The sequence below is a fragment of the Bacillus sp. JJ1562 genome (genome assembly GCF_036962705.1).
In the GTDB taxonomy this organism is placed as follows: Bacteria; Bacillota; Bacilli; order Bacillales; family Bacillaceae_L; genus Ferdinandcohnia.
This window is the reverse complement of sequence record NZ_JBALOQ010000018.1, coordinates 57,672-115,342: the sequence shown is the minus strand read 5'-3', so window position 1 is coordinate 115,342 and position 57,671 is coordinate 57,672. Positions and strand designations below refer to the sequence as shown.

The following is a 57,671-nucleotide window of genomic DNA, read 5'->3' as shown; positions in this document are numbered from 1 at the left end:
GCTAGCGGTTGGTGAAGTGATTTGTGTGATTGAAACTGCTGGTGGTGGAACTAAACAGGCGACACAGGAAGAGAAGGTAAAAGAAGAAACTCCTGAAAAGACTGTAAATGTGTCTGCTAAACCAAGTGATACATCAAATAAATTACGTTATTCACCTGCTGTTCTAAAGCTGTCACAGGAACATAATATTGATCTCGCACAATTGCAAGGAACGGGTGCAGGCGGAAGAATTACTCGTAAAGACCTTCAGAAGTTAATTGAATCTGGACAGATTCCAATTGCTGATCAGCAAGTACAAAATGTGGCAACTCAACCTACGAGTCAGCCGGTTACAAGTGTTCAAAAATCTAAGCCAACCCCAGCACCTAATGTACCTGTAGCGGCTGGTGATGTTGAAATACCAGTTACGGGTGTTCGAAAAGCGATTGCTGCAAACATGCTCCGCAGTAAACATGAGATTCCACATGCATGGACAATGGTTGAAGTAGATGCCACAAATATGGTTCAATACAGAAATTCGATTAAGAATGAATTCAAGCAAAAGGAAGGCTTCAATCTTACTTTCTTTGCATTTTTTGTAAAAGCTGTTGCCCAAGCTCTTAAGGAATTCCCGCAAATTAATTCAATGTGGGCGGGAGATAAAATTATCCAAAAGAAGGATATTAATATTTCGATTGCGGTTGCCACAGATGATGCGCTTTTTGTTCCAGTTATTAAGAACGCGGATGAGAAGACAATTAAGGGCATTGCAAGAGAAATCACTGAACTGGCTACTAAAGTGCGTACTGGAAAACTTTCTGCAGATGATATGCAGGGTGGTACTTTCACAGTGAATAATACAGGTTCATTTGGTTCTGTTCAGTCAATGGGGATTATTAATTATCCACAGGCAGCTATTTTACAGGTTGAATCAATCGTGCAACGACCAGTTATCATCGATGGCATGATTGCAGTCCGCCACATGGTAAATCTCTGTATGTCTCTTGATCATCGTGTATTGGATGGCCTTGTGTGTGGACGTTTCCTAGCACGAGTAAAGGAAAGTATCGAAAATACCTCTAAAGAAAATACATCTATCTACTAAAGACATTGCCCGTGCAATGTCTTCTTTTGTGGGAAAATTCTTGCGGGACATATTTAATTCTTTTTTCGGTTGGCATGTATGGTGAAACGGTTCTATCGGTACACGCTAGCATCATAATAGAAGGAGTATGTGCCGTGAGACGGGTCTAGTGGTACACGCTAACACGAAATTTGAAGGAGTATGTACCGTGAGACGGGTCTAGTGGTACACGTTAGCATGATAATAGAAGGAGTATGTATCGTGAGATCGTTCTAGTGGTACATGCTAGCATGATAATAGAAGGAGTATGTACCGTGAGATCGTTCTAGTGGTACACGCTAACATGATAAAAGAAGGAGCATGTGCCGTGAGACGGGTCTAGTGGTACACGCTAACACGAAATTTGAAGGAGCATGTGCCGTGAGATAGGTCAAGCGATACACGCTAGAATGAATTTCAAAGGAATTTGTACCGCGAAACTAATTTAGCAGTACACGCTAACTCGTTTTTTTCAGAAGCAAGTACAGCACATCTCCTTTGAAACCTCCATCTATTCATTGCGACAACTTAATATATATACTAAAATTAATGTAAAGGTGAAAGCGATTTCGATAAAAGGGGGAAGCCTTGTGACGAAGCAATCGAATGAATACCAAAATATTACCTTCCCATCCATAGATTACGAGACATGGAAACAGGAAGCTGAAAAATCATTAAAAGGAAAACCCATTGAAAAATTACATAAACAAACATATGAAAACATCACCTTGAAACCGATCTATACAAAGGAAGACGTTCAGCAAATATCGTTTCTAAAAGATATGCCTGGAGAAGGCTCAAGGGTACGTGGTTCAGAACCTACAGGTTATGTGAATTGTCCTTGGCATGTTAGTCAGGAGATTGACGTAAAAACACTAGAAGATTTTAACACGGCATTAAAAGACGCCCTTCAAAATGGCCAAACCATGATCCATTTTACATTGCAAACCCAAATTAATCCTGCAGAGGGACTTGCATTACATAATGAAGAGGATATCGCAAAAGCATTCGACGGAATTTCACTGTCTAATACGCCTGTACTAATTGATGCCAAAACCGATTTGTTAGCATTTTTACCACTTGTTCATTCTTACGCAAAAACAGATTCTCTTACAGGCACGATCGGGATGGATCCACTTGCGATATTAGTGGAAAAAGGACAGTTACCTATAAAACCAGAAGTTGGCTATGACCAATTAGCAGAGTCTGTAAAATGGGTGAAGGAAAATCAATCAAATCTAAGAACGATTTTTGTAAAAGGTGATCCTTACCATAATGGCGGAGCAAACGCGGTACAGGAACTCGGTTTTGCAATTGGAACTGGAATTGAATATTTGAGCGAACTACTTGAGAGAGGGCTTACTGTTGATGAAATCGCATCAAGTATGACATTTTCGTTTTCAATTGGCTCGAATGTTTTTATGGAAATCGCCAAATTGAGAGCCGCAAAAATTCTTTGGACGACAATCATTGAAGCATATGGAGGAAATGAAGATTCGTCTAAATTGCATATCCATGCAAGAACATCTGCATTTACGAAAACCATTCATGATCCATATGTCAATATTCTAAGGTCGACAATAGAAGCATTTTCTGCGATAGTAGGCGGAATAGATAGCCTTCATGTTTCAGCCTTTGATGAGCCAGTCAAGGACTCAGATTCTTTTTCAAGAAGGATTGCTAGAAATACACAATCGATTCTTCGCGAGGAATCGTTCCTAAATAAGGTGATAGATCCAGCTGGTGGTTCTTGGTATGTGGAATCATTGACAAATGAACTTGCAGATAAAGCATGGGAGCTGTTAAACGAAATCGAATCCCAGGGTGGAATGCTTGAGGCGTTGAAAGCAGGGAGTGTTCAAGAAAGTATTACTTCGGTTTTACTAGAAAGACAAAAGAACGTAAACCATCGAAAAGATAGAATAGTCGGTACGAATATGTATGCAAATATCCTGGAAAAGCCAATATGCCACAAGAAAACAAAAGAAAAAGAAGGAAGTATAGAAGCAGCAATTTCAATCAAACGCATAACACCTGTAAGATTATCAGAAAGCTTTGAGCAAATTCGACAAGCATCTGAGAGCTATCTCCAAACTTTTGGTGAGCGCCCTAAAGTCGGTTTGTTAAATTTAGGTCCCATTCCGGAACATAAACCAAGAGCCGATTTTATTACAGGATTCTTTGAATCAGGTGGCTTTCAGGTTGTGAAAAACGATGGATATTTATCAGCGGAAAATGCGATTGAAGGCGCAAACGCTATGAATCTTACAACCTATATTATTTGTGGAAAAGATGAAACATACAAAGAACTGGTCACAGACATATGCAGTGAATTAAAAAAATCAAACCCAGATACTCGTCTTTTTATAGCTGGAAAACAAGAAAATGAGGAGTTCTATATAAATATTGGAATAAATGATTTTATCCATATTGGTACAGATTGCTTTCAATTTATACATCAATTGCAACAAGAAATGGGGGTGCGCTAATATGGCTAGAAGACTCGATCTTTCCAAAATAAAGCTAAAATTATCCAATACATCATCCTCTCCTGAAAAATGGAGTGAAAAAGAGGAAGAAGAAATCAAGCAATCTATTGATGATTTGCTATTTGAAACAAACGAACAGATTGCTGTTAAACCTTTATACACTGAGGAAGATATGGATGGGATGACGCATCTCGATTACATGCCTGGTATTCCTCCATTTTTAAGAGGACCGTACCCAACGATGTATGTAAATCGTCCTTGGACTGTACGCCAATATGCTGGTTTCTCTACAGCGGAGGAGAGTAATGCTTTTTACCGTCGTAATCTTGCAATGGGGCAAAAGGGTCTTTCTGTAGCATTTGACTTAGCTACTCACCGCGGCTATGATTCGGACCACCCTCGTGTTGTTGGTGATGTAGGTAAAGCTGGGGTTGCGATTGATTCAATCCTAGATATGAAGACTTTATTTGATGGAATTCCACTTGATCAAATGAGTGTATCAATGACGATGAATGGTGCTGTACTTCCGATAATGGCGTTTTATATCGTAACTGCAGAGGAGCAAGGGGTTACTCCCGAAAAATTATCAGGAACGATACAAAATGATATTTTAAAAGAATATATGGTGAGAAATACATATATTTATCCACCAGAAACCTCAATGAGGATCATTTCGGATATATTTGAATACACCTCAAAAAATATGCCGAAATTCAATAGCATTAGTATTTCTGGGTATCATATGCAGGAAGCAGGTGCACCAGCAGATCTTGAATTAGCATATACTTTAGCAGATGGGTTGGAATATGTTCGAACAGGTATTAAGAAGGGGATAGATATTGATTCCTTTGCTCCTAGATTGTCGTTCTTCTGGGCAATAGGAATGAACTATTTTATGGAAGTTGCCAAGATGAGAGCGGCCCGACTCATTTGGGCACAAATGATGAAAGCCTTCAATCCTAAAAATCCGAAATCACTTGCATTAAGAACACATTCACAGACCTCTGGTTGGAGCTTGACTGAGCAAGATCCATATAATAATGTGACAAGAACATGCATCGAGGCATTGGCGGCCGTCTCGGGACATACCCAGTCATTGCACACAAATGCTTTGGATGAAGCAATTGCACTACCGACTGATTTTTCTGCTCGTATTGCTCGAAATACACAACTATATTTACAGGATGAAACCGGAGTTTGTAATGTGATTGATCCATGGGGTGGCTCCTATTATGTAGAGACTTTAACTAGTGAGCTCATGGAGCGGGCTTGGGAGCATATTGAGGAGATAGAGGCACTTGGGGGAATGACAAAAGCAATTGAAACGGGCCTTCCAAAAATGCGAATTGAAGAAGCAGCAGCGAGGCGTCAGGCGAGAATCGATTCAGGCAAAGAAACGATCATTGGTGTGAATAAATATCGATTACAAAAAGAAGACCCAATTGATATTTTAGCCATTGACAATACAGCTGTTCGACTAAAACAAATTGAAAGACTTAGTGAATTAAAAGCTTCACGTGATGACAGAAAAGTGGAAGAGGCGTTGGCTGCCATTACGAAAGCAGTTGAAACAGGCAAAGGAAATCTATTGGAGCTAGCGGTTAATGCGGCAAGAGTTCGTGCAACGCTTGGAGAGATTTCAAATGCGGTTGAAATAGCATCAACACGACATAAAGCTGTCATTCGTTCAATTAGTGGAATTTATAGCTCTGAATATTCAAATGAGGACGAGATTATGAACGTGAAAAATATGACAGATGAATTTTTAGAAAATGAAGGAAGACGTCCTAGAATCCTCATTGCAAAAATGGGGCAGGACGGTCATGACCGTGGAGCGAAGGTCATTGCTACTGCTTTTGCAGATCTCGGCTTTGATGTTGATATCGGACCATTATTCCAAACACCAGAAGAAACGGCACTTCAGGCAGTGGAAAATGATGTTCATGTGGTTGGAATGAGTTCACTTGCTGCAGGCCATAAAACATTACTTCCACAGCTAATTGAAGAGCTAAGGAAATTAGGGCGTGAAGATATAATCGTGATCGTTGGTGGAGTTATCCCAGCACAGGATTACGAATATTTAAATGAGCAAGGTGCCGCAGCTATTTTTGGACCTGGTACAGTAATTCCAGTTGCAGCACAAAAAGTAATCGAAGAAATTTATCTTCGCCTAGGATATGAGGAAGAAGGCAATGACTGATAAAAAAAATAGACCTGAATGGGTACCGGAAAATGCCTCCGATGGTTTTACAACAGAAATTGTTAAGGGCAGTGACCAAGATAGTGCTTCTGGAAATACACGTAAATTTGTTAAAAAGAAAGAGCGATCAACTGAAGAGTTTGTACAGGGTATACGAAATGGCGAACGTACCATTCTTGCACAAGCCATTACTCTTGTTGAAAGCAATGCAAAACGTCATGAAGACCAGGCTCAGGCTCTCATTAATGAAATTCTTCCCTATACTGGAAATTCAATACGAATAGGCATTACTGGAGTCCCTGGTGCCGGTAAAAGCACGTTCATTGAGAGCTTTGGTTCGTATTTATGTGAACAAGGGCATCGTGTTGCTGTTTTAGCAGTGGACCCAAGTAGCAGTATAACAGGTGGAAGTATACTTGGTGATAAAACACGAATGGAAAAACTCGCTCGAGATAAAAACGCATTTGTTCGTCCGTCTCCATCTGGAGGAACTCTTGGCGGTGTAAATCGAAAAACAAGAGAAACCATTTTACTTTGTGAAGCAGCAGGATTTGACGTGATTCTGGTTGAGACGATTGGTGTCGGCCAAAGTGAAGTTGTTGTAAGAAGTATGGTAGATTTTTTCCTTCTACTTGTGTTAACCGGTGCAGGGGACGAACTACAAGGCATGAAAAAAGGGGTCATGGAGCTTGCTGATGCTTTATTGATTAATAAAGCAGATGGTGATAATCGACAAAAGGCAAAGGTAGCGCGCGGTGAGTATAATCGGATTCTTCACTATCTTCAGCCTGCAACAAAGGGTTGGTCATCAAAGGCCTATACAGTTTCCGCACTCTATCATGAAGGTATGGAAGAAACGTGGAAAATTATACTACGATTTATGGAGACAACGAAAGAATCTGGCGTCTTTACAGAGCGCAGAAACTCACAAACAAAGGACTGGATTCAAGCAATGATAAAGGATTATCTTGAAACAAGCTTTTATACCCATTCATCCATCAAATCGCAGCTTCCTGTGCTTGAAAACAAGGTAGTGCAGGGAGATTTAAATGTAACATTGGCCGTGAAGGAATTAATCCGACTTTTTGAAGCATAAAAAAGAAGGAGAACAATTGGTCTCCTTCCATCTAGGGAGTTTAGGGGTATGATCTAGATGTATTAATAGAATACCCGAATAAAAAAAATTTAAACGTGAATTAAAGTACCTAAGATTTGAAAAATCATGTTCTATATTGATATTATTTAAATTAGCAAGATATATTTTAAGAAGGAGTGTACAAAATGGAAATAGATTTCAATCTGTTTATGAATGATATAGTACAAACAGCTAGAAAAGAAATTACAGAGGCTGGTTATCAAGAATTAAAAACACCTGAAGAGGTTGATGAAGCACTTAGCAAAAAAGGTACAACATTAGTGATGGTTAACTCTGTTTGTGGTTGTGCGGGCGGAATTGCAAGACCAGCCGCAGCACATTCAATTCATTTTGATAAGCGTCCAAATCAATTAGTAACAGTATTTGCTGGTCAAGATAAAGCGGCAACAGAAAAAGCAAGATCATATTTTGAGGGCTTTCCACCGTCCTCTCCATCATTTGCATTAATGAAAGATGGAAAAATTGTTAGAATGATTGAGCGTCACGAAATTGAGGGACACGAGCCAATGGATGTCATTACTAAATTACAGGAATCTTTTGAAGAATATTGTGAGGAAGTATAAGAGGCCTAATTGGCTTCTTTTTTTTGGAGATAACTTAATAAATTATGCATATGATAATGAATCTTTCGTTGCTTTCCCACTTTAATTGTTTATATCAGTAAAGTATTAAATGCGAGTTAATGGATTAAAATAAACTCTAAATTTTCCACAAAAGTCCCATGTAAGCAGAATAAATAGAAAGCTTAACGCAAAAGATAGAATTATTATTCAATTATTATTTTTAAAAAACATATTGTATATTTATACAGATGTGTTAAAATACATTCTATCGAATAATTATAAGTAACGATATAGGGGGAAAACATAATGAAAAAGTTTTTACTAGCATCATTGATTACTATTTTATCAGTTGTATTTCTAGCTGCATGTGGGACAAGCGGTGACAATGCAACAGGATCTGAAGAAGGAACGGAGTCAAAAAAGGTATTAACAATGGGAACATCTGCTGACTTCCCACCATTTGAAACAATTGATGAGAAAACAGGCGAATATATTGGATTTGATATTGATATAGCTAAGCAAATTGCAGATAAACTTGGTTATGAGCTTAAAATTGAAAATATGGATTTCGGTGGCCTTATTAGTGCACTACAATCAGACCGACTTGATTTTATCATTTCAGGTATGTCTGCAACTGCTGAACGTAAGGAAAGCGTTGATTTTTCAAATGAATATCATAAATCTGGGGAAATGTTTGTCACATTAAAAGATTCAGATGTAAAATCACTTGAAGACTTAGACGGTAAAAAGGTTGGCGTTCAATTAGGTTCCATTCAAGAAGAAGGAGCTAAAAAAATAAAAAAAGAAACACTAAAAAATCTTGAAATTTCAGCATTAAATAAAGCTCCAGAATTAATTCAAGAGCTAAAATCAGGAAGAATCGATGCAGTATATTTAGATAAAACTGTTGCAGTAGGCTTTATTGAAGAATTAGACCTAGCAGGATTTGACGATCCAACTGAAAGCTCTCCAGGTATGGCAATTGCATTTGCAAAGGGCAGTGAGCTTGTGGATGAATTCAATAAAGTGTTAGAAGAAATGAAAGCAAATGGTGAATTAGAAAAATTAGAAAAACAATGGATTGAAGAATAAATAAAAATTTTTAGGTGAAATGAGGTGTAAGGCATGGGTTTGGATATTGATTTTTCCCGAATCGTGCCTTCAATTCCGTTTATACTAGAAGGGATCGGCATTACGGTATCCTTTGCTCTAGTATCGGCAATTTTAGGTTTAATTTTGGGGACAATTTTAGCGGTTTTTAAAATAAGCAAGGTTTCATTTTTAAAGTGGTTTGCGAATATTTATACGTCCATATTCAGAGGAACACCACTTATCCTACAATTGGTTTTAATCTATTTTGCGGTTCCACAGCTTTTTCACTATGACATTGATAAATTTGCAGCTGGGGTCTTGGCATTCGGATTAAATTCAGGTGCGTATATTTCTGAAATCATTAGAGCTGGAATTCAAGCTGTTGATAAAGGTCAACAGGAAGCGGCGGAAGCTCTTGGTGTTTCGTACCGTCCCATGATGTTGGATATTATCCTACCACAGGCAGTGAAAAATATTTTACCTGCACTTTTAAATGAACTTGTGACCTTAACGAAGGAATCGGCACTTGTAAGTACGATTGGATTATTGGATATTATGAGACGAGCCCAAGTTGTCGGATCGAATACATTCCGCTATTTTGAACCTTTATTAATTGCTGGTCTAGTTTATTGGATTATTGTTACAATCCTCACATTCCTAGGCGGAAGACTTGAGAGGAGGTTGCGTCGTAGTGAGTAACGATCATATTAAAGTAGAAGGTCTTCATAAATCTTTTGGCAAACTTAATGTGTTAAAGGGGATTACGACCACCTTTAAACAAGGTGAGGTTGTTGCCATAATTGGTCCTTCTGGTTCAGGAAAATCTACATTTCTAAGATGTTTAAATTTACTTGAAACACCAACTCAAGGACAGATCTGGGTTGGGGAAGATGACATAACAAATGCAAAGACGAATATCACAAAGGTACGTCAGCACATAGGAATGGTGTTTCAGCATTTTTATTTATTTCCACATAAGACAGTTCTTCAAAATCTCACTTATGCTCCGATGAAGGTAAAAGGGATATCGAAGAGTGACGCGGAAAGTAAGGCTTTCGAGCTGTTAAACCAAGTAGGCTTGTCAGAAAAGGCAAATGAATATCCGAATCGCCTTTCCGGGGGACAAAAGCAGAGGGTAGCAATTGCAAGGGCGCTGGCAATGGATCCTGAAATTATGCTTTTTGATGAGCCAACTTCAGCACTAGACCCTGAGATGGTAAAAGAGGTTCTTAGTGTTATGAAGGGATTGGCTAATACTGGAATGACAATGCTCATTGTGACCCATGAAATGGGCTTCGCTCGTGAAGTAGCGGACAAAGTGCTCTTTATGGATGATGGAGTAATTGTTGAACAAACAACACCAGATGAATTTTTCACAAATCCGAAAAGCCAACGTGCACAGGACTTCCTAGAAAAGGTCCTTTAAAAAGAATGATCCATATGGTCATTCTTTTTTTCGTTGATTTAGCCATAATAAGATTTGTATAGGTATTTTTCCTATAAATCAATATAATAGAATTACTAAGGATTATTAGGAGCCGATTTATGTTTAAAATAGGTTATCGAACGTTAAAAACAGCTTTAGGAACAACTATTTCCATATCAATCGCAAAACTAATAGGACTAGATAGTTTTGCATCTGCTGGAATTCTAACGATTTTATGTATTAAAGTAACAAGAAAAAAATCGCTTGAGAGTTCATGGGAGCGATTTGTTGCGTGTGTGGTTGGAATCGCATTTTCATTTGTATTCTTCGAGGGAATAGGCTATCATCCATTAACAATCGGGTTGTTACTCCTATTTTTTATCCCCACTGTGGTTGCCTTAAAAGCAAAAGATGGGATTGTAACAAGTACCGTTATTATTTTACATATATTTTCAGCTGGGAATGTAACACTTGATTTGATTGTTAATGAACTAGGGTTAATTATTATTGGTATTGGTGTTGCGCTACTCGTAAATCTATATATGCCGAGTGTTGACAAGAAACTTAGAGCATTCCAACAAGAAATTGAAACCCTGTTTGGAAATATATTAAACGAAATGGTTCACTATCTTCGAACAGGAGAAAGTATCTGGGATGGTCGAGAAATAACAACTATCGAAGATTTACTAAAGAAAGCAAAAAGAATTGCATATCGAGATGTTGAAAATAACCTAATGCGAGATGAAAACTTATATTTTACGTATTTTGAAATGAGAGAAAAGCAATTCGAAATTCTGCAAAGGATGTTACCTACTATAACTTCGATTACTCAGTCGGTTGAACAGAGGGAAATGGTTGCCGATTTTATTATGGAGGTGAGCCAATCCATTCATCCTGGAAACACGGCAGGTGTCTTTTTGAAGAAACTTGAAGCAATGCGTAAAGTGTTTAGAGAAATGCCATTGCCAAAAACTCGAGAGGAGTTTGAAACAAGAGCTGCCCTTCTTCAATTTATTAAAGAAATGGAAGAATATTTAATAATAAAAAGATTATTCAAAGGGTTGCCAACTTAATTTAATAAAGCTAAAGGTGACCATTTAGGTCACCTTTTAAGGCTTTTAACAAACCTCGTATCACTTTAAAAGTTTGAATTAAAACCACATACTTGCGCCTGCTAACAGAGTAGTAATTAGCATTACTGCGATCATTAAATAGACAACAATCTTTTGAGTTTTACGGGACATGTCACCCTACTCCCTTCTGCTTTCATATTTAATTAACTTCTTCTGAATAAAGTTAAAGCCTACGGCGGATGCCACGATTTTTCAAGGGAAACTTTTCGAGCAAGGCTCGAAAAAAATCTGGCACAAATAACCCAAGGCGTATTTGATTAATATTTTACCTTGAATCGCCCACTGGGACAACTATTATGTACCATTACCTAAAACTGAAAATACACAATTTTTGATGAGTTCGTGCTAAAATAGTCTTATACATTTGTAAAGCGCATACAATTTTTGAGCGAGCGCTCGCTTGAGGAGTGAAAACATGATTAAAAAAATTGACCATATCGGAATTGCTGTCACATCGATTGAAAACTCCCTTCCTTTTTATACAAACATTCTCAACCTTCAAGTAGAAGGAGTTGAAGAAGTATACTCTGAGAAAGTAAGGGTTGCCTTTATCAAAATCGGAGAATCGAAGCTCGAGCTACTCGAGCCTCTATCACCCGAAAGTCCTATTGCAAAATTCATAGAAAAACGCGGTGAAGGAATACATCATATCGCTTTAGGTGTTTCTTCCATCGAAGAGCGTATCCAAGAAATAAAAGAACATGGTATACGAATGCTTGCAGATGAGCCAAAGCTTGGTGCAGGCGGTGCTAAGATTGCCTTCATGCATCCAAAATCTACGGGCAATATCCTATATGAGCTTTGTGAGAAACCTAGCAAGGGGGAAACGAAATAATGGTAGATATCTATGAAAAAATAAACGAACTATATGATCGTCGTCGTGAGGTAGAATTAGGCGGCGGTGATGAAAAAATTGATAAACAGCATGAAAAAGGAAAATTAACCGCTAGAGAGCGAATTGATTTATTACTTGATAAAGGAACCTTTGTGGAGTTGAATCCATTTATTGAGCATCGGAGCACTGATTTTGGCTTAGCCGATAAAAAAGGACCTGGTGATGGTGTAGTTACTGGCTACGGAAAAATTAACCATAGACCCGTATATTTATTTTCACAAGATTTTACTGTTTTTGGTGGAGCACTTGGGGAAATGCATGCAAAAAAAATTGCGAATGTCATGGACCTAGCAGCAAAGAATGGTGCACCATTTATTGGCTTAAATGATTCAGGTGGGGCAAGAATTCAAGAGGGGGTCGTCTCCCTTGACGGCTATGGTCATGTTTTTTACCGAAATGCGATCTATTCAGGGGTCATTCCGCAAATTTCTGTAATCATGGGACCATGCGCAGGTGGGGCCGTGTATTCTCCTGCGATTACCGATTTTGTCTTTATGGTGGAAAAGACTTCGCAGATGTTTATTACAGGGCCGAAAGTCATTGAAACCGTAACAGGCGAAAAAATTAGCTCAGAGGATTTAGGTGGGGCAAGCGTCCATAATTCAATCAGTGGGAACGCACATTTTTCCGGGAAAACCGAAGAAGAGGTACTACAACAGGTTAGAGATTTAGTGAGCTATCTTCCTCAAAACAATGAAGAAAAACCACAAATTATTTCCATCGAAGAGAATGATGATTATCGACCTGATTTAACAGATATTATTCCGTTTGATTCAGTCAGGCCATATGATGTACGCAAAGTAATAGAACAAGTGGTTGACGAAGAATCCTTCATGGAAGTACAGAGAGATTTTGCGAAAAATATCGTTGTTGGTTTTGCGAGAGTAAAAGGTGAGGTTGTTGGTTTAGTGTGTAATCAGCCGAAGGTTATGGCAGGTGGGCTTGATATTAATTCATCCGATAAAGCATCAAGATTTATTCGATTTTGTGATTCCTTTAATATCCCACTCATTACATTCGAGGATGTGACAGGATTCTTCCCTGGGATAAAACAGGAGCATGGAGGAATTATCCGCCATGGAGCAAAAATATTATATGCGTACTCAGAAGCGACAGTACCTAAACTAACTGTCATTCTTAGAAAAGCATATGGTGGAGCATATGTAGCATTAAATAGTAAATCAATTGGGGCTGATTTAGTTTTTGCATGGCCAAATGCTGAAATTGCGGTAATGGGCCCACAAGGCGCAGCCAATATCATATTTGCACGTGAAATTAATGAGAGTGATGATCCGGAAATAACACGTGCCCAAAAGATTGAAGAATACCGTGAAAAGTTTGCTAATCCATACGTTGCTGCAAGTCAAGGGATGGTTGACGATGTCATCGATCCTCGCGAAACGCGAATTAAAATTATTCAGGCTTTAGAGATGCTCCGAAATAAAAAGGAATCTCGTCCTAATAAAAAGCATGGAAATATTCCATTATAGGGATGTGTATTTTATTTTTGATGAGAATATGATAGGCTAATTTCATTAACTATTCATCTTGGAGGTACATAATATGATTAATCAGGATAGACTTGTAAATGAATTTTTAGAGCTAGTACAAGTAGACTCTGAAACAAAATTCGAAACAGAAATTGCCAAGGTTTTAAAAGAAAAGTTCACCGCATTAGGTGTAAATGTTGTCGAGGATGACACAACTGGTCAAACAGGACATGGTGCAGGGAATTTAATTTGTACCCTAGAAGGCACAAAGAAGGATGTAGATACAATTTATTTTACATCACATATGGATACAGTTGTCCCTGGTAAGGGCATTAAGCCTTCCATCAAGGATGGTTATATTGTCTCAGATGGAACAACGATTTTAGGAGCAGATGATAAAGCAGGTTTAGCTGCAATGTTTGAAGCCATTCGTGTTCTGAAGGAAAATCAAATTCCACATGGTAAAATAGAATTTATTATAACAGCTGGAGAAGAATCTGGGCTTGTGGGGGCTAAAGCTTTAAACCGTTCGATGATCACAGCGAAATACGGCTATGCGCTTGATAGTGATGGCAAGGTGGGTAACATTATTGTTGCTGCACCCACACAAGCGAAGGTAAAAGCAACTATTATCGGGAAAACAGCACATGCTGGGGTTGCCCCTGAAAAAGGTGTTTCTGCGATTACAATGGCTGCAAAAGCTATTTCAAGAATGCCATTAGGTCGTATTGATGAAGAAACAACTGCAAATATCGGTCGCTTTGAAGGTGGAACACAAACAAATATCGTCTGTGACCATGTTGAAATTTTAGCTGAAGCTCGTTCTTTACTAACTGAAAAAATGGAAAGCCAGGTTCAAAAAATGAAAGAAGCCTTTGAATCGGTAGCTACTGAAATGGGTGGTAGAGCAGAGGTTGAGGTTACTGTGATGTATCCGGGCTTTAAGTTTGCGGATGGTGACCATGTGGTTGAGGTTGCAAAAAAAGCAGTTGCAAGAATTGGACGCCAAAGTGAACTACAACAAAGCGGTGGAGGTAGTGACGCAAATGTCATCGCAGGACACGGCATTCCAACAGTAAACCTAGCAGTTGGTTATGAAGAAATTCATACAACAAACGAAAAAATGCCAATTGAAGAACTTGTTAAAACCACTGAACTAATCGTTGCGATTGTGGAAGAGGTTGCAAAATAATAAGAAAAGCGTAAGGCGCCCGTCTATCGGTGACAAGCATAGGACAAGCGCTGACAGAAGGTGTTCTTTTACCTTCCGAAGCGATTGGCTTAGACCAGAGAGCCGATGGCCCCTATAGCTGGACATTGAAAGTGAAGTGAAACTCCCATTAACAAGGGAGTTTCGCTTTTTTGTTTATTTTCACAATCGGGTAAAGTATGATAGAAGAAGAACATAGATTGTTTTAACTAGGTAGAGGTGAAAGTTATAATGGAAGACCAAAAAGTTGTTGTTTTTTCAGCAGGTGATGAGGAATTCGGTGTCCCTGTTTTAAATGTGATTTCCATTGAAAGGGCACAGCAGCTTAATGCTATACCGCAGATGCCAAACTATATGCTAGGTGTCCTGACCATTCGAGATGAGCTTGTTCCGATTGTGGATACGGGAATTATTTTATTTAATAGAACAACAAATCATACAGACAAAACGAAGATCATCGTCACCAAAACGGATGCACTTTCAGTAGGCTTACTTGTCGATGATGCAAAAGAAATAATGGATATCCCTCTAAATCAATTGAAACCATTAAATTTAACGTATCAGCTTTCCTCATATATAACTGGAGTTGCGACTCTTGAGGACAGATTGATTACTTTATTAGACCCTGGAAAACTATTTAACGGTCTAGAAGGATTCAAAATAGTAGAGGAACACATTCACAGCCACCATTAGAATAGGTGGCTTTTTCTATGATAAACTAGTAATAGAGGATTATTAGGGAAGTGCGAATCATGAAAAAAATGTATCCGAAAAACGGAAAGGTTATTTTACATGTGGATATGAATAGCTTCTTTGCATCGGTTGAAATTGCCTATGACCCTTCCTTACAAGGGAAGCCACTGGCAATAGCGGGTAATCCTGAGGAGCGTAAAGGTATTATTGTCACTTGTAGCTATGAGGCACGTGCCTTTGGGGTGAAAACGACGATGCCTTTATGGGAGGCGAAACGAAAATGCCCAAATCTCATTGTCCGAAAACCAAATTTTGAACGCTATCGCAGCGCTTCATTGGCGATGTTTGATATTCTTCGTTCTTATACGGACCTAGTGGAGCCTGTTTCAATAGATGAAGGATATCTTGATATAACAGATTGTTATGAAAAGGGCTCTCCAATTGAAATTGCGACCTCCATTCAAGAAACATTACGAAAGGCACTTCTTCTTCCTTGTAGTATTGGAATTGCGCCGAATAAATTTCTAGCAAAAATGGCATCGGATATGAAAAAGCCATTAGGAATTACTGTATTACGAAAGCGGGATGTTTCAACCATTCTTTGGCCGATGCCAGTTGGAGAAATGCATGGAGTTGGGTCGAAAACAGCTGAGAAATTAGCTACTATCAATATAAAAACAATTGGTGACCTTGCGAAAGGAAATGAAATTCAATTAAAGCAATTGTTGGGAATTAATGGAGAGAGGATTAAGCAACGTGCCAATGGAATTGATAATCGGCCCGTTGACCCTGATGCCATATCAGAGTTTAAAAGTATTGGAAATTCAACAACATTACCAAATGACTCAACAGATGAAGTGGAGCTTCTCGGTGTAATCAAAAGACTTTCAAACTCTGTCGGGGCTCGGACTAGACGAAAGGACATGCTATCAAATAATGTCCAGTTGATGATTCGCTATGCAGACCGAAAAACAGTAACAAGAAGTCGAAAACTTGAGAATCCAATTGACCAAGATGAAGAAATTTTCCATGCTGCAAAACGTCTTTGGAAAAAACATTGGAATGGGGAACCAATCCGATTGTTAGGTGTCACCGCTCAAGAACTGGTTGAGAAACATGAGGCATTTAAACAGCTGGATCTGTTTTCCTATGAAAAAGAAGCAAAAAAAGAACCCCTATTAAAGGTGATTGACGAATTGAAAGGTAAGTATGGAAACGAGATTCTGTCAAATGGAATCAAGCTTCCAAAGGATAAAAATCCTCGAAATAATGAACATGGAACAAGTTTCGAAAAGGATTTTTTAAGTGATTAAAGACCCCAGCTCAATTTTGAGAAGGGGTCTTTTGTATTAATTAATCTTCTACAGTCCACCAGTGGAATCCATCCTCGGCCAATAATTCATCGGCTGCTTTTGGACCGTTTGAACCAGAAGGATAATTAGGAAATTCAGTTGCAATTTGATTTTCCCAAACCTTTGAAATGGCATCTACGTAACGCCATGAAAGGGCAACTTCATCCCAGTGAGCAAAGTTTGTCGTATCACCCATCATACAGTCAAAAATTAGTTTTTCATAGGCTTCTGGTGTGTTAATACCATCTACACAGTTATTGCAATAATCAAGCTTGACAGGTAATGTCATCGTATTTTGTCCCGGTCTTTTCGCATTTAAATAAAGTGTGATACCCTCATCCGGTTGGATATTAATGACAAGCAGGTTAGGATTTTGACGTTCATTATCCTCTTTATAATATAAATCCATCGGAATGTCTTTGAATTGAACAACAATCTTTGTCGATTTTTCCTTCATTCTCTTCCCTGTACGAATATAGAATGGAACTCCTGCCCATCTGAAATTATCAATTAAAAGCTTACCAGCAACGAATGTAGCAGTATTTGACACTGGATCTACTTTTTCCTCGTCGCGATAACCGGGTACCTGTTTTCCTTTAATATTACCAGCATCATATTGCCCTCTAACGAAGTACTTATGAACATCTTCATTATCCAATGGTCGAAGGGCGCGTAATACCTTTATTTTTTCACTTCGAATCTCGTCGGTATTTAATTTAATTGGTGGCTCCATGGCTAAAAGTGCAACCATTTGAAGCATATGGTTTTGTACCATATCACGAAGGGCACCTGATTTTTCATAGTATCCGCCACGGTCTTCTACCCCTAGTACCTCACTTGAAGTGACCTGGATATTGGATATGTATCGATTGTTCCATAATGGTTCGAATAATGCATTTGCAAAACGAATGACTTCAATATTTTGGACCATTTCCTTACCTAAATAATGGTCAATTCTGTAAATTTCTTCCTCTGAAAAGGCATGGCGTAGCTGTTCATTTAGTTGTTTTGCAGAAGGGAGATTATGTCCAAATGGTTTTTCAATTACAAGTCTTGTATAACCATCTGTTGACGTTAATCCTTCTGACTTCAAGTTGACAGCAATTGTTCCGAAAAACTCCGGTGCCATGGCTAAATAGAAGATTCTATTTCCACCTATGTTATAAGATAAATCTAATTCTTCAGCAAGGACTTTTAATTCCCTATAAGAAGCAGTATCATTTACATTAAACGGATGGTAGTAAAAATGTTTTGAGAACTTCTCGATATCCTCTCGTTGTTCATCAAATCGTCCAGCTACCGAATTTCTTACGTTTTGTTGGAATTCTTCATTTTTTAATGGACGTCTTGCCACACCGATTACTGCAAAATCCTCAGAAAGTTTTCCTTTCGTATAAAGATTATAGATAGAAGGATAGAGCTTTCGATTCGCCAAATCACCTGTTGCTCCAAAGATAATCAATATTGATTTTGGTGCTGTATTTGTCATATTAATCCCCCACTTTTTTCACGCATTAGTAATATCTATTTAATTTATACTTTTTTGTTTAGTAAATCAACTAATTCAAGTTATTTTTTTAGTTTTCACTTAAAGTATGCCTTAACAAGGAACGGATATGCGGTGAAACGACTCAAAGATACTGAACCCAAAAGGGCTTATCTAGAGAACAAAAGGCAGAATATGTTATAGTAGGTAATGGGACAACAGAGGAAAAACGTCGTAATAAATTTATCTATTAATTGGAGGATTTCTTAAGTGGAAGTCGTATTTTTAGGAACGGGTGCAGGGGTGCCTGCAAAAGAGCGGAATGTCACTTCAATTGCCTTACAATTGCTTGATGAAATAAGGGCATCCTGGTTGTTTGATTGTGGAGAAGCAACACAGCATCAAATTTTATATACATCAATTAAGCCTGGGAAAATAGAAAAGATTTTTATTACCCATTTACATGGGGACCATATTTTTGGTTTGCCTGGCTTTTTAGGAAGTCGCTCCTTTCAAGGAGGAGAATCCTTATTAACCGTCTATGGTCCTAAGGGTATTAAAGAATTTATTGAAACTTCATTAGCAGTAAGTACGACCCATATTCGATATCCGATTGAAGTGATTGAAATCGAAGAAGGCATTGTTTTTGAGGATGATCAATTTTGTGTCATTGCAAAATCTCTAGACCACGGGATTCAATCCTATGGGTATCGCATTATTGAAAAGGATCTGCCTGGAACTTTATTGGTTGACAAGCTTTCAAAACAAGGGATCAAGCCTGGTCCTATTTATCAAAAAATTAAAGAAGGTCAAACTGTTGTCCTTGAGGATGGTCGCCAAATTAATGGAGAGGAATATATTGGCCCTCCTAAAAAGGGACGTATTGTGACTATTTTAGGCGATACACGCTATGTTAAGGAAAGTATTGAACTAGCAAAAGATGCAGATCTTCTCATTCATGAAGCAACTTTTAGTTCAAAAGAAGCTGAGTTGGCTCATGATTATTTTCACTCAACGACTACACAAGCAGCTGATGTTGCAAAACAAGCAGGAGTAAAAAAATTAATTTTGACTCATATTAGTTCAAGGTATCAAGGGGAAGATAGTCAAAAGCTTCTTGAAGAGGCTCAAGAAGTATTTCATGATACATATATGGCTAAGGATTTTTTTAGGTTTGATATTAAGTCAAACCACACCAAGTAGGCAACAAGAACGGAGGATATATACCAATGAATTCAGTTATTGAAACGATTATGAATCATCGTTCGATTCGTAAATTTGAAGAGAAATTATTAACAGATGAACAAATTCGTGCGATAGTTGAATGTGCCCAAGCGGCCTCAACTTCTAGCTTTATTCAGGCCTATTCCATTATTGGGATCAAGGATCAAAATAAAAAGCAAAGACTTGCTGAGATTGTTGGCAATCAAGCCTATGTTGCGGATAATGGACATTTCTTTGTGTTTTGTGGTGATCTTCATCGCCATCAAGTTATTAGCGAAATAGAGGAAAAAGACTTAACAACTTCGTTGGGGAGTACCGAGAAGTTTATGGTTGCGACAATTGACGCTACCTTAGCTGCACAAAATGCTGTACTAGCAGCAGAATCAATGGGGTTAGGTGCTTGCTATATTGGTGGCTTACGTAATAATCTAGATGAGGTTTGTGAAATATTAAATATCCCTAAATTTGTGATTCCACTCTTCGGAATTGCTGTAGGCTATCCGGCACAAATGCCTGATAGAAAGCCACGACTTCCATTCGAACATATTTATCATGAAGACGAATATCAGCAAGATGAAGGCTTATTTAAACAAGGGTTATCAACCTACAATCAAACAATTACTAATTATTATACACAACGTACAAATGGAAAACGTTCAGATACATGGACGGGTCAGATGGCAGATATGCTTGAAAAGCCACAACGCATGTATATGAAGGATTTTGTGAAGAATCAAGGCTTTAATCGAAAGTAACCCACTAGAACAATTTGAAAGGAGCGGAACCATGGATATCAAAATCAGTCAAAAAATGATCAAGGAAATGTGTGGTACCGTCTCCTTCAAAAGAGGAGACGCTTTTTATCGAACAAATAAGGTGACATTTACAGAAAATGGACCTGACAAATGCAAAGCCACAGTAAAGGGTGCAGAAGACTTTTATGTCAGCATTGAAAAATATTCTAATGGAAAGCTAAAGGCTACATGTAGTTGTCCGTCACTTACGAATTATGATAAGGATTGCCAGCATGTTGCGGCAGTATTAATCGTGATTCATGAGCAGCAAAGTCAGGAGCCGTCAGATTTCCATGAATCCATTACATCTAACAACGGGAACCTAACAAACGATTTCATGACGCTTTTTTTGAATCGTCCAACGCGTTCAAGTGGTCAGCAACTTCATTTTGAAAAAAGAGAAGTCCTAGATGTTCGCTTCACATGTAAACCCGTCATAGTTTCAAATGAGCAAACCTTACTTGGGGTGGAAATAGAGATTGAACAGAAAAGAGTACATGATATTCGTGACTTTCTAAAATGTCTAAAACAAGGAAATAAGCATATTATTTCTTCCCATTTTACATATGACCCAAATCAACATTGCTTTTTACATGATGCGGATACTCTTCTTCACCAATTAGGTAAAGGAATCGAAGATGAAAATGTTTTTCTAGACATAATCTCTGGTCATTCCGATTATAAAGTTTCTCGTGAATTACTATTGATCCCGCCGTCTTCCTGGAGAGGACTTATTCCATTGTTTTCAAAATGCCCATCCGTTTTTCTGAAATACAATAGTCATTCCTATGAAGGTCTTCAAATTGTTCAAGAATCACCGCCACTTCAATTTTCATTTGAGGAAGGGGAAGAAGGTGACTTTCGTTTAAGAATTCAGGGTTTCAATAGATTGAGTGTTTTAAAATCCTACCATACGGTTCTAAGCGATGGACTTCTTTACCAAATCGATGAAGAGGATTGTGACCGATTATTGGAGCTAAAGCAAATGCTTGCAAGCCCTGGTGAAAATCATATTCCAATTCCAAAAGAGCAAGCTCATTTTTTCCTTAAAAAAATTGTACCAAGCTTGAAAAAAATTGGCGTTGTACATATGACTCATTCCATATCCAAGGAATTTATGAAAACACCTCTGGTTGCTAAGCTTTATTTGGATCGGCTAAGACACAAATTGCTTGCAGGACTTGAATTTCACTATGAAAATATCATCATCCAACCATTAGAAAGCCGAGATCTTCCAACAGGTCCTATGGTCATCAGAGATGTAGAAAAAGAGGATGAAATACTACAAATCATGTATGAGAGTGGTTTTTCAAAAACTGAAGGTGGCTATTATATGCATAATGAGGAGCTTGAGTATGAGTTTCTGTATCATATCATTCCAAAGCTTCAGCCTCTCTGCCAAATTTATGCCACAACAGCTATACGGAATCGCATCATTCCGAAAAATGAACATCCGAAAATAAGGGTGAAGATCAAAAAAGAACGCACCAATTGGCTGGAATTCAAGTTTGAAATGAAGGGAATCGCTGAACAGGAGATTCGTGTAATTTTAGCTGCCCTTGAGGAAAAACGAAGGTATTACCGACTGAAAAATGGATCACTACTTTCTCTTGAAACGAGAGAGATGGAGGAAATTCAGCGGTTTTTGCATGCTGTTCCAGTCCAAGATGATGATTTTGAAGCAACCTTAAATATGCCTATGATTGAAGCTCTACCCCTCTTAGATTCTATTGATGATAGCGAGATATTCACGGCTGAGGAATCATTCCGTCAGTTTCTAGACTCGATTAGAAATCCTGGTGATTTAAGAATTGAGGTTCCAAAAGATTTAGAACCCATTTTACGAGACTATCAGAAGCAGGGATATAAATGGATGAAGACGTTAGCAAGTTATGGATTTGGTGGGGTCCTTGCCGATGATATGGGGCTCGGGAAAACCGTTCAGAGCATTGCATTTATTGTTTCGGAAGCTTCCAATATTCGAGAAAGGAAGCGGCCCGTACTTATTGTTTGCCCATCATCGTTAACCTATAATTGGCTACATGAGTTTTTGAAGTTTGCTCCTGAGCTTCAAGCAATTGTGATTGATGGGAATAAAGAAGAACGAAAAGAGCTGCAAAAAGAGAGCGAAGGCATGGATGTTCTTATTACATCCTATCCACTATTAAGACGTGATATTAAATGGTATGAATCTCACAATTTCCATACTGTTTTCTTTGACGAAGCACAGGCCTTTAAAAATCCAGTCACTCAAACAGCCCGGGCTGTCAAAAGAATAAAAGCAGATCATCGTTTTGGATTATCCGGAACCCCTGTTGAAAATTCAATTGAGGAGCTCTGGTCGATTTATCATGTTGTCTTTCCTCAGCTTTTCAAGGGCTTAAAGGAATACAGCCATTTGACTAGAAAGGACATTTCAAGAAGGGCTCGACCATTTTTGCTTCGTCGTGTAAAAGAGGATGTTCTAGCAGAGCTACCAGAAAAAATCGAAATCCTCGAATCGTCAGAGCTTCTACCTGAACAAAAGAAGCTTTATGCTGCCTATTTAGCAAAGCTACGCCATGATACATTAAAGCATCTAGATAAGGAGACGATACGAAAAAATCGAATTCGAATTCTTGCGGGGTTAACTCGATTGAGGCAAATTTGCTGTCATCCGGCTCTGTTCGTGGATGGCTATAAGGGAAGTTCTGCGAAATTTGAGCAGCTTCTTCAAATCATTGAGGAATCCAAATTATCTGGAAGGAGAGTTTTGATTTTCTCACAATTTACGAAAATGCTTGAGTTGATTGGAAGGGAACTTACAAATCGAGGATATACATTCTTTTACTTAGACGGCCAAACACCTACAGAGGAGCGAGTGGAGTTATGCCAACGCTATAATGCAGGGGAGCGGGAATTGTTTTTAATTTCGCTGAAGGCTGGTGGAACAGGTCTCAACCTGACAGGTGCTGATACGGTTATTTTATATGACCTTTGGTGGAATCCAGCGGTTGAAGAACAAGCGGCAGACCGTGCACATCGCATTGGTCAGAAAAAGGTTGTCCAGGTGATTAAGCTTTTTGCCCGTGGTACCATTGAAGAGAAAATGAATGAACTGCAAGAAAAGAAACGAGATCTTATTTCAGACCTTATTGACTCTGAGGAAAAAACAACGCTGACCGAAGAGGATATTCGAGAACTTCTAATGATATAAACAAAGGCGCTTTCCACGTGGGAGAGTGCCTTTGTTTTTTTTAAGAAAATTAACGCCAACCGAGTTCGTATTGTTTCGGGCTTTCGATTGAAACATCTAGTTCTTTTGCAGCTGTTCTTGGCCAGTATGGATCACGTAATAATTCACGAGCTAAAAAGATTAAATCTGCTCGATTGTTTTTTAAAATTTCTTCAGCTTGAACAGCTTTTGTGATCAAACCAACTGCACCAGTTGGGATCTCTGCCTCATTTCGAATTTCATCCGCAAAACCGACCTGATACCCAGGGTATGCATCAATTTTAGCCGGTACTACACCACCTGAGCTAACATCGATTAGGTCTACACCTTGGGATTTCATACGCTTTGCATATTCTACATAATCGGCAGGTGTTAAGCCACCCTCTGTATAATCATTTGCTGATACACGGACAAATAAGGGACCATCCCATACTTCTTTAACTGCATGAATTACATCTTGAAGGAAACGGTAGCGGTTTTCGTTACTTCCGCCATACTCATCCTTACGATTATTGGTAAGTGGAGATAAAAACTCATTTATTAAATAACCATGTGCCCCGTGGATTTCGATAATATCAAAGCCAGCTTCTTTTGCCCGTCTTGCACCAGCCTTGAATGCTTCAATTGTTTCTTGAATTTCAGTAAATGTTAATTCTTTTGGGGTTTTATATCTTTCATTAAATGCAATCGCCGAAGGGGCAACAATATCTCCTTCAACAGTTGCTTTTCGACCTGCGTGGGCAATTTGGATCGATGTTTTTGCGCCATGTGCTTTGATCATTTCTACAAGTTTTTTCAGGCCTGGCACATGCTCATCACTCCATATTCCTAAATCCTGTGGAGAGATTCTTCCCTGTGGTGTTACAGCGGTTGCCTCCACCATGATAAGTCCAACCTGACCAACAGCGCGGCTTACATAATGGGTATAATGCCAATCCTCCAGCATTCCATCCTTATTATGGCTGGAATACATGCACATCGGTGACATAACAATTCGATTTCTTAAAGTGACATTTTTAATCGTATATGGTGAGAATAATGTGGATTCCATAAAACGGTAACCTCCTATGTAATTTGTTTCTCTAAATAGTATATCAAGTCATGACATTCAGTTCATCGATTGTGCATATCAAACAAAGAAGCATCGACTTTCCGTTGTCGATGCTTTTGTTTATTTATATGTTTTTTCGGCTAATTTCTTACCGGTTTCTGTACTAATGAGAGCTACTTTTGTCGGCACGTATTTTTGAGTTTGTTTATCAAAAACATATCTTGTTTCAAAATACGCGATTACATCATAATGGGCAATGCCGGAAACAGCTCGAATTGCCACGATATCCTGTGGTTTCATTTTTGTTAATTTATCAAAACGATACCCAGAAACAGGGTCAACCCAAGTTTCAATTGCTTCAAGTCGTTTCTTTAATTCTTCCTTATCTGGAAAATCTCTATAGCGATCCTCTGATAACGGAATGACTGCTTCTAAGTCAGTCCGTTTATCAATAAATTCAACTTGATTATCACCAATGTATTTCATAGAAAAACGCTTTTTCGCTTCATCAAGCCAGCCTGATGTATTAGGGTCTGTGAAAATTTCCTCAACTTTTTCACCAGTATAGCTTAGGACCGTTAACCCGGTGACGCCTCCACTCCCGACAGAATGAAAATAAAGGAGTATATCCTGTTTCCCATTTTGAAGGACGTCTGCAAACTTCATGTCAGCCAATTGGTATAAATCCTGTTTATTATGATAGGTACCTAATTGCTCACCATTGATTTTTAAAGACCACTCATTTGCAAGATTATATTGATTTTTTCTCGCATATAACTCGATGATATCCTTTTTTCCATCACCGTCTAAATCAATATACTCCTTTTGAACAATAGTAAAGGGTCCATACTCAACATCGGTTTGCCCAGCAAGAGTCACACTGTGAAAGCCGACGAGAAGGCCTAGCATTAATAAAAATCTTACGAGTTTCACAAAATCACCTCTTTGGTAGGATAACCAAAAATTGAGAGGTATATAGGTGAGACTTCTTACTTTGTAAAAAAGTTCTCCGTGTAATAAGGATGAGATTCAGTATTAAAAGCTACGCCAACCCCTAAATACTTATATTCCTTTTTTAGAATATTTTCTCGATGTCCCATTGAGTTCATCAAGCCTTCATGGGCGAAAATACTGCTGAACTGACCATAGGCGAGATTTTCTCCTGCAATCGTAAATAAAATTTCGTCCTCAAGCATTCGATCAAAGGGAGACTGGCCTTGTAAATTTGTATGACTGAAATAATTGTTTTCTGCCATATCTAAACTATGCTTTCTTGCAGTTTCCTTCACGTGGTCATCCCATGTTAACACCCCTAAGCCATGATTGACCCTGGATGCATTTGTTAGATCAAATAATTGATATTCGAAGCCTTCTTTTAACTGCTCACTGGCGTCTGTATAAAAATCCGCTCTATTTCGTTCGAGTGCTTCTGAAATAATCTGAATCGAAGTCACCGTATTGTTTTCGTGTTTATCATAAAAGAGGGTGACATAGGTGTTATCGATATGGAATACGTCATAGTCCCGGTCCTGCTGAAATTCATAATAAACAAATCCTTTTTGGATTCGACTCATAGGTTCACCAAGTAGATTAAGAGCGTCTTGTTTTGGTGTTCCTCGTTTGATTCCTTTCGTTGATGAAATGAGGTCTTGATTTGTGTATAAGCCAACAACATTATCACGAGAGTCATAAGCGACCATCATAAAATTGTGGTAGTTTTCATGATACGTATACCAGTTCGTTCCATATTCATTTAAAGATGTCCGTTCAGCGGCACCGAGCTTCGTTTCTACACTCTGTTTACTCTCTCCAAGCTCAACATTGTGTATCGAAAAAGCCTGTTCACTAGGAACATGTAGCTCTGGCTTCTCGATTACGTTCTGGTCAATAATTGAATTTTCCGGTGCTTTTTCCTCAAAGGTTTGCAGCAATGTTGCGATATAGTCTTTTGCCTCATTTAGTTTGGTTTTTATCGTTTCGAGTTCATCAGATTCAGAAACTCGGTCGATTTCAGATGTAATAGTATCGAAAACTGATTGATTATCAGTTTTAGTGGCGAGTTTATCTAGCACTGTCCATCCGGCATATAAGAAAAATAAAAATGATAAAAATAATAGGATTCTCCTCATAAGTAAAACCTCCAATCCCTATAACATTATTCAGTCGAGGTTTAAGCACCAACTAAATAATGTTAAAGCCTACGGCGGATGCCACGATTTTTCAAAGGAAATTTTTCGAGCGGGCTCGAAAAAAATCGGGCCCAGATACGCCAAGGCGTATCTGATATATACATTCTATCCAAAATTCTTCGAAACGATAAGGGATTTTTAAGACTAAAAGCGAAAAAGGGGAGAGGATCCCCTTAGACAGATGTTGGAGTTGTCGTTTTACCAATCCATATAAAATAAAGCAAAATGGAAATTAGAACAGAGAATGCAGAGGCAATGTAGATCGAATGGTACCCTAAATGGTGGGCAATTTGACCGAAAGTAATTGCTCCAATTCCAACTCCCAAGTCAAAGGATGAAAAAAAGGTTGCATTAGCCATTCCTTTGCGATGTGCTGGAGCGGTTTGCACAGCCCATGCTTGTAAGGCTGGTTGTAAAGCACCAAAACCAAGTCCATAAAGAAAAGCGGCAATATAAAGGACAAGACTGCTAGGTAACCATGCTAATAGAACCATAGCTACAACAATCATAAAAGCACCAGGTGCAAAAATTGCTTGATGACCTTTTAAATCATAAAGCCGACCGGCAAACGTACGAGTAATCATTAAAGCGATCGCAAATAATAGAAAGTACCATTCAATCCCGGGTATTTCCTTTTGTAGAGTATAAATGGGTAAAAAGGCTGCGATTCCTCCAAATGTAACAGTTATAAAGAATAATAGAATCGAAGGTGGAAGGGCTGTTTTTTCATAAAAGTCCCATTTTCTAGGTTTTTCTTTTATTGGTTCTCGCTTTTTGTAGTGGATTTTAGATGATAAGATGAGTGCCACTAATCCAAGAATGGCACAAATGGAAAAGATCTTTGTAAAGGATATTGTGCCAGCAAGTGTAAGACCTAAAGAGGGTCCAAAAGCAAGGGCAATATTACCGAATAGACCGAAATAGCCCATTCCTTCACCACGTCTATTGGCAGGGATTAAGTCTGTAGCGATTGTTCCGGAGGCTGTTGTTGAAAAGCCCCAACCAATCCCTTGAATGATTCGAAACATGAATAAAAAAAGTAAGCTTGAGATGATTCCATAGGAACCAACAGATAAAACGAAGATGGAGAGCCCAAGTAAATAAACGAAGCGTCGTCCTCTTATTTCTAATTGATGGCCGGCGAAAGGTCTGATTAAAAGTGCGGAAAAAGTAAAAAAACCAACGACTAATCCAATGAGTTGGTCATTGCCTCCAAGCTGTTCAACAAATAGTGGAATTGTCGGTAACGTCATTTGAAAGCCGAGAAAAATAAAAAAGTTTGAAATGCAAATAAGGGTAAAATCACGGGTCCAAATTTTTTCTTTGGGCGTACTTAGCTGTGGAGGTGTTTCTTTAATTAGCGGTGCACTCATAGAATCTCCCCATTGTATAATATTTCGGTTGGCTAAATATTATTTCTTTCATTTTACCAAAAATGTCAGTAAAATCCTACCATTGTGCACCAATTTCTCGGATACGGTAGAATTCCACTGACTTTTTAAAAAACTTGGCTATTCATTTTCTTGTGAAACGGATTGAAGCATGGCTTCTCCAAGCTCGGAGGAGCGAACGGTAGCACGCTTAATGCAGGCCACCATTGCTTGTTGGTAGTTATATTGCTCCAACACTTTTATACCTGCTTCTGTCGTACCACCTGGACTTGTTACTTCTTTTCGTAATGCAGCAGGCTGCTTAGGTGAACTTTTTAGCATTTCCGCTGCACCAATAATCGTTTGAAGAATTAATTCTTTAGCAATTCCTTTTTCGAGACCGATATCATCAGCTGCTTTTTCCATCGCTTCAACTAAATAATATACATATGCAGGACCACTTCCAGATAGACCTGTGACTGCATGAAGATCTTTCTCAGCCACTGTTGTAACAATTCCAATTGTTTCAAATAATTGGCGCGCAATCAGAATATGGTGTTCATTTGCGTACATTCCTACTGATAAGGCTGTAGCTGATTTTCCGATGGTGGCAGATGTGTTTGGCATTCCACGTACAACTGCAACTTCTTTGCTGAGTAAGTCTGTTATGGTTGTGGTTGCAACTCCTGCTAATACGGAGATGATAAGTTGTTTTTCGCTTACGAAATCTTTAATGGCTAAAACTGCGTCCGCCACGTCCTTTGGCTTTATCGCAAGAATAATGATTCCGGCATTTTCAATCGTTTCTTGTTTGTTCTGACTAACCGTTACCCCATAGGTTTTGTTTAGCTCTTCTAATCGGGTATGGTTGGAGCGATTCATTACAGAAATTTGTCTGGGCAAGAAGAGCTCCTTTTGTAGCATTCCAGAAATCATTGCCTCAGCCATTGAGCCGGCCCCGACAAACACAATATTTTGTTTCATTTCCATAACTATCCCTCCAATGTATTATCAAAATAAAAAGACCTATTCCATCCTTATTAAAGGACGGAATAGGTCTGCTATCCGCGGTACCACCTTACTTAACATCTGAAAAAAAGATTTTCCGATGAACACTCGTACCCGTATCGTGGGTGAAACGGTTAGGTTTTCCTAACAGCTCATAGGTAGGTTCAATCAAGAAGCGGGCTAATGAGATCTTTCAGCCGGTGGATCTCACTCTCTTATCGCCATTGCATGACTTACTAGTCCTAATCATTGCTTTTATGAATTTATATTAATGGTCATTATGCACTGATTTAAGCGTGATGTCAAGGACTCATTTTTAAAAAATAAGCCCATTTTTTTTTACATTAAAGAGAAGTTATTCGAATATAATGACAAAACGAGGATGAAAAGGTAAACTAATATTAAGTATAAGGAATTTATATGGAAATAGTTCAAAGGAGATTTATATGAGCAAACTTACGACCACGAAGGACGTTTTTAAAATTACCTTGCCCACACCTTTTGCTGTAGGTGATGTGAATGTATATGTTGTTAAAGGAGATGCTTTAACACTAATTGATGCTGGTGCAAAAACGGAGGTAGCATGGCAGTCCTTTAATGAGCAACTTGCTCAGTTAGGCTATCAACCTTCTGATATCGACCAAATCGTGATCACCCATCATCACCCAGACCATGTTGGGCTCCTTGATTATTTCAATACGGATATCCCAATTATTGGTCACCCCAAAAATCAACCATGGATTAGTCAGGATAAGCAATTCTTTGCAGATAATGAGCCGTTTTATAATGAGCTTTTTATTCAGTTAGGTCTTGACCCAGCATTTGTAGCATTATTTGACATGGATGAAGAATTTAAATATTCTTGCCGTAGGTCGCTAACAAAAACGGTTGAGGAAGGAGATACATTAGAAGGGTTAACGGGCTTTAAGGTATTGGAGACGCCAGGACATGCACAAAGTCATATTGTTTTGTTTCGGGAAGAGGATGGAATGCTTATTGCAGGTGACACCCTTTTAGCAAAAATCTCACCAAATCCATTGCTTGAACCTCCACAATTTGGTGAAACTACTAGACCAAGACCATTAATTCAATATAATAATTCTTTAAGAAAACTTCTTTCCCTTGACATGTCAAAGGTCGTGACAGGGCATGGAGCAGATATTCTGAACCCACGTGATTTAATTCAAGATAGATTCGTATCGCAAAAAGAGCGAGCATACCATGTTTTGCAAATGATTAAGAAAAAGCCAATGACTGCCTTTGAAGTATGTACTAAATTATTCCCGAAAGTGTACTTGAAGCAACCTCTCTTTACGGTGTCTGAAACAGTTGGACAGCTTGACTTCCTTGAGGAAATAGGTGAAATTAAGATAGAAGTAGTGAACGGACAATATATATATCACGCCAATTAAAAATTTCCCTGAGGTGAAAAAGGTCGTATGAATTCAAGACTTAAAGGAAAAACAATTGTTATTACTGGGGCTTCGAGCGGGATTGGTGAAAAAATTGCCTATCTCGTTGCAGAGCAGGGGGCATCTCCCATTCTACTAGCTCGAAGCTATGACCAGTTGGAAAAAATCGCACAGAACATTCAAGTAAAATACAACATAGACTGCTTATTTTATAAATTGGATGTTCGTGATACGGACCATGTAATAGAAGTGTTTGAGGACATCCTCCGTCATGTAAAAACGATTGATGTTCTTGTGAATAATGCTGGGTTTGGTGTGTTTGCAAATGTTGTGGATGCACAAATAGAGCAAATGAAGGCAATGTTCGAGGTGAATGTTTTCGGCCTCATTTCATGCACAAAAATGGTATTGCCGACGATGATAGAGCAAAATACGGGTCATATTATTAATATCGCCTCACAGGCTGGAAAAATCGCAACACCAAAATCGAGTGTCTATTCGGCTTCAAAGCATGCGGTTCTCGGGTTTACAAATAGTTTACGGATGGAGCTTTCAAGCACAAATATTCATGTAACAGCCGTAAATCCTGGACCGATTCGAACACGCTTTTTCGATATTGCTGATGAGTCCGGTACGTATGCGAAGAATGTAAATCGTTTTATGCTGGATCCCAATGTAGTTGCATCTAAAATCGTTAATGCCATGTTAACTCCAAAACGCGAAATTAACCTGCCAGGCTGGATGAATGCAGGTAGTATGTTTTATACCCTCTTTCCTCGACTTGTTGAAAAAGTTGGGGGAAAGGCATTTTTTAAGAAATAAGTATCGACAAAGCCCCTTTTTATAAGGGGTATTTTTTTTTCTTTAAACATAGAAAATTATTAATTTTAGGAGTTATATATCTTGACGCGCGATTTAGATAATGAGTAAATTACATTAAACACATTGAATTACTATGCATAAATAGAGGGAACATGAGGGAGAGAATGACATGTCACAAAATGATCAGACAATTAGTTGTGCGATTCCCGTTGAATCAAGCAATAATTCATCAAAAAAGCCAGTAGAAATAAAAGCCGATGGCTCTTTCAATCGTCAAACGAATCGCTTTACTATACCTTTTGGAAACCAGCCTGGTGAATTACCCGTTGAGTCTGGGCGCTACCGCTTGCTATGGTCTGCTGCATGTCCATGGGCACACCGATCTGTGATTGTTCGCAAAGTGCTGGGATTAGAAAAAGCGATTAGCTTAGGAACAGTAAGTCCTTTGAGACCAAGAATTCAGCATGTAGATTGGGAATTTTCCTTAGATGAAAATGGAGTTGACCCGGTCTTAGATATCCAGTATGTGAGTGAGGTTTATTTGAATGCGGACCCTAACTATACAGGTAGACCAACAGTACCAGTCATGGTCGATCTTGAATCCAAAAATGCGATTAACAATGATTATTTTAAGCTCACCAACTATTTTGAAACCGTTTGGGCTCCTTTCCATAAGGAAAATGCTCCTGATTTATATCAGAGTAGTTTGCGCGAAGAAATTGATGCTTTAAATGAGGTCATTTTTCATGATGTAAACAATGGCGTGTATAAATGTGGATTTGCTCGTTCTCAGGAGGCCTATGAACAAGCCTATGATCGATTGTTTGCTAGATTAGATGAGTTAGATGAGCGTCTATCCAAGCATCGTTTCTTATTTGGTGATTTTATTACGGATTCTGATGTCCGATTATATACGACGTTGGTGCGTTTTGATGCTGCTTATTATTCTGCATTTCGCACAAACCGAAATTTAATTCGCGAGTTCAAAAATTTATGGGGCTATGCCCGTGACTTGTATCAGACTCCCGGTTTCGGTGATACGACTGATTTTGATGCGATTAAGCGACATTATCATCTATCCATCACTATTGATACTGCAAAAGGAGAAGTGAATATTCTTCCTAAAGGACCAGATGAAGCTGTATGGCTTTCGGAACATGACCGTGAGCAGCTAAGTGGAAAAAAAGAAAAGTTCTTGATACGAGGATAGGTGAAATCATACATGAAAATTCGTGATGCAAAACAGGATGAATTAGATTTTATTCGGGAGCAACGAGTTGCTGCTTATCTTGAGCATTCAATGGAAATTCCAGCTGCTCATTGGCAGGCTCTTAAGCAGGGCATTTCTTCTGAGGCTGATCGCCTCCATGGTTCTGAGCTTATTGTGTGTGAACTTGATGAAAAAATTGTAGGGAGTGTAGTCTTGTTTCCTGCTAATACAGACGCGTATGAAGGCCAGTTAGAAGAGTTAGATTATCCTGAAATACGAATGCTAGCAGTTAGTCCTGAGGTTCGTGGGAAGGGTGTCGCTTCAGCTTTAATTACCGAGTGCATTCAGCGTTCACAAGCAAAAAATCATCAATTTATCGGACTACATACGGGTGAGTTTATGAAACAGGCGATTAAGCTATATACAAAACATGGCTTTGAGCGTTTGCCACAATATGATTTTGAACCCGCAAATGATGGGATTATTGTCATGGCGTTTCGCTTATCTATATAATACTGAAAAAACCAATTCGCAACTTAAGCGTTTTGGTTTTTTCTTTTGTTTACGTAAGCATTCTTTTAGGTGGTCAAATATTCATAGACAACGTCATTAATAATCTCATGAAGTTCAGCTTCAATTTCTATTCCCTGTTGCTTTTTTATATTTTCGATTAATACCTTGTAATCCTGCTCTGACAAGGGAACAGAATCGCTGTCATGCTTGTATTGATAAAAATAATTTCGAATCAGTTTGCGGATGAATTTATCCTCCATACTTACACCCCTTTTTAGATTATCCCCATTATAGTACGACCCAAAAGGGAACACCACCTGAAGTTTTTCTTTAAATTTCCATTGAAATCGAACGTATATTCTCCTATCATTAAGAATATAATACGAACATACATTCTTTTGGAGATGATGTTAGATGGTGGATTACAGTCAGTTGCCTGTTCAAAAGATTTTATGCGTGGATATAAAAAGCTTCTATGCAAGCTGTGCTGCTGTTTTATTAGGTCTTGATCCACTTGAGTGCTATTTAGCTGTTGTTGGAGATAAGGAGCGCCAGGGAAGTGTTGTGCTCGCCGCTTCTCCAAAGTTAAAACAGGAATTTGGAATAAAAACAGGATCAAGACTTTTTGAAATTCCCAAGGATCCACGAATTCAAATTGTAAATCCAAAAATGGCACTCTATTTACGAATTTCAACAGAAATTACGAGACTTTTTAATCGGTATGTCCCAAAAAGTGCGATTCATGTGTATAGCGTAGATGAAAGCTTTATCAAGATTGATGGGACTGAAAAATTATGGGGAGATGCTACGACGATTGCACGTAAAATTAGGCAAGAGATTGAAGCTGAGTATGGTCTAACTTGTGCCATTGGCATTGGCCCCAACATGTTGATGGCAAAGCTTTGCTTAGACTTAGATGCAAAGAAAAAAGGAATCGCGGAATGGACCTATGAAGATATCCCTGAAAAGCTGTGGACAGTGTCGCCATTGCGAGAAATGTGGGGGATTGGAAGCAGGGTAGAGCGAACCTTAAATGGGATGGGAATTACAACCGTTGGCCAACTTGCCCACTATCCACTTGAATTACTTGAGAAAAAATTCGGTGTGATGGGAAATCAGCTTTATTACCATGCCTGGGGTGTCGATCTATCAGAAATTGGCGCCCCTATTATGCAAGGACAGATTAGCTTTGGGAAAAGCCAAATCCTTATGCGTGACTACCCAGACCCAGAAGAAGTGAAGCACGTCATTCTTGAAATGTGTGAAGAGGTAGCAAGGCGAACGCGTCGACATAAAAAAGCAGGAAGAACGATTAGCCTTGGGATTCATTATAGCCAAGATGAGTTTGGCGGAGGATTTTATCGGTCGAAAACAATTGAAACTCCGACAAATATTACGATGGAAATGTATCGTGTCTGTCTTGAATTATTTGAGAAATTTTATGCCCAAAAAACAGTCCGGAAAATCTCAATTGCTCTGTCCAATATTGAGGATGACACACAAATGCAATTGGATTTGTTCTATCTCAACCGAGTCAGGCAGCATAAGCTTGGTTACGTAATGGACGGCATCCGAGGAAAATATGGTTCGGATGCAATCCTGCGTGCAGTTTCCTATACAAATGCCGGAACATCAAGACACCGCAGTAAGCTCGTCGGTGGACATAAGGCGGAATAGAAAGAAGGTAATAAGGAATGATACGGGACCGGGGAACGATCAAATGGACAGCGATGATGCTGCCGGAGCATGTGAAAATACTTAGAGATTGGGCTGAAGAAGATACGTATGAGCAAAAGCCAGAACTAGATGAGCAGCAAATCGAAGAGATGAATGGCATTCTCTGTCAGGCGATGGAGGAGGGGAGAGAGATTATCGTTACGCATTATGAGGCGAAACACCACAAACTCCTCCTTGGCTCCATTCACCACTATGATAATCTACAGGGTAAATTGCATATCATCGATAAATTCGGGGAAGCACACTATATCCCTGTAAACATGTTGGTTGATCTGCGCTTTTCCGATTAATTTGAGAAGGATTTTTCGACTAAAGTATAGAAGTTAATTGGTAAAAGAATAGAATGGAGTTAAATATGATGTTTGTATACCAAATTGACGAGGAACTGTCCTTAAAATTAACAGAGTTAAGTGATGCCGAACGAATTTTTGAACTAACCGAAAAGTCAAGACTATACCTAAGAGAATGGCTTCCATGGCTTGATATGACAACGAAGGTAGAGGACACAAAAGCATATATCGATTCATGCAGGAAAAGCTATGCGGAAAATAAAGGATTGCATACCGTTATCGTCTATAAAAATGAAATCGTGGGTGTCGCAAGCTTTAACTCAATCGATTGGAGTAATAAAATAGCCTATATCGGCTATTGGCTAGGTCAACAATACCAAGGAAATGGCATTATGACAAGGGTAGCAAAAGCATTAACAGATTATGCCTTAAACCATTTAAAACTAAATCGAGTGGAAATTCGTGCAGCAGTTGAAAATCATAAAAGCAGATCTATTCCGGAAAGACTTGGGTTTAAGAACGAGGGTCAAATAAGACAACACGAATGGCTTTATGATCATTATGTAGACCATGTTGTATATGGCATGCTTGCAAAGGATTGGAATACTGAAAAACAAGAAACGAGCACTCGAGTAACGCGGATTCTGTATTCGAGTCCAAAATTATAGAATTAGAAAAGGGACATCAAATTGGGACGATTTGATGTCTCTTTTTTGTTGTTATTTAAGGATTTGTATTAAAATATCAATGCTTCCTTTGATGTCAACAAGTATTGGAATAACGAAGACTTGTATGCCAGCAGGATAGCGTTTTTTATAATGGTCAACCTAGACTGAAATATCAATGTGTTACAAGGAATAATTTAAAATCCAGCTTAAAGGCTACTAAACGACTAATAGAGAGATTTAAGAAAATATCGAAAAACATGTTACTATAATAGTATTAATGTGAAAGGGTTGGAGATTTATTATGGAAATTAAAACAGTCTCAATTATTGGAATCGGTGCATTAGGTATATTGTTCGGGAATCAACTTGCGAAAAGATTGCCGAAAGAAAATGTTAGAATCATTGCTGATGAGCATCGTGTAGAACGATATAAAAAATATGGCGTATATTGTAATGGCGAACGCTGTGATTTTCATTATGTCACACCAGGTGAACTATGCGAACCAGCAGATTTAATTATTTTTGCAGTGAAAATTAATGGATTACAGGATGCCATAAGATCAGTAAAAAATCATGTAGGTAAAGACACTGTTTTTATATCAGCGTTAAATGGCATCACGAGTGAAGTGATTATTGGTGAAGCGTATGGTATGGATAAAGTGCTTTATTGTGTTGCTCAAGGGATGGATGCAGTAAAGGTAGGGAATAAACTGACTTATGACAACATGGGAATGCTTGTGATTGGTGACAAGGTATCAGGAGTTGTTTCGGAAAAGACAAAAGCGGTTGCTGCTTTTTTCGAGAAATACGGTGTTCCGTATGAAGTTGATCAAAATATGCCAAAAAGGCAGTGGGGCAAATTTATGCTGAATGTTGGTGTTAACCAAACGGTCGCTGTTTATAAAAGTAATTATAATGAAGTTCAAAAAGATGGCCCTGCAAGAGATATGATGATTGCTGCTATGAAAGAAGTGATTGAGCTTTCAGAAAAAGAAGGTGTGAATTTAACAGAGAAAGATTTGAACTATTGGTTGAAGGTTTTAAGTACATTAGGTCCAAACGGAAAACCATCGATGGCTCAAGATGTCGAGGCACGGCGTTATAGTGAAGTCGCTTTATTTAGTGGGACTGTCTTAGAGTTTGGTAAGAAACATAATGTGCAAACTCCTGTGAATCAGGAATTGTTCAACCGAATAAGAGAGATTGAAAGTGAATATTAGTAAGTTATTCATTAAGGAAAAGCCCAAAGGAATAAATTCTTTTCGGGCTTTGAAAATCGTTTATCTAATATAGTTAGTTTCTTTCATGAACCGATTAATTGTTTTTGAATCTACTTCACACCAAGTTTTCCCTTTTTCCGCCTTCTTAAGGCCAACGATTGGTTCTCCATTTTTTTATCACCGGCCACAGTCATAGACTTCAAGCCATCTAGCAATTGTCGGAGCTAAGCAAACGCCCTTTTTGTTCCTATATATTCTGATTCAGGGCGGAAAATAGAATTATCTTGCAGTTGCTCTATTGCATGTGCAGTCCAACCAATGATTCTCGCAACGCTGAAGGTCGGTGTAAACAGCTCTGGAGGCATTTCGATAGATCGCATAATTGCAGCTGCATAATACTCGACGTTTGTATAAAGTTTCCGACCAGGCTTATGCTTTGCGAGTAAATTGATTATTTCCTTTTCAGCTACGACTGCTAAGTCTAGCCACTCATCTATTCCTACCATACTGGCACATTTATCTCTCAAAAGAAAGGACCGTGGATCTTCTGTCTTATAGATTCTGTGTCCAAAACCCATTATTTTTTCTCCATTCTGGAGTTTCTCTTGGATAATTGGTAAGATGTTTTCTTGATTTCCTATTTCCTCAAGTAACTCAATAACTCCTGAAGGGGCACCTCCATGCAAAGGGCCTTTCATTGTGCCAATTGCAGATGTGATTGCCGCAGTTAAGTCTGATTCTGTCGAAATTGTTACGCGGGCAGAAAACGTAGCTGCATTCAATCCGTGTTCCATTGTTAATTTCAAATACGTTTCAAGTGCCTCAACTTGTAGGGCGTTTGGGAGCTCCCCATTTAGCATCCATAAGTAATTAGCTATGTGCGACAAATTTGGATTAGAATTCACGGTAGGTAAACCTTGTTGTTTTCGGTAATGTTTTGCTACGATTACTGGAATTGCTCCAGAAAGTATTATTGCTTGCTCTTCGATAGGAGCATTAGAAAAGGAAGCATGTGCAAATGCGGAAATAGCTGTACGTACAGCATCCATCAATGGTACCTCTGCTGGCAAAGCATCGATGATTGCTAGAACATGGGGAGGTAACAGTCTACTAATTATTAATTTACTCTCCAAATTCCTTAGCTCATTTTCGTCTGGTAAAACTCCGTGCCAAATTAAATATGCTACTTCTTCAAACGAATAAGATGGGATAAGTTCGTCTATTAAAACACCTCTGTAGCGTAATTCTCCTAAATCTCCTTCGACCGAAGCTATATTCGTTTGAACGGCCACAACATCTTTTAATCCTTTTTTAAACATTCTGTTTTCTCCTCCTTTTCTTTAGTATAGTGTTGTTATATGATTATATAAATTGAATGTTTTGTATTGAATCAATTAACTTTTTTAATTAAATATGGAGGGGTTTTGTGGAGTTTCAGTGGTTGAAAACATTTATTGTAGCAGCGGAAACAACTAATTTTCGACAAGCATCGGAAAAACTAATCATTTCTCAACCAAGTGTGACCGTCCATATCCGACTATTAGAGGAATATCTTGGTGCGAAGCTTTTTGATCGAATTAATAATCGTGTTACATTGACCGATACTGGCAAACTATTTTATAAAGAGGCAAAGCAACTCGTCGAACAAATGGAAATAAGCGTAAATAGGATTCATACATATGCACAAGGATTTCGTAAAAACTGGACCATTGCTATATCACCACTTATGGCAGAGACGATATTACCATATATTTTACGAACGTTTATGGAGAGTCATCCAGAAGTTGAAATCAGCATCCGAGTGGAAGAATCCGATAGTATTGAACAACTCGTCGATAATGGAGACGTGCATCTGGGAATTTCAGCACTAGATGCTAAATTTAAGAATATCGAGTCGATCCGAATGTACGAAGACCCAATTCTTTTCGTCATTTCACCTGATACATATGATGAAGAAAGTGGACCGCCAATTGACGCATCGGAAGTATTACAGAAAGATTATGTATTTACTCATCATCATCCAGTATATTGGGATAACTTGCTTAATAAGCTGAACAAACACGTAAATCATATCCGAACGATGAAGGTTACACAAGCACACATTGTAAAGCGGTTCATTCAGGAAGGCCTTGGCGTATCGTTCTTACCTCACTCAATTGTTAAACGTGAGTTAATAGAGGGAAGACTAATGCAACCATATTTCGACCTCTTCAAACTTCCTACTGTTTCAACGTATATTCTTGTAAAAAAGAAAGGGGAACTTGAGGAAGAATTCATTCATTTGATCTCCCAATATTATTTTGGATAATAAAGGACTTGCCAAAAAAAAGAAAATACTTGCAAAGTACGACTACGTAAAATCGGACTTTTACGTAATACTATTATTTCTAATTCAGCTAAAAAGCCATTTTCTTATATAACACGTAATAAGAGAATTAGAAAATTTGTTAAAATATAAGAGGATTATGAAATAATAAATAAGTGAAAAAATAATGATTAGGAAAAGGGGATTGAAAATGGATGTAAGATATCCAATTGGGAGATTACAGGTTCCTGAAAAAGTAACATTAGAAAATATTCAAGAATCGCTAAAAGAAATTGAAACTTACACGAGTCGATTAAGGGAAACGGTTGATTCATTAAGGGATGAGGAATTAAGCAGAACATATCGTGATGGTAGCTGGACAGTTCGTCAACTTGTTCATCACATTGCAGATTCTCAATTGAACATGTATCAACGTTTGAAACTGGCTTTAACAGATGAGAATCCAACAGTACCAGCTTTTGATGAAGAAAAGTGGGCTATTCAACCAGATACAAAGCTTCCTATAGAAAGTTCTATTAAAATGCTAGAAGGTATAAATGAGCGCATCGTGTCTTTAGGATATAGTTTTACTGAAGAGCAATTAGATCGAGTTTTTACTCACCAGAAAAATGGTAAAATAACAGTTGCGACAAAAGTTACAAAATTAGCTTGGCACGAAGAGCACCACTTAGCCCATATAAAAATCGCATTATCAAAATAATACAATATGTATGGAATTGGCTTAACAAAGTTCGATAAGGCGGTTTACTTTATAGAGATTAAATTGCGGAACTATCGTAATTTAGTCTCTATTTGTATAGTCGATAAGTTTTTCTCCACAAGCACACATCGTATCCAATATGGTTTTTAGGCTGCAACCATATTCACTTAATTATATTCCACTATTGGTGGGACTTCTTTATAAAAATTCTACAAATAACTCTATCAGACTCTAATTCTCTCAAAAAAGTGCGTACTTGTTACTAAGAACCATTATTTAAATCATATATATTATCTGAAATAATTAATCTTGTTAATTGAGAATTATTATCACTTGTTATATACTAAGTAGTAACAATCCATATAATGGAGTGAGGAGAATATACAATGCAAATATACTGGACTAAAATAAATAAGATTATTGAGGAAACTCCTGAGGTTAAAACGTACCTGCTCGACTGTCCTGAAGACTTTACATGGGAAGAAGGGTCCCACACCCACTTCGGACTGGAAGGATTCAATGCAGGGGATAAACCAAACAAGAGCCTGGTTCGCCATATGTCAATCTCTACTTTACCGCACGAAAATGCAATCGGTATAACAACACGCATCAGAGAGCAGTGCTCTGAGTTTAAATCAATTTTAAGAAATCTTGAAGTCGGCGATGAAGTTGCAATATTTAAAACTCATTCGAATGTACCGCTTAAAAGAGAAGACAAAAATGTTTACCTGCTGTCATCAGGTGTTGGCCTGGCAACTTTCAGACCTCTTGTACTTGATTATTTCAAACGTCCTGACAACGTCAATCAAATGCATTCCCTGAACATCGATTCATCAAAAAATTTCTTATTCACTAATCTTTTTAAATCCGCACCTGACAAGAAGTTCACGGCACAGTTCGTCGATAACCGTAAAGACTATTATGAAGAAGTGAAAAATCTTGCTGCAGACAAGGATGGACTCTACTATGTTGTTGGCAGCGACGAATTCCTTAAGCAGAACATTGAAGTCTTGCGTGAGCAGGGCATCAAGCCAGAACAGATTATGCTCGATAAGCGTGAGCAACAACTGCCTGAGTTTTTATTATTTGATTAACAATGTAAGCGAGATAAAATCTTCAGATAAGGCTTAGAGAAATTTTCTTCTCTAAGCCTTTTTGCATGGCTTCTCAATGATTGAAATCAAAATTTGTAATAATACACTTGGTATTAAGTATATAAAACCGCTATCATAAAGGGAGAATGAATGGTTTATTTAAGTGGAGGTTAGTTGCCTTATAATTCAAACGAAAAAACAGTCTATAGTTTATGGAAAAGTTTATCTCCTGAACTCAACATGTAGAAAGGACTGGGACAACGGACCTGTCCCTCTGTCCCATAGGTGTGGTTATGAAGACAAGGTATGGTAATTTGAATGATGTGTCGAATAAGAAAACGTTTCGGGATATGAGAAAGTGGCAGAAGGAAAGACGAAGTAAAGTGAAGGATTTAACGGAAAATATACCGCAATGTCCTCAAAAAAGGATCCAAGAAATTAAGGAGAATAGAAGCCGAACTTCATATACCTGGATTGGTCATTCCACCTTTTTGCTTCAACTTGACGGACTAAATATACTTACTGATCCCGTATGGGCGAAACGAATGGGTTTTCAAAAGCGGTTAACTGAACCGGGAATTCCGTTGGAAGATTTGCCGGAAATCGATGTTGTGGTCGTTTCACATGGTCATTATGACCATCTTGATTTTCCAACGTTGAAAAATTTAAAAGGAAATCCGTCCTATTTTGTTCCCATAGGGTTGAAGTCTCTTTTTCGAAAAAAAGGGTATCAAAATGTAAGTGAAATGAGCTGGTGGGAATCGCTAGAATACGAAGGGATCAAAATTCACTTTGTCCCAGCTCAGCACTGGACAAGAAGGTCGCTTAACGATATGAATACTTCCCATTGGGGTGGGTGGATATTACAAACTACTAGTGAAACGTTTTATTTTGTCGGGGATACAGGCTTTTTCTCTGGGTTTAAGGAAATAGCTGCACGTTTTATGATTGATGTCGTTTTTATGCCAATTGGCGCCTATGAACCGGAATGGTTTATGGCAGACTCGCATATTTCACCTGAAGATAGTGTGAAGGCATTTATCGAACTAGGAGCGAAGCTGTTTGTTCCCATGCATTATGGTGCTTATCGATTGGCAGATGACACAGGGCCTGAAGCCTTAGAGCGTTTACTACGAGAATGGGAAAAACGCCAACTATCGAAGGAACAATTAAAAGTTTTATCAATAGGGGAAACCGTGATTTAAATAAATTGAAAATAGGGTTTTAGATCTGCCTCCCACAACACTATCTCGGCCAAGTTAGTGTTGTGGGAGGCAGACTTTTAAAAATTTGGTGTGATATGTTTAGCGTTTCTTTGCATGAAACTGATGATGGAGCCTGCGAACTTGCTCCGCCAGTTCAGGAACAGGCCCATCTATTATGGCATCACGAATAACATCTTGAATGGGAAGATTTCGAACGCGCGATGGAGTAACCCCCATTTCACTCAACCATTGTACCAGCTGTTCGGATGAACTTGCATAAACAATCCGCCCTAAACCAACCCAACCGTGGGCTGCAGCACACATAGGACAATGTTCGCCAGAGGTATATACTGTTGCCTTGCTTCTATCTTCAAGTGTCATATTACTGACTGCCCATCGTGCTATAGCAAATTCGGGGTGTTGGGTATGGTCGCCGCCTGCCACATGGTTATGATCTTTAAAAAGCACATTTCCATCGGCTGAAACAAGGACTGAACCAAATGGCTCGTCCCCTTTCTCAAGGGCAGTTTTTGCTAATTCAACGCAACGTCGCAGGTGCTTCAAATCTAAATCACTTATCATAATTGTATCCTCCTCGTCCTTTTTTATTTTCCGTAAACGGAAGGACTAATCTTAGTCGATCAAATTCATAGTTGTTTAGCAAATTAAATAACTTGCTTTTAAAAACTGAATATTTTCTTCATTTTGATATTTTGCTAAATTGTTTGTTAAATATCCTTCCCCATATGAAAAAATCGGTACGTCATAATAAGTCCGATGAAAAATAAACTAAGAGCGAAATAAGCGGGAAGCAGATGGATAAAGGTTGTATATCCAATTGCGAAATGGATCCATATTCCCGCAAAAAAGGCAGGAAATCCCCCAATTAGCAAAGTCCACCAAACCCATTTATTCCCTTGCAGAAATCCCCAAAGAGAAATCGTTAGTACTAAAAATCCAACACTAAGAAGAGCACTTCCAAAACCTGCACGGTCATGAGCAATGACTGAAATCAAATTATCATTAAATAAATCTAGCATTTCAGGTGGCATACAAATATATAGAATATCAGTTGGCACAAACACATTGGTTATCCCGATAAATGAGATCACAATACCGCCCAACACAAATGAAAATCCAAGAATGACAAAGGCTAATTGTCCTATTAAACTTTGTTTCCAAACCAGATGATTACGGATATTAAGCGATGTTGGTGTCCCTTTAAGCTGTCTTGTTTTAATAAAACCAGTGATATAGATTGGGAGTAAAATGAGCCAAAAAACCAGGTGAAGCCAATCAAAATATCCATATCCAATGAATAAGAAAATCCCTAAAAACCCAAGAATGGCACCAATGTCAATCGATTGTTTAGCCCAAAGAATATGCTTGCGAACCCCGTATCGTGCTAACGCCATATAGACGATTCCACCAGAAATCATCGTCCCAGCGAGTGTCATTCGATCATGAGCCATAAAGTAAAGAACCCGTTCATTAAACAAGAGAATTTCTTCTCTTTGCATTCCAAGAAACTGCTCATCATAAGGAAGAATAATAGTCGTCAGGCTAAAAAGAACCGCAATAACCCCACCTATAAAGATGGATAATCCAAAGAGCCAATACCAAATCCAAGCAGGGTGGAGTGGAGGCTCTGGCTGCAATTGGTGTAAAAGGGATTCATTAATCCGTTTCGTAAGGCCGGGACCAGAAAAAACATAGCCCTCTGAAATCAAAACAAGGTTAGCACCCGCATCGAACAGTGCTAACGCATCAGCTGGTTCATAGATGCCACCGACCGTAATGATAGGGAGGGTAAAACCGTGAGTCTTTAAATAGTGAATCGAATCTAGCAATTCTCTTAGATAAATGTCATCCAACGTCCCAATCGGTTTCTCCATCACAATTCCTGAAAAAGTAGACTGGATACTAAATAGCGACAAATCTCTTACCTTATCAACTGCAACAGACAGATATACAGGATGGTCAGTATTCCAACTAAGATTAGGAACCGAAGTAACAAACGCTGCCACATATGGCTCTAACCTAGTGATTACATGCTGTTGCTCCTCACTTGTTCCACCTAATCTTGCCCAAACAGGCTGTTTAGGATTCCACTTATTAAGCTTTTGGATCGTTTTATCAATTCCGATTGATTCATAGTTTGCGAAAAAATCAATTTGCTGTTTTTGCCAATCCACGATTGGAAGTGAAGGGTCCTTTGTTGGCTCTTTTGTCACGGGGCCAATTTCGATAAGACCAAATCCAAGATTCGAAAAAGCATTTGAACCAGTTAAAAGCGGATCAATTTTTCCGGAAAGTCCAATTGGATTAGGATAGGTTACGCCATGAATTTCTTTTTTTACAAGTTCAGAAGATTCCTCTCTACCTAGAAAATGAATGAAGTGATGTCCTCCCGGGATGGAGGCGATCAGATTCATTCCCCGGTGGATAAACTCCCGAGATTGATAGGGAGAAAGGCGAGATAAAATAGGTTTAAAGAGTCCGTGATACGACCAATCAGGCATGTTTCATCCTCCGCGATAGGCTTTTATCCGTATTGTATCATAATTGGCAATCTTCATAACAAAAAACCGAACGCTACTTGAGCATCCGGTATTGAACTACTATTCTCTTGGAGCGCGTACGACTGATTCGAAATGACCTTTATGAGAACCGTCACAAAAAGGTTTATTATTGGACCTACCGCATCTGCATAATGAAAAGGTTTGTTTTGTTGGGAACTTATTCCCTTCCGCGTCGACCAAATCAACATCGCCTGTAATACGTAATGAACCATTATCATTTACCTTGATGGTTATCTTTGACATCTCTGAATCCCCCTTAGAGTAATCATATTATTATTGATAATAAGGTAATCTTTACTAAAAACCAAATACTTGCAAAGCAGTGAGTCAGTGTAATGATATGAAGAAGGGAACGAAATATGTTAAAATAATCATACCATGAAAGAAAGAGGAGAACTAGATGAACGTCACATTTACAGAACGTGCGATTGGAAAACTAAACACACAAATTAAAAATAAAGATAATAAATTAAAACTAAAATATGAAACAGAAGGCTGCGGCTGTGTGATGAGTGGGGTTACGGCATTATGGCTAGTAGACTCTGGGGACGAGGATGATCTAACCCTCGAAACAAATTACCAACCATTATTAGTAGAAAAATCTAAAATGGTGTTCTTAGATGAAAATATGACAGTGGATTTTGTTGAACAGGCAAATTGCTATATGTTAAAGAGCCCAAATGAGATTCTAAATCCACGTTTGCGGCTAGTAGAAGTGAGTGGTGTACATGAGTTCCAAGCTTAAAACAATACGAAATATTGCAGAAGATAAAACATGGGTTTCCTTTTTACATGACAACCATCCATATAGCCTCTTGCACTGGTCCGTTGCAGGGGCAAACCATGAACAAAAGGATGTATGGTTGCTTCAGGATGAGGTAACCTTTGAGGTTCAGGAATTTGAAACGATTGAACTTGCATTAGCTTGGATAGATGAGAACTTAACAGACATTACAGATGTACTTGGGTAAGGGACGAAAAACAAATCAGTCCCTTACATATTTGTCTAAGAAATCATCAATCACTTTTTCATAGGCATCCTTGTTATCAGCAAAGGAATAAGCATGTTTGCCTTTTTCAGCAATCAGCATCTGTTTTGGTCCTTCCTTCATTTTATAAAGCTCCATTGTCATTTCTGGCAAAATATAATCATCCTTAGCACTATGAATAAATAAAACTGGATTTTTGATATTTTGAATCACGGAAACGGGGGAAACATCCTTGATACTATATCCATCCCGAAGCTTAAGAAAGACATTTGCAAAAGGAAGAACAAGTGGGGAAGGGATTTTATAATCAACCTTTAAAAGATATTTCAGCTGTGCTTCAAAATCGGAAAACGGACAGTCTACAATATAAAAATTTGCTCCGTCCTCAATCATTCCAGCGTATAGTAGAGTCGTCACAGCACCCATCGATTCCCCATGAATACCAATAGTACTGTCACTTCCATATTTTTCTTTCACCCAGGAAACAACTGATTCAAGATCGAATTTTTCATAGTGCCCATAGCTTGTCGTCTTTCCTCCGGTTTCTCCATGGCGGCGATGATCATATATAAGGACATTCCAATCACGCCCCAAGAAAAGCTTCATGTATTTAATAGAATTTAGTTTATTTTGGGTCACACCGTGAGAGATAATAATAAATCGTTTTTTATCCGATCCTTTTACAAGCCAGCCTTTAATTGTGTATCCAAATTTAGATGGAATGGATACATCCTCCTTATTTAGAGACTCAACCTCATCTAACGTAAGGCGACCCTCCCTTGATTCACGTTCAAGAATTTCATCATCGGTTTTCTTTTTCATAAACATGACAATGTTTGTAAAAATCATTCCAATTGTGGCTATATAGCCGATGAGAATTCCAAGGAATATAAAGCTTTTTTTCATTCTTTTCATGGAAAAACGTTCCTCCTAAAAATGTCTATTACAACTGATGTTGATTTAATTTTACCATTTTGCACCAAGATAGCATATGAAAAACCGTACCTGATATTGGTACGGTTTCCTTCTTATTGCTCTGAATTTTGACGGTTAGTAGGGTGAATGGCTTTTTCCATTTCTTCAGCAGCCATTGTATTGTTTGTCGTATCAGCATTTGGTTTGCCTTTTTGAGAACGACCTTTGTCACGTTTTGCCAATGATAACAACTCCATTTCCTTAAAATCATGGATAGGATGTGGAGTTTTCAAAGAAAATATTCTTATTTTGCTGATTGTAACCGGTAAAATTTGCTTTCAATGGGCCGGGTAAGGTGAGGTTTAATGACATCAACAGCCTCTACAAGCTTTGAAAGATCGATCCCTGTTGGTATCCCCATTTTCTCAATCATATACACAACATCCTCGGTAGCAACATTACCAGTCGCACCAGGAGCAAACGGGCAACCACCTAGACCACCTGCAGATGTGTCAAAACGATCAATTCCGGCTTGAAGTGCAGCTAACACATTTGCTAGCGCCATACCTCGCGTGTCATGAAAATGAGCGGTCAACAAGGTGTTTGGCAGCTCTTTTTTTAGTTTTGAAAAAAGGGTGAAAACCTCTTTTGGATTTGCTTTTCCAATTGTGTCGGCAATACTTAATTCATCAACACCATACTGAACAAATGTTGAGCATAGACGAAGTACATCTTCTTCATCTACTTTTCCTTCATACGGACAGTGGAAGGATGTAGATACACATGCACGAACAAAATATCCTTTTTCTTTTAATTCATGAATAAGAGGTTTTAGTTCCGCCATACTTTCAGCAGTCGTTTTATTGATATTTTTTTTATTAAAGCTTTCACTGACCCCAACAAAAACGGCAACAGCTTTACAATTTGTGCCGTAAAGCCTTTCAATTCCTTTCCGATTTGGAGCCAAAACAATATTCCTGGTACCATCTATACAGGATGTAATGATTTCTTCAGCATCCTTCATCTGAGGAACCCATTTTGGCGAAACAAATGAAGTAAGCTCCATTTCTTGAAGGCTCGCCATTTTTAATTTTTTTATAAAATCAATCTTCACCTCAGTTGGGATTAGGCTTTTCTCATTTTGCAGCCCATCCCTTGGCCCCACTTCAATAATCGTGACTTGCTTAGGTAATTGCATCGACACCCCTCCAGCAAAACATAGTATTATCTCTTATTCTAGTGGAGCTCTTTTCTAAAAATCAAGAATAATAGGAATTTAGACAAATTAAGAGGTATTTCGTAAAAAGTCTAGAAATATATATGGTATTGGAGACAAAGCGTAAACGTAAAAGGAGATGTTGAAATGAATAATGATGTTGTAATTGTAAGCGCTATTAGGACGGCGATTGGTAGTTTTGGAGGGAGTTTGCAGTCTGTTCCAGCTCCGGAACTTGGCGCAGTCGTTATTAAAGGGGCTTTAGAAAAGGCAGGAGTGGATCCAAAGCTTGTGGATGAAGTTATCATGGGGAATGTTTTGCAGGCAGGTTTGGGACAAAATCCTGCAAGACAGGCAGCTATAAAAGCTGGATTATTACAGGAAACTCCAGCGATAACAATAAATAAGGTATGTGGTTCAGGATTAAAAGCAGTACACTTAGCAACACAGGCGATCATCGCTGGAGATGCTGACGTAATTGTAGCTGGTGGAATGGAAAATATGAGCCAGGCTCCATATCTTTTAAAGGGTGCGCGAAATGGATTTAAAATGGGCGACCAAAAGATGATTGATAGCATGATTTCAGATGGTTTATGGTGTGCATTTAATGACTATCATATGGGAATTACAGCTGAAAATTTATGCGATAAATATGAGATTACGAGAGAAGAACAGGACCGTTTTTCAGCACGTAGTCAGGAAAGGGCGATTGCGGCAATTGAAGCAGGTAAATTCAAAGAGGAAATTGTGCCTGTCGTCATTCCACAACGAAAAAAAGAAAGCATTGTCTTTGATACAGATGAATACCCTAAAGCAGGCACAAGTGTTGAAAAACTTGGTGGCTTGCGTCCAGCATTCAAGAAGGATGGGTCAGTTACTGCAGGTAATTCCTCTGGAATAAATGATGGAGCCGCTGCATTTGTTGTGATGAGTAAAAAGAAGGCGGATGAGCTTGGCATTAAAGGATTAGTTACAATTAAGGCTAATGGAAATGCAGGTGTAGACCCAAGCATTATGGGAATTGGACCAGTTGCAGCTGTACAAAAAGCAATGAAACGGTGCGGATTAAGTATCAATGATATGAATTTAATTGAAGCAAATGAAGCATTTGCCGCACAGTCAATTGCTGTTGACCGTGAGCTTCATTTTAACCATGATATTTTAAATGTGAATGGTGGCGCAATTGCATTGGGTCATCCAATTGGTGCAAGTGGGGCAAGAATTTTGGTTACTCTTATTCATGAGCTAAAGCGTCGTAATGAACGCTACGGATTAGCGACCTTATGTATTGGCGGAGGTCAAGGTGTAGCGACAATTGTTGAAAATATCGAGTAGCGGGGTGTATAAATGAAACAAATATATTCCTCATTTCAGGAAGCGGTAAATGAAATCAATGACGGTTCCACGATTATGGTTGGTGGATTTGGCTTATGTGGTATCCCAGAAAATTTAATTTTAGCATTAGCTGAGTCTGGGGCGAAAGATCTAACCGTTATTTCGAATAACTGTGGCGTTGATGATTGGGGACTCGGTTTACTTTTACAAAACAAACAAATTTCTAAAATGATTGGTTCGTATGTTGGGGAAAACAAGGAATTCGAACGACAAGCTTTGTCCGGTGAACTTGAGGTTGAACTTGTTCCCCAAGGGACATTGGCGGAAAAAATTAGAGCAGGGGGAGCTGGGATTCCAGCGTTTTACACACCTGCAGGAGTCGGAACCCCAATAGCTGAAGGAAAAGAAACCCGCGTATTTAACGGAAAGGAATATGTGCTAGAAGAAGCATTTGTGGCTGACTTTAGCTTGGTCCGCGCTGAAAAGGCTGATAAGATGGGAAATTTGATCTATAACAAGACGGCCCGTAATTTTAACCCAATGATTGCGGCTGCAGGAAAGGTCACGATTGCTGAGGTAGAAGAACTCTATGAAATTGGCGATCTTGCCCCAAATATGATTCATACACCAAGTATCTATGTCCAAGGATTAATAGTAGGAGAACAAAAGAAGCGGATTGAACGTTTGACATTATCTAAATAAGAGGGGAGAAGGCTATGACAAATACGCGCGAAAAGATTGCAAAAAGGGCTGAAAAAGAAATTGAAAATGGCTTTTATGTAAATCTTGGCATTGGAATGCCAACCCTTGTTGCAAATTATATTTCTTCTAATAAACAAGTTGTTCTCCAATCAGAGAATGGGTTGCTTGGGATTGGTCCATACCCAACAGAAGCAAATGTTGATCCGGACTTAATTAATGCCGGAAAAGAGACAGTCACAGCGATTCCGGGAGCAGCATATTTTGACAGTGCTGAATCATTTGCGATGATCCGTGGTGGACATATCAATATTGCGATTCTTGGTGGAATGGAAGTTTCAGAATCAGGTGATCTTGCAAACTGGATGATTCCAGGAAAAATGATTAAGGGAATGGGCGGAGCGATGGACCTCGTTCATGGTGCAAGGAAAATCATTGTGATTATGGATCATGTCAATAAAAAAGGGGAAGCGAAAATCTTAACAAAATGTACTCTACCTTTAACCGGAAAGGGAGTCGTAAATCGAATTATTACCGATCGTGCTGTAATTGATGTTACAGACAACGGTTTAAAATTAGTAGAGGTGGCGAAAGGATTTACAGTTGGGGATATAATAACTTCAACTGAGCCAAAGCTTCTTATTGATAATGACGTTATACTTGAAGCATACTAGGAGCAACTTTGGCGAATAACCACCAAGCGGTTATTCGCTTTTTTTGATATAATAAGAGTGAAATGGTCGACGTATGGAGGGAATACTATGGCTAAAAAGAAACAAAAGCCATCTGCTAAAAAGCAGAAAGATGAAAAGCTAAGCCTTGGAGATTTACTGAATGAGGATATTGTTTCTAAGCTAAAAAATACACAACAGCAGCTAAAAGAAGAGGCACAAAAAAAGCAAGAAGAAGAGCAAGAAAGACAAAAAGAGGAACGAAGACTACGAGAAAAAAATAAGTCATTTGAGGAGCTGTTGAACGATAGTAGCCTCAAATGGTCAGATTTCAAATAATACCAAAACCCCACAGTATTCTTCTGTGGGGTTAATTTATAGAATTATCCCGCATTAACGGGCAGTAAGATCCCCACTTCAAAACTTCGAAGTAGCAAGAAGAATAGTAAGTGGGGAATCAACTGCCCGTAAAAGCCCAATAAAAGGAACAAAGACTAAGTACGCCACTTCCTGTGGCAACGTCTTTGTGACCCACATCATGTGGGCCTCAACTAACCATCAGTAGGGGATGAAGAACCACCCTATTGATGGAAGTTTCACTTTATCGATGCGAAGTGTAAGCCGAAGCCTTTGAAAGTTTTCTGATTTTCTGAATTTCTTCTACTGTTAATGGCTTTGCATTTGCAGCTTCAACATTTTTTATAATTTGTTGGGTGGAACTTGCACCGGTTACGACGGAAGCAACAGCATCCTCAAATAAACAATATTGCAGTGCAACTTCTGTTAATGGTCTACTACCTAACACATCTGTCTTTATGTTAGCAATCAGAGCATCAATCTCCTCAAAGGAATAATCAAGATATCCATTTTGTTTCATACTTTGACTAGCGTCTTCAATTGATCGATTTGTGAGTATGCCTTTAGCAACTGGTCCACGTGCAACGACACTTACCTCATGTTCATTTAAAAAGGATAGCATTTGCTCCTCTGGGCGACGATCTAAAATGCTGTATTGCATCATTACGCTTATGATAGAAGATTTCTTTACAAATTCTCGTATCACATTTGGACGGATAGACGAGATTCCATAATAACGAATGACACCTTCTTGTTTTAACTCCTCGAACGCTTCAATCGTTTCGTCGATATGATCTTCAATTGTCCCCCCGTGCAGCTGGTAGAGATCAATATAATCGGTTTGTAAGCGCCGTAGACTTTCCTTAACAGCGGATTTTATGTATTTTTTTGATGGATCCCAGGACCAGCCTTCTTTTCCTTGTTCAAATCGGTTTCCAACTTTAGTGGCTAAAATAATATCTTGTCTTTTAGATTTCAAGGCTTTTCCAACGAACTCTTCATTTAGACCTTGATCGTATAAATCGGCAGTATCGAAATAATTGATTCCCATATCCAGAGCGGTATCAATGACTTGTAATGCTTTTTTTTCATCCGTACCGATGGACATGCAGCCTAGTCCAATTTTGCTCACAATTAAATCAGAAGAACCGATTTTTCTTTTATCCATACTATCCCCTCCAGAATTTGTAATTGTATCTAGTCACATTTTAGCCTTTTCATGATAGAACCACAAATGATTTGAAGGGGTAGTCAAGTGAGTTTATCCCGCATTATCGGGCAGTAACATCCCCACTTTAAAACTTTAGTGAAAACGAAGAGGTTTAAGTGGGGATAACAGCCTGTAAAAGCCCGATAAGAAGAACAAAGACTAAGTACACCACGTCCTGTGCAACGTCCTTGTGACCCACATCATGTGGGCCTCAACTAACAATCAGTGAGGGATGAGGAAAACCCCCACTGATTGAAGTTTCACTTTATCTTTTCTCCTGTTTCAGCTTTCCTTGATTGATCCACTCCTGGACGGTTTGATAGGAACGGCTATATTCCTTCAGCTTTACACGGATTTCCCATGCCTTTCCGACTAACGTTACCCGATTTTCACCAATCACAATTTTCATTGTAAACCTCCTTGGGGGTTATAAAAAATGAAAAGAACTATGCTAAAATGTATGAAGTACTTAGATTTAGTAGAACAAGGAGCTGGCTATAATGGATCATTTACTAGAAAAGACAATTAGTAGGGAAGTCCTTTTTGAGGGAAAGGTTATAGATTTACATATAGAAGAGGTTGAATTGCCAAATGGACATACTAGTAGACGAGAGCTTATCAAACATCCCGGTGCTGTTGCCGTTCTTGCATTAACTGATGATAAGAAGATTGTGATGGTGAAACAGTACCGAAAAGCTTTGGAGAAAGTAATTGTTGAGATTCCTGCTGGTAAACTTGAAAAAGGAGAGGCACCAGAAGGCACTGCAAAACGAGAACTAGAAGAAGAAACAGGTTATGATTGTGAAACATTAACACCGCTTATTTCTTTTTACACATCACCGGGTTTTGCAGATGAATTAGTTCATCTTTTTATCGCAAAGGGTTTAAAAAAGATTGAAAATCCAGCCGGTTTGGATGAGGATGAATTTGTCGATGTGCTTGAGGTTACATTGGACGAAGCACTTAAATTGATTAAGGAAAAGAAAATATTTGATGCAAAAACGGCTTATGCGGTACAGTATTTACAACTACAACAAGCATTAGGAGAATAAGCCACAATGAACAATTACTATGTTGACCTACATATCCATATTGGAAGAACAAACTCGGGAAGACCGGTAAAAATCACAGGTGCCAAATCACTTACAATTGGAAATATCCTGCAGGAGTCCACTGAAATTAAAGGAATGGACATGATTGGTGTAATTGATTGTCATGTTCCGGAAGTCATCAGGGAGCTTGAGGCATTAATCGAAATCGGAGAGGTGTATCCCTATGAAGAGGGGGGATTGCGTTTTAAAAATGTCACTCTCCTAATCGGAAGTGAACTTGAAATCTATGATGAAAACTGCAAAGGACCTATCCATGTCCTTGCTTTTTTACCTACGATCGAAAAAATGAAACTATTCTCCACATGGTTATCCGAACGAATGAAAAATATTACATTGAGTTCGCAAAGAATCTATGTGAGTGGAAGAGAGCTACAAAGAAAAGTTAAAGAGTTATCCGGTATTTTTATTCCTGCACACGTCTTCACTCCCTACAAAAGTATGTACGGTCGCGGTGTGAAAAAATCTTTAACTGAAGTATTTGATGAAGATTTAATTGATGCAATTGAACTTGGGTTGAGTTCGAATACAAATATGGCTGACCAAATAAAAGAATTGCATTCATTTACTTTTGTTTCAAATTCAGATGCACATTCTCTTCCAAAAATTGCTAGGGAATATCAAATTATGAAATTGCAAGAGCCTACCTTTGAAGAACTTAGACTTGCACTCCATCAAAAAGATGGCAGGGAAGTTGTCGCAAATTACGGGTTAGATCCTCTTTTAGGAAAATATCATAAAACAACCTGTGAGAAATGTTTAACAATCATCGAGGATGTTATGGCAGAGGCTTGTCCTAGCTGTGGGCATTCAGGATATGTAAAAGGTGTTTTTGATAGGCTGCAGGAGTTAAAAAACACGGATGAGCCAAATCCAAATCGTCCGCCATATGTGCACCAAATTCCGCTTGAATTTATTCCTGGGCTAGGGCCGAAAACTTTACAAAAATTATGGGATTATTTTAAAACAGAAATGGCTATTCTTCATAAAATACCTGAAGAGGAACTTAGACGTGTGGTGAAAGATCAAATCGTCGACATCATCATTCAAGCCCGCCACGGAAAACTCCGCCTAAAATCCGGAGGTGGTGGTAAATACGGAAAAGTAGACTCCAAATAAAAGGAGTCTCTTCTCTACGTAATGAATGTCCGAATTAATAGAATTAGTTTTGGCAAATTGTCATAGAAATCTATTTGTCCTCATAGAATCTACTAGAAGATTGATAGGAGGAACGATAGATGAGAAAGCAACAGCCATATAAAACAATCGTAGCTAACCATTTTTGTGAACATTCATCCATATATTTATTTATTTCCGTATTATTCCTAATGGGTGTCATTTTTGGAGCAATCGTCGTAAACAGCCTAAATCCCAGTCAAAAAGAAGACCTCTTTTTCTATTTAAGTCGATTTTTTGGAGAGGTAGCTGAAGGAACCTACGCGAACTCAACCGATATTTTCAAACAGAGCATACTTCATAATCTTAAATATGTCGGACTCATGTGGATTTTAGGAATCTCCATCATCGGGCTGCCGATAATCTTAATTCTTTTATTCCTAAAAGGGGTTGTTGTCGGATTTACGGTTGGTTTTCTCGTCAATCAAATGGGCTGGAGTGGGTTTCTTTTATCATTTGTTTCTGTACTTCCGCAAAATCTATTAATCATTCCAACATTCATCATAGTCGGTACAGTTGCTGTTGCATTCTCAATGAAAATGATTCGACAGCAATTTATGAAACGAATGAACGAACCAATTTTACAGTTATTGACACGATATTCGCTGTTGATGGTTGCTGTAAGTTTCGTGATCTTAATGGCTTCAGCTGTGGAGGCATTCGCTTCTCCTGTCCTGATGAAAGAAATAATTGATGTGGTTAATAAATAAGAATAGTTATTAGATAATAAGAATTATTTTCTGTTATTTATAATTATTTTATTTGGACAGTGTCCCTTCTTCTGGTATAATAATGAAGTAACGGCGAGGGAGGGAAAGTTTTACATGGAAAATCGAATCGATCGTATAAAAAAACAGTTGCATTCGTCAAGTTATAAGCTTACACCACAGCGTGAGGCGACCGTTCGGGTACTGCTTGAACATGAAGAGGATCATTTAAGTGCCGAAGATGTCTACCTCCTTGTAAAAGAAAAGTCGCCAGAAATCGGCTTAGCAACTGTCTATCGGACACTTGAATTACTTACCGAATTAAAGATCGTTGATAAAATAAATTTCGGAGATGGTGTATCCAGATATGACCTTCGCCAAGAAGGTGCAGCACATTTTCATCATCATCTCGTATGTATCGAATGTGGTGCAGTCGATGAAATTCAAGAGGATTTACTTGAGGATGTCGAAGAAATCGTTGAAAAAAATTGGAATTTTATTATAAAAGACCATCGTTTAACTTTCCATGGAATTTGTCATCGTTGTCGTGATAAAGAGGTAAAAGAGGAAACAGAACATCTTAAATAAACTGCCCTTTTTCTTTCGAGAAAAGGGTTTTTTCATTTTCATAATCTAATAGGATGGAAAAGAATTCGCGGAAATTGGGATAAGCGTGTATAAAACCATGTAAATTTGGCATATCTTCTAATATCAATGGATTTTTTGGAGGATTACTAGATGAGACAATGGTTTCGAATTGTATATGACACATTAAAGGTTTTCGTACTGTTTACTGGATGCACGATATTATTTTATTATGGTATTATATGGGTTAATGAGGAATATCAAAATTACCACAAATATGACGAGCCGGAAGGATCCTCAGTGAAGGCTACCTCGATGATTGAAGAAAAGGAGGAAGGCCTGTTAGATAGATTATTGTTTTTTTACCGAAATGGGGAGTAGAGACCAGTGGAAGATCAGGTGAAGGATTATTTGCATTACTTAGTTGTTGAAAGAAGACTTGCTAACAATACTGTGAAGTCCTATGAACGGGATCTTAAAAAATATTTTCAATATGTCACAAAGGTTGAAAATATTTCATCCTTTAATGATGTGAACCGATTGCAAGTGATTCATTTTTTGAAATATTTAAAGGAACAAGGAAATTCATCAAGAACATTGGCTAGACATATAGCATCAATACGATCTTTTCATAAGTTTTTGTTTCGTGAAAAAGTAACCGATCATGATCCAACTGAACAGATTGAAACGCCACAATCAGAGCGTACACTTCCGAAGGTATTAAATCTTTCAGAAGTAGAAGCATTGTTAGATGCACCAAAATTGGACAATCCGCTTGGTATACGTGACAAAGCAATGCTTGAGCTTTTATATGCAACAGGCCTTCGGGTGAGTGAACTCATAAATTTAAATATGGCGGATATCCATTTATCGATGGGATTTATCAGATGTCTTGGAAAAGGAAATAAGGAGCGCATTGTTCCACTTGGAAGTGTAGCAACGAAGGCACTACAGGCATATTTAGACCATGGTCGTGGTCAACTAGTCAAGCAAAAGAAAACAGACGCTTTTTTTGTGAATCATCATGGGAATCGCATGACAAGACAAGGATTCTGGAAAAATCTAAAGAAAATTACCAAAGACGCTCGTATTGAAAAGGAGTTAACCCCACATACGCTTCGTCATTCATTTGCGACACATCTTTTAGAGAATGGAGCTGACCTTCGAGCAGTGCAGGAAATGCTTGGTCACGCTGACATTTCAACGACACAAATTTATACGCATGTTACAAAAACACGTCTAAAGGATGTCTACAAAACCTATCATCCTCGGGCCTAATATTCATTAATAGTATGCTAGACAAATACGTCTGGCTTTTTTTCGTCAAACAATGTTAACACTTTTTTCTAAAACTCTCTTAATCTACTTGAAATGACGAACACTCACATTTATACTCAAAGATGTCAGACTTCTGACGATTATAGAAATATGAAAAATTGAGTAAGTTGCAACTAGAAGGGGAAAATACATCGTAGAAAGCATAGAATATTTGGGAGGGAATTACATGTCTGCGTATACATATAAACGAATTTTCCTAATTGTCCTGGACTCTGTTGGAATTGGAGAAGCACCAGACGCGAAAAAATTTGGTGATGAAGGCTCTGATACTTTAGGGCATATCGCGGAGGAAATGAATGGCCTACATATGCCGAACATGGCAAAGCTCGGCTTAAGCAACATTCGTGAAATTAAGGGAATTCCTGTTCAAAATCAACCACTTGCTTACTATACGAAAATGCAAGAGGCTTCAAATGGTAAAGATACGATGACAGGACATTGGGAAATTA

At 38.4% G+C, this 57,671-nt stretch carries 59 protein-coding genes (2 of these 59 cut by a window edge); 42 read left to right on the top strand and 17 right to left on the bottom strand.

The window, feature by feature from the left end; all coding sequences use genetic code 11:
- From V7097_RS12515 to V7097_RS12475, 9 genes are all read left to right on the top strand, one after another.
- Positions 1–1,084: the 3' portion of a dihydrolipoamide acetyltransferase family protein gene (locus V7097_RS12515; protein WP_438824233.1), read on the top strand. 179 nt of this gene lie to the left of the window's left edge; only the last 1,084 of its 1,263 coding nucleotides appear in the window; the start codon falls outside the window, past its left edge; it ends in the stop codon at positions 1,082–1,084.
- 608 nt (positions 1,085–1,692) lie between these two features.
- Complete coding sequence (locus tag V7097_RS12510) at positions 1,693–3,591, top strand: methylmalonyl-CoA mutase family protein (RefSeq protein ID WP_335703955.1); 1,899 nt, start codon at positions 1,693–1,695, stop codon at positions 3,589–3,591.
- A gap of 1 nt (position 3,592) precedes the next feature.
- Complete coding sequence (gene scpA, locus V7097_RS12505; protein ID WP_335703954.1) at positions 3,593–5,791, top strand: methylmalonyl-CoA mutase; 2,199 nt, start codon at positions 3,593–3,595, stop codon at positions 5,789–5,791.
- Positions 5,784–6,887 carry a methylmalonyl Co-A mutase-associated GTPase MeaB gene (meaB, locus tag V7097_RS12500; protein WP_335703953.1) on the top strand — a complete coding sequence of 368 codons (1,104 nt, stop codon included), beginning with the start codon at positions 5,784–5,786 and terminating at the stop codon, positions 6,885–6,887. Before scpA ends, meaB begins: the two co-directional genes overlap by 8 nt.
- Before the next feature lie 185 nt (positions 6,888–7,072).
- Positions 7,073–7,510 (top strand): BrxA/BrxB family bacilliredoxin, encoded by a 438-nt coding sequence (locus V7097_RS12495; protein ID WP_335703952.1) that lies wholly within the window; start codon positions 7,073–7,075, stop codon positions 7,508–7,510.
- 306 nt (positions 7,511–7,816) lie between these two features.
- A complete protein-coding gene (locus V7097_RS12490; protein WP_335703951.1) occupies positions 7,817–8,602 on the top strand; it encodes a basic amino acid ABC transporter substrate-binding protein in 786 nt (261 codons plus the stop codon).
- Positions 8,603–8,641: 39 nt separating this feature from the next.
- Positions 8,642–9,301: an amino acid ABC transporter permease gene (locus V7097_RS12485; protein WP_335369800.1), complete on the top strand. Its 660-nt coding sequence runs from the start codon at positions 8,642–8,644 to the stop codon at positions 9,299–9,301.
- Entirely contained in the window at positions 9,294–10,028 is a 735-nt protein-coding gene (locus V7097_RS12480; RefSeq protein ID WP_335703950.1) for an amino acid ABC transporter ATP-binding protein, read from the top strand. The genes V7097_RS12485 and V7097_RS12480 overlap by 8 nt, the downstream gene beginning before the upstream one ends.
- A 119-nt stretch (positions 10,029–10,147) precedes the next feature.
- Complete coding sequence (locus V7097_RS12475) at positions 10,148–11,101, top strand: aromatic acid exporter family protein (protein ID WP_335703949.1); 954 nt, start codon at positions 10,148–10,150, stop codon at positions 11,099–11,101.
- 78 nt (positions 11,102–11,179) lie between these two features.
- Here V7097_RS12475 and prli42 read toward each other — a convergent pair whose 3' ends face one another.
- Positions 11,180–11,272, bottom strand: coding sequence for a stressosome-associated protein Prli42 (gene prli42 / locus V7097_RS12470; protein ID WP_335703948.1), 93 nt, complete (start codon positions 11,270–11,272; stop codon positions 11,180–11,182).
- A 304-nt stretch (positions 11,273–11,576) separates the two neighbouring features.
- On the opposite strand from prli42, the gene mce reads away from it, so the two are divergent.
- The 5 genes from mce (at position 11,577) to V7097_RS12445 (ending at position 16,762) form a co-directional block, all read left to right on the top strand.
- On the top strand, positions 11,577–11,996 hold the full coding sequence (gene mce, locus V7097_RS12465) for a methylmalonyl-CoA epimerase (RefSeq protein WP_335703947.1): 420 nt from the start codon (positions 11,577–11,579) through the stop codon (positions 11,994–11,996).
- Complete coding sequence (locus V7097_RS12460) at positions 11,996–13,546, top strand: acyl-CoA carboxylase subunit beta (RefSeq protein WP_335703946.1); 1,551 nt, start codon at positions 11,996–11,998, stop codon at positions 13,544–13,546. The genes mce and V7097_RS12460 overlap by 1 nt, the downstream gene beginning before the upstream one ends.
- 73 nt (positions 13,547–13,619) lie before the next feature.
- Complete coding sequence (locus V7097_RS12455) at positions 13,620–14,738, top strand: tripeptidase T (RefSeq protein WP_335703945.1); 1,119 nt, start codon at positions 13,620–13,622, stop codon at positions 14,736–14,738.
- Positions 14,739–14,987: 249 nt separating this feature from the next.
- Positions 14,988–15,449: a chemotaxis protein CheW gene (locus V7097_RS12450; RefSeq protein WP_335703944.1), complete on the top strand. Its 462-nt coding sequence runs from the start codon at positions 14,988–14,990 to the stop codon at positions 15,447–15,449.
- 59 nt (positions 15,450–15,508) lie between these two features.
- Entirely contained in the window at positions 15,509–16,762 is a 1,254-nt protein-coding gene (locus V7097_RS12445) for a DNA polymerase IV (RefSeq protein ID WP_335703943.1), read from the top strand.
- 40 nt (positions 16,763–16,802) lie between these two features.
- Here the strand turns inward: V7097_RS12445 and zwf are convergent, their stop codons facing one another.
- Positions 16,803–18,290, bottom strand: a complete 1,488-nt coding sequence (zwf, locus tag V7097_RS12440; protein WP_335703942.1) for a glucose-6-phosphate dehydrogenase — start codon at positions 18,288–18,290, stop codon at positions 16,803–16,805.
- Between the two features lie 267 nt (positions 18,291–18,557).
- Between zwf and rnz the strand changes: the two genes are divergently transcribed.
- From rnz to V7097_RS12425, 3 genes are read left to right on the top strand one after another with little or no spacing between them, the layout of a single operon-like run.
- Entirely contained in the window at positions 18,558–19,490 is a 933-nt protein-coding gene (gene rnz, locus V7097_RS12435; protein ID WP_335703941.1) for a ribonuclease Z, read from the top strand.
- A gap of 26 nt (positions 19,491–19,516) precedes the next feature.
- Positions 19,517–20,266, top strand: coding sequence for an oxygen-insensitive NADPH nitroreductase (gene nfsA / locus V7097_RS12430; RefSeq protein WP_335703940.1), 750 nt, complete (start codon positions 19,517–19,519; stop codon positions 20,264–20,266).
- Between the two features lie 31 nt (positions 20,267–20,297).
- Positions 20,298–23,501, top strand: a complete 3,204-nt coding sequence (locus tag V7097_RS12425) for a DEAD/DEAH box helicase (protein ID WP_335703939.1) — start codon at positions 20,298–20,300, stop codon at positions 23,499–23,501.
- A 49-nt stretch (positions 23,502–23,550) separates the two neighbouring features.
- Here the strand turns inward: V7097_RS12425 and namA are convergent, their stop codons facing one another.
- The 5 genes from namA to proI all read right to left on the bottom strand — a co-directional run bounded on the left by namA (position 23,551) and on the right by proI (position 29,119).
- Positions 23,551–24,570, bottom strand: a complete 1,020-nt coding sequence (namA, locus tag V7097_RS12420; protein WP_335703938.1) for an NADPH dehydrogenase NamA — start codon at positions 24,568–24,570, stop codon at positions 23,551–23,553.
- A 120-nt stretch (positions 24,571–24,690) separates the two neighbouring features.
- A complete protein-coding gene (locus V7097_RS12415; RefSeq protein WP_335703937.1) occupies positions 24,691–25,503 on the bottom strand; it encodes a hypothetical protein in 813 nt (270 codons plus the stop codon).
- A 56-nt stretch (positions 25,504–25,559) separates the two neighbouring features.
- On the bottom strand, positions 25,560–26,699 hold the full coding sequence (locus tag V7097_RS12410) for a CAP domain-containing protein (RefSeq protein WP_335703936.1): 1,140 nt from the start codon (positions 26,697–26,699) through the stop codon (positions 25,560–25,562).
- Between the two features lie 233 nt (positions 26,700–26,932).
- A complete protein-coding gene (locus V7097_RS12405) occupies positions 26,933–28,132 on the bottom strand; it encodes an MFS transporter (protein ID WP_335703935.1) in 1,200 nt (399 codons plus the stop codon).
- Positions 28,133–28,270: 138 nt separating this feature from the next.
- The gene (gene proI, locus V7097_RS12400) at positions 28,271–29,119 is read right to left on the bottom strand and encodes a pyrroline-5-carboxylate reductase ProI (RefSeq protein ID WP_335703934.1); all 849 of its coding nucleotides are present in this window, start codon (positions 29,117–29,119) and stop codon (positions 28,271–28,273) included.
- 464 nt (positions 29,120–29,583) lie between these two features.
- On the opposite strand from proI, the gene V7097_RS12395 reads away from it, so the two are divergent.
- The 4 genes from V7097_RS12395 (at position 29,584) to V7097_RS12380 (ending at position 33,094) form a co-directional block, all read left to right on the top strand.
- A complete protein-coding gene (locus tag V7097_RS12395; RefSeq protein WP_335703933.1) occupies positions 29,584–30,549 on the top strand; it encodes an MBL fold metallo-hydrolase in 966 nt (321 codons plus the stop codon).
- Positions 30,550–30,576: 27 nt separating this feature from the next.
- Positions 30,577–31,371 (top strand): SDR family NAD(P)-dependent oxidoreductase, encoded by a 795-nt coding sequence (locus V7097_RS12390; RefSeq protein ID WP_335703932.1) that lies wholly within the window; start codon positions 30,577–30,579, stop codon positions 31,369–31,371.
- 169 nt (positions 31,372–31,540) lie between these two features.
- On the top strand, positions 31,541–32,581 hold the full coding sequence (locus V7097_RS12385) for a glutathione S-transferase family protein (protein WP_335703931.1): 1,041 nt from the start codon (positions 31,541–31,543) through the stop codon (positions 32,579–32,581).
- A gap of 12 nt (positions 32,582–32,593) precedes the next feature.
- Complete coding sequence (locus tag V7097_RS12380; RefSeq protein WP_335703930.1) at positions 32,594–33,094, top strand: GNAT family N-acetyltransferase; 501 nt, start codon at positions 32,594–32,596, stop codon at positions 33,092–33,094.
- 65 nt (positions 33,095–33,159) lie between these two features.
- Here the strand turns inward: V7097_RS12380 and V7097_RS12375 are convergent, their stop codons facing one another.
- A complete protein-coding gene (locus V7097_RS12375) occupies positions 33,160–33,354 on the bottom strand; it encodes a YqzH family protein (protein WP_335703929.1) in 195 nt (64 codons plus the stop codon).
- Positions 33,355–33,508: 154 nt separating this feature from the next.
- Between V7097_RS12375 and V7097_RS12370 the strand changes: the two genes are divergently transcribed.
- From V7097_RS12370 to V7097_RS12355, 4 genes are all read left to right on the top strand, one after another.
- A complete protein-coding gene (locus V7097_RS12370) occupies positions 33,509–34,771 on the top strand; it encodes a DinB/UmuC family translesion DNA polymerase (protein ID WP_335703928.1) in 1,263 nt (420 codons plus the stop codon).
- A 17-nt stretch (positions 34,772–34,788) separates the two neighbouring features.
- Positions 34,789–35,121, top strand: a complete 333-nt coding sequence (locus tag V7097_RS12365) for a YolD-like family protein (protein ID WP_335703927.1) — start codon at positions 34,789–34,791, stop codon at positions 35,119–35,121.
- Between the two features lie 68 nt (positions 35,122–35,189).
- Positions 35,190–35,789, top strand: a complete 600-nt coding sequence (locus V7097_RS12360; RefSeq protein ID WP_335703926.1) for a GNAT family N-acetyltransferase — start codon at positions 35,190–35,192, stop codon at positions 35,787–35,789.
- 301 nt (positions 35,790–36,090) lie between these two features.
- Entirely contained in the window at positions 36,091–37,008 is a 918-nt protein-coding gene (locus tag V7097_RS12355; protein ID WP_335703925.1) for a ketopantoate reductase family protein, read from the top strand.
- 224 nt (positions 37,009–37,232) lie between these two features.
- On the opposite strand, the gene V7097_RS12350 is transcribed toward V7097_RS12355, so the two are convergent.
- A complete protein-coding gene (locus V7097_RS12350) occupies positions 37,233–38,327 on the bottom strand; it encodes a citrate synthase/methylcitrate synthase (protein ID WP_335703924.1) in 1,095 nt (364 codons plus the stop codon).
- Between the two features lie 107 nt (positions 38,328–38,434).
- Between V7097_RS12350 and V7097_RS12345 the strand changes: the two genes are divergently transcribed.
- From V7097_RS12345 to V7097_RS12330, 4 genes are all read left to right on the top strand, one after another.
- Positions 38,435–39,316: a LysR family transcriptional regulator gene (locus V7097_RS12345; RefSeq protein WP_335703923.1), complete on the top strand. Its 882-nt coding sequence runs from the start codon at positions 38,435–38,437 to the stop codon at positions 39,314–39,316.
- Positions 39,317–39,524: 208 nt separating this feature from the next.
- The gene (locus V7097_RS12340; protein WP_335703922.1) at positions 39,525–40,034 is read left to right on the top strand and encodes a YfiT family bacillithiol transferase; all 510 of its coding nucleotides are present in this window, start codon (positions 39,525–39,527) and stop codon (positions 40,032–40,034) included.
- A 386-nt stretch (positions 40,035–40,420) separates the two neighbouring features.
- Positions 40,421–41,128 carry a dihydropteridine reductase gene (locus V7097_RS12335; protein WP_335703921.1) on the top strand — a complete coding sequence of 236 codons (708 nt, stop codon included), beginning with the start codon at positions 40,421–40,423 and terminating at the stop codon, positions 41,126–41,128.
- Between the two features lie 293 nt (positions 41,129–41,421).
- Positions 41,422–42,333 carry an MBL fold metallo-hydrolase gene (locus V7097_RS12330; RefSeq protein WP_335703920.1) on the top strand — a complete coding sequence of 304 codons (912 nt, stop codon included), beginning with the start codon at positions 41,422–41,424 and terminating at the stop codon, positions 42,331–42,333.
- A gap of 99 nt (positions 42,334–42,432) precedes the next feature.
- Here the strand turns inward: V7097_RS12330 and V7097_RS12325 are convergent, their stop codons facing one another.
- From V7097_RS12325 to V7097_RS12315, 3 genes are all read right to left on the bottom strand, one after another.
- On the bottom strand, positions 42,433–42,915 hold the full coding sequence (locus V7097_RS12325) for a nucleoside deaminase (protein WP_335703919.1): 483 nt from the start codon (positions 42,913–42,915) through the stop codon (positions 42,433–42,435).
- A gap of 146 nt (positions 42,916–43,061) precedes the next feature.
- A complete protein-coding gene (locus V7097_RS12320) occupies positions 43,062–44,855 on the bottom strand; it encodes a dihydroorotate dehydrogenase (protein ID WP_335703918.1) in 1,794 nt (597 codons plus the stop codon).
- A gap of 99 nt (positions 44,856–44,954) precedes the next feature.
- Positions 44,955–45,158 carry a CDGSH iron-sulfur domain-containing protein gene (locus tag V7097_RS12315; protein ID WP_335703917.1) on the bottom strand — a complete coding sequence of 68 codons (204 nt, stop codon included), beginning with the start codon at positions 45,156–45,158 and terminating at the stop codon, positions 44,955–44,957.
- 157 nt (positions 45,159–45,315) lie between these two features.
- On the opposite strand from V7097_RS12315, the gene V7097_RS12310 reads away from it, so the two are divergent.
- The gene (locus V7097_RS12310) at positions 45,316–45,660 is read left to right on the top strand and encodes an iron-sulfur cluster biosynthesis family protein (RefSeq protein ID WP_335703916.1); all 345 of its coding nucleotides are present in this window, start codon (positions 45,316–45,318) and stop codon (positions 45,658–45,660) included.
- Positions 45,644–45,886 (top strand): DUF2552 family protein, encoded by a 243-nt coding sequence (locus V7097_RS12305; protein WP_335703915.1) that lies wholly within the window; start codon positions 45,644–45,646, stop codon positions 45,884–45,886. The genes V7097_RS12310 and V7097_RS12305 overlap by 17 nt, the downstream gene beginning before the upstream one ends.
- 15 nt (positions 45,887–45,901) lie before the next feature.
- On the opposite strand, the gene V7097_RS12300 is transcribed toward V7097_RS12305, so the two are convergent.
- The 3 genes from V7097_RS12300 to V7097_RS12290 form a co-directional block, all read right to left on the bottom strand.
- On the bottom strand, positions 45,902–46,810 hold the full coding sequence (locus V7097_RS12300) for an alpha/beta hydrolase (RefSeq protein ID WP_335703999.1): 909 nt from the start codon (positions 46,808–46,810) through the stop codon (positions 45,902–45,904).
- A gap of 122 nt (positions 46,811–46,932) precedes the next feature.
- Positions 46,933–47,061, bottom strand: a complete 129-nt coding sequence (locus V7097_RS12295; protein ID WP_257215705.1) for a hypothetical protein — start codon at positions 47,059–47,061, stop codon at positions 46,933–46,935.
- A gap of 62 nt (positions 47,062–47,123) precedes the next feature.
- On the bottom strand, positions 47,124–48,017 hold the full coding sequence (locus V7097_RS12290) for a hydroxymethylglutaryl-CoA lyase (protein ID WP_335703914.1): 894 nt from the start codon (positions 48,015–48,017) through the stop codon (positions 47,124–47,126).
- 165 nt (positions 48,018–48,182) lie between these two features.
- Here V7097_RS12290 and V7097_RS12285 point away from each other — a divergent pair, with 165 nt between their 5' ends.
- From V7097_RS12285 to V7097_RS12270, 4 genes are all read left to right on the top strand, one after another.
- Positions 48,183–49,370 (top strand): acetyl-CoA C-acetyltransferase, encoded by a 1,188-nt coding sequence (locus V7097_RS12285; protein WP_335703913.1) that lies wholly within the window; start codon positions 48,183–48,185, stop codon positions 49,368–49,370.
- Between the two features lie 12 nt (positions 49,371–49,382).
- Entirely contained in the window at positions 49,383–50,072 is a 690-nt protein-coding gene (locus V7097_RS12280) for a CoA transferase subunit A (protein ID WP_335703912.1), read from the top strand.
- Between the two features lie 14 nt (positions 50,073–50,086).
- Entirely contained in the window at positions 50,087–50,743 is a 657-nt protein-coding gene (locus tag V7097_RS12275; RefSeq protein WP_335703911.1) for a 3-oxoacid CoA-transferase subunit B, read from the top strand.
- Between the two features lie 87 nt (positions 50,744–50,830).
- Entirely contained in the window at positions 50,831–51,079 is a 249-nt protein-coding gene (locus V7097_RS12270; protein WP_335703910.1) for a YqkE family protein, read from the top strand.
- 262 nt (positions 51,080–51,341) lie between these two features.
- Here V7097_RS12270 and V7097_RS12265 read toward each other — a convergent pair whose 3' ends face one another.
- Together V7097_RS12265 and mciZ are read right to left on the bottom strand one after the other, a co-directional pair.
- Positions 51,342–52,265 carry an aldo/keto reductase gene (locus tag V7097_RS12265; protein WP_335703909.1) on the bottom strand — a complete coding sequence of 308 codons (924 nt, stop codon included), beginning with the start codon at positions 52,263–52,265 and terminating at the stop codon, positions 51,342–51,344.
- Between the two features lie 307 nt (positions 52,266–52,572).
- Positions 52,573–52,716 carry a Z-ring formation inhibitor MciZ gene (mciZ, locus tag V7097_RS12260; protein WP_335703908.1) on the bottom strand — a complete coding sequence of 48 codons (144 nt, stop codon included), beginning with the start codon at positions 52,714–52,716 and terminating at the stop codon, positions 52,573–52,575.
- A 91-nt stretch (positions 52,717–52,807) separates the two neighbouring features.
- On the opposite strand from mciZ, the gene V7097_RS12255 reads away from it, so the two are divergent.
- The 7 genes from V7097_RS12255 to deoB all read left to right on the top strand — a co-directional run.
- A complete protein-coding gene (locus V7097_RS12255) occupies positions 52,808–53,359 on the top strand; it encodes an NUDIX hydrolase (RefSeq protein ID WP_335703907.1) in 552 nt (183 codons plus the stop codon).
- A 6-nt stretch (positions 53,360–53,365) separates the two neighbouring features.
- Entirely contained in the window at positions 53,366–54,535 is a 1,170-nt protein-coding gene (locus V7097_RS12250; RefSeq protein ID WP_335703906.1) for an endonuclease Q family protein, read from the top strand.
- A gap of 119 nt (positions 54,536–54,654) precedes the next feature.
- Entirely contained in the window at positions 54,655–55,302 is a 648-nt protein-coding gene (gene spoIIM, locus V7097_RS12245) for a stage II sporulation protein M (RefSeq protein WP_335703905.1), read from the top strand.
- Between the two features lie 114 nt (positions 55,303–55,416).
- On the top strand, positions 55,417–55,887 hold the full coding sequence (gene fur, locus V7097_RS12240; protein ID WP_335703904.1) for a ferric iron uptake transcriptional regulator: 471 nt from the start codon (positions 55,417–55,419) through the stop codon (positions 55,885–55,887).
- A gap of 150 nt (positions 55,888–56,037) precedes the next feature.
- On the top strand, positions 56,038–56,265 hold the full coding sequence (locus V7097_RS12235) for a YqzK family protein (protein ID WP_335703903.1): 228 nt from the start codon (positions 56,038–56,040) through the stop codon (positions 56,263–56,265).
- Positions 56,266–56,271: 6 nt separating this feature from the next.
- On the top strand, positions 56,272–57,162 hold the full coding sequence (gene xerD, locus V7097_RS12230; protein WP_335703902.1) for a site-specific tyrosine recombinase XerD: 891 nt from the start codon (positions 56,272–56,274) through the stop codon (positions 57,160–57,162).
- Positions 57,163–57,388: 226 nt separating this feature from the next.
- On the top strand, positions 57,389–57,671 hold the 5' end (the start) of the coding sequence (gene deoB / locus V7097_RS12225) for a phosphopentomutase (protein ID WP_335703901.1). The gene runs 911 nt beyond the window's last position; only the first 283 of its 1,194 coding nucleotides appear in the window; the start codon lies at positions 57,389–57,391; the stop codon falls past the right edge of the window.

Bases quoted from the DNA above. Each gene is read 5' to 3' on its own strand.
- mce (WP_335703947.1), top strand. From the start codon at position 11,577: ATGATTAAAAAAATTGACCATATCGGAATTGCTGTCACATCGATTGAA.
- V7097_RS12370 (WP_335703928.1), top strand. From the start codon at position 33,509: ATGGTGGATTACAGTCAGTTGCCTGTTCAAAAGATTTTATGCGTGGAT.
- prli42 (WP_335703948.1), bottom strand. From the start codon at position 11,272: ATGTCCCGTAAAACTCAAAAGATTGTTGTCTATTTAATGATCGCAGTA.
- V7097_RS12460 (WP_335703946.1), top strand. From the start codon at position 11,996: ATGGTAGATATCTATGAAAAAATAAACGAACTATATGATCGTCGTCGT.
- V7097_RS12475 (WP_335703949.1), top strand. From the start codon at position 10,148: ATGTTTAAAATAGGTTATCGAACGTTAAAAACAGCTTTAGGAACAACT.
- V7097_RS12325 (WP_335703919.1), bottom strand. From the start codon at position 42,915: ATGATAAGTGATTTAGATTTGAAGCACCTGCGACGTTGCGTTGAATTA.
- V7097_RS12335 (WP_335703921.1), top strand. From the start codon at position 40,421: ATGCAAATATACTGGACTAAAATAAATAAGATTATTGAGGAAACTCCT.
- V7097_RS12300 (WP_335703999.1), bottom strand. From the start codon at position 46,810: ATGAAAAAAAGCTTTATATTCCTTGGAATTCTCATCGGCTATATAGCC.
- V7097_RS12330 (WP_335703920.1), top strand. From the start codon at position 41,422: ATGAAGACAAGGTATGGTAATTTGAATGATGTGTCGAATAAGAAAACG.
- V7097_RS12305 (WP_335703915.1), top strand. From the start codon at position 45,644: ATGAGTTCCAAGCTTAAAACAATACGAAATATTGCAGAAGATAAAACA.
- V7097_RS12350 (WP_335703924.1), bottom strand. From the start codon at position 38,327: ATGTTTAAAAAAGGATTAAAAGATGTTGTGGCCGTTCAAACGAATATA.
- V7097_RS12425 (WP_335703939.1), top strand. From the start codon at position 20,298: ATGGATATCAAAATCAGTCAAAAAATGATCAAGGAAATGTGTGGTACC.
- V7097_RS12310 (WP_335703916.1), top strand. From the start codon at position 45,316: ATGAACGTCACATTTACAGAACGTGCGATTGGAAAACTAAACACACAA.
- V7097_RS12235 (WP_335703903.1), top strand. From the start codon at position 56,038: ATGAGACAATGGTTTCGAATTGTATATGACACATTAAAGGTTTTCGTA.
- proI (WP_335703934.1), bottom strand. From the start codon at position 29,119: ATGGAAATGAAACAAAATATTGTGTTTGTCGGGGCCGGCTCAATGGCT.
- V7097_RS12275 (WP_335703911.1), top strand. From the start codon at position 50,087: ATGACAAATACGCGCGAAAAGATTGCAAAAAGGGCTGAAAAAGAAATT.
- mciZ (WP_335703908.1), bottom strand. From the start codon at position 52,716: ATGAAAATTGTGATTGGTGAAAATCGGGTAACGTTAGTCGGAAAGGCA.
- V7097_RS12380 (WP_335703930.1), top strand. From the start codon at position 32,594: ATGAAAATTCGTGATGCAAAACAGGATGAATTAGATTTTATTCGGGAG.
- spoIIM (WP_335703905.1), top strand. From the start codon at position 54,655: ATGAGAAAGCAACAGCCATATAAAACAATCGTAGCTAACCATTTTTGT.
- nfsA (WP_335703940.1), top strand. From the start codon at position 19,517: ATGAATTCAGTTATTGAAACGATTATGAATCATCGTTCGATTCGTAAA.
- V7097_RS12280 (WP_335703912.1), top strand. From the start codon at position 49,383: ATGAAACAAATATATTCCTCATTTCAGGAAGCGGTAAATGAAATCAAT.
- V7097_RS12445 (WP_335703943.1), top strand. From the start codon at position 15,509: ATGAAAAAAATGTATCCGAAAAACGGAAAGGTTATTTTACATGTGGAT.
- V7097_RS12320 (WP_335703918.1), bottom strand. From the start codon at position 44,855: ATGCCTGATTGGTCGTATCACGGACTCTTTAAACCTATTTTATCTCGC.
- V7097_RS12250 (WP_335703906.1), top strand. From the start codon at position 53,366: ATGAACAATTACTATGTTGACCTACATATCCATATTGGAAGAACAAAC.
- V7097_RS12410 (WP_335703936.1), bottom strand. From the start codon at position 26,699: ATGAGGAGAATCCTATTATTTTTATCATTTTTATTTTTCTTATATGCC.
- V7097_RS12290 (WP_335703914.1), bottom strand. From the start codon at position 48,017: ATGCAATTACCTAAGCAAGTCACGATTATTGAAGTGGGGCCAAGGGAT.
- V7097_RS12340 (WP_335703922.1), top strand. From the start codon at position 39,525: ATGGATGTAAGATATCCAATTGGGAGATTACAGGTTCCTGAAAAAGTA.
- V7097_RS12355 (WP_335703925.1), top strand. From the start codon at position 36,091: ATGGAAATTAAAACAGTCTCAATTATTGGAATCGGTGCATTAGGTATA.
- V7097_RS12285 (WP_335703913.1), top strand. From the start codon at position 48,183: ATGAATAATGATGTTGTAATTGTAAGCGCTATTAGGACGGCGATTGGT.
- V7097_RS12315 (WP_335703917.1), bottom strand. From the start codon at position 45,158: ATGTCAAAGATAACCATCAAGGTAAATGATAATGGTTCATTACGTATT.
- V7097_RS12455 (WP_335703945.1), top strand. From the start codon at position 13,620: ATGATTAATCAGGATAGACTTGTAAATGAATTTTTAGAGCTAGTACAA.
- scpA (WP_335703954.1), top strand. From the start codon at position 3,593: ATGGCTAGAAGACTCGATCTTTCCAAAATAAAGCTAAAATTATCCAAT.
- V7097_RS12255 (WP_335703907.1), top strand. From the start codon at position 52,808: ATGGATCATTTACTAGAAAAGACAATTAGTAGGGAAGTCCTTTTTGAG.
- namA (WP_335703938.1), bottom strand. From the start codon at position 24,570: ATGGAATCCACATTATTCTCACCATATACGATTAAAAATGTCACTTTA.
- V7097_RS12395 (WP_335703933.1), top strand. From the start codon at position 29,584: ATGAGCAAACTTACGACCACGAAGGACGTTTTTAAAATTACCTTGCCC.
- V7097_RS12265 (WP_335703909.1), bottom strand. From the start codon at position 52,265: ATGGATAAAAGAAAAATCGGTTCTTCTGATTTAATTGTGAGCAAAATT.
- meaB (WP_335703953.1), top strand. From the start codon at position 5,784: ATGACTGATAAAAAAAATAGACCTGAATGGGTACCGGAAAATGCCTCC.
- V7097_RS12360 (WP_335703926.1), top strand. From the start codon at position 35,190: ATGTTTGTATACCAAATTGACGAGGAACTGTCCTTAAAATTAACAGAG.
- V7097_RS12495 (WP_335703952.1), top strand. From the start codon at position 7,073: ATGGAAATAGATTTCAATCTGTTTATGAATGATATAGTACAAACAGCT.
- V7097_RS12405 (WP_335703935.1), bottom strand. From the start codon at position 28,132: ATGAGTGCACCGCTAATTAAAGAAACACCTCCACAGCTAAGTACGCCC.
- fur (WP_335703904.1), top strand. From the start codon at position 55,417: ATGGAAAATCGAATCGATCGTATAAAAAAACAGTTGCATTCGTCAAGT.
- V7097_RS12385 (WP_335703931.1), top strand. From the start codon at position 31,541: ATGTCACAAAATGATCAGACAATTAGTTGTGCGATTCCCGTTGAATCA.
- V7097_RS12450 (WP_335703944.1), top strand. From the start codon at position 14,988: ATGGAAGACCAAAAAGTTGTTGTTTTTTCAGCAGGTGATGAGGAATTC.
- V7097_RS12390 (WP_335703932.1), top strand. From the start codon at position 30,577: ATGAATTCAAGACTTAAAGGAAAAACAATTGTTATTACTGGGGCTTCG.
- V7097_RS12270 (WP_335703910.1), top strand. From the start codon at position 50,831: ATGGCTAAAAAGAAACAAAAGCCATCTGCTAAAAAGCAGAAAGATGAA.
- V7097_RS12365 (WP_335703927.1), top strand. From the start codon at position 34,789: ATGATACGGGACCGGGGAACGATCAAATGGACAGCGATGATGCTGCCG.
- V7097_RS12375 (WP_335703929.1), bottom strand. From the start codon at position 33,354: ATGGAGGATAAATTCATCCGCAAACTGATTCGAAATTATTTTTATCAA.
- zwf (WP_335703942.1), bottom strand. From the start codon at position 18,290: ATGACAAATACAGCACCAAAATCAATATTGATTATCTTTGGAGCAACA.
- V7097_RS12490 (WP_335703951.1), top strand. From the start codon at position 7,817: ATGAAAAAGTTTTTACTAGCATCATTGATTACTATTTTATCAGTTGTA.